The following is a 46,736-nucleotide window of genomic DNA, read 5'->3' as shown; positions in this document are numbered from 1 at the left end:
ATGATGGCCTCTCCAGAAAGGAAAACACCCTACAGCGTAACCCGCGTGTAGGGTGGGGGTGACCATCTCATTAGCCCACCGTCTTTCGACGGCGGGCTTCGATTTCCCGCTTTCTTTCGCCTTCGACCGCGTTTTACGCGTAGTCGTGCAACGCCGAGCGCATCTTCTTCATCGCGCTTGCTTCGATCTGGCGAATCCGCTCCGCCGAGACGCCGAACTCGTCGGCCAGTTCATGCAGCGTCTTGCCACCCGATCCGTCGTCCTGCACGTCGAGCCAGCGCGCCTTGATGATGCGGCGGCTGCGTTCGTCGAGCGATTCGAGCGCGTCGGACAAGCCGTCGCTTTGCAGCTTGTCGAACTGGCGTGCGGCGATCACATTGGTCGGCTCGTTGTTCGAGTCGGCGAGATACGCGATCGGCGCGAAGGCTTCTTCGCCATCCTCGACCTGGCCTTCGAGCGCAATGTCTCCGCCCGACAGACGCGTTTCCATCTCCGCGACTTCCTCGCGCTTCACGTTCAGCTCCTTCGCGAGGCCGTCGATCTCGTCCGGCGTGAAGGCGGCGAGGCCGGTCTTGTGACTGCGCAGGTTGAAGAACAGCTTGCGTTGCGCCTTGGTGGTCGCAACCTTCACCGTACGCCAGTTACGCAGGATGTATTCATGAATCTCGGCCTTGATCCAGTGCATCGCATACGACACGAGGCGCACGTTCTGCGCGGGGTCGAAGCGCTTCACTGCCTTCATTAGGCCGATGTTGCCTTCCTGGATCAGGTCTGCATGCGGCAGACCATAGCCGAGATAGTTGCGGGCGATCGACACGACGAGGCGCAGGTGCGACAGCACGAGCTGACGCGCCGCCTCAAGATTGCCGTTCTCGCGGAATTCGGTGGCGTACTGACGTTCTTCCGACGGCGACAGCATCGGAATCCGGTTCACAGCCGAAATATAGGCGTCGATGTTGCCGATCTGGCCGGTCAGCATCGACGACTGTGCGTACGTCAGCGCGCCTGCCGATGCGGCCTTGGCCGGCGCCGAGCTCACGACATTCGGAAGGGTCATCGCATTGGTCACGCTCATAAGCTCCTTATCAACAAAAAACCCGATGCGAAAATTCGCAGCGAGTCACCACGATATTAGCACTCCAGTTCAGTGAGTGCTAAGGATTAGAGCGCCGACTTATGTGGGAGTTCCCACAAAAGCTATCAAAAATCAAGCCCTGATAGGGCACATATTACAGTTAATTAAACAGTCATTTTTACCTTGAGACGCGTGAGCAGTTTCGCATCTTTCGCACGATTTACCTTGTTTCGGCCCGTGGACGAAACTTAATTCAGCCTTTCTGGCAAACGGAACACAATCCAAGCAAGGTTTCTCGACCATCTCTAAAATACCCCGGTGGCCGTCCGAGCGGTCGGTATTGAGAACCAGCGTCGGGGTGTTCATGCATAAGAAAAAATGCGCCTGGCTGAATCGTTTCCTGCAATGCGCCGCTTTCGCGGCATGTGCGTGCGCGTCGGCGGGCGCGAGCGCTGATCGGATCGGCGTGCAGATTGCAGGCGGCTATTCCGACCGGCAGATCTGGAAGGCCGATCTGGGTGTCGTCTGGGACCCGGAGTGGCAGTGGTGGGAGATCGGCGGCTACCACTTCACCCTGGTCGGCGAGGGCCATGTTTCGTACTGGCACCCGACGCTCGACCACACGGTCAATCCAGCCATCTGGGAAGTGGGTCTGACGCCCATGTTCCGCTTCGTGAAGAGCTCGGGCAACTTCCGGCCTTTCATCGAAGCGGGGATCGGCGTCAGGGTGCTGTCGCACACGCGCATCACGCCGTTCTTCGCCATGGGAACCGCGTTTGAATTCGCTGACGTGGTCGGCATCGGCGCGATTTTCGGCTCCCATCAGAACTATCAGGCGGGCTTTCGATTCCAGCACGTGTCGAACGCCGGTATCAAAGAGCCGAATCCTGGTATAAATTTCAGCCAGCTATATCTGCAGTACAACTTCTGACGGGGAACGCGCGAAAACGGTTCCTTGCCGCAAGGGGAATCGACAGATGCCGGCAAAAACTATCGAGGCGATCCGCGGTCTCGAACGCGACCGCTTCCGGGCGATGGTCGAAGGCGACGGCGAGGCGCTCGACGCGCTTCTCGCCGACAACGTCAGCTACGTGCACACGAACGGCAAGCGTGAGACGAAACGCCAGTTCATCGACGCGATCACGGCTGGCCGCCGTCGCTACCGGCAAATCGAAATCCAGTCGCAGGACGTGGTGCTGGCCGGGCGCGATACGTGTTTCGTGTCGGGGCGCGCGCTGATCGAGATGGAATCCAAGAACGGCGCACTGCTGTTTCCGATCGCCTACACCGCGGTCCACATTCAGACGTCCGGCCAGTGGCAATTGCTCGCGCTGCAGGCGACGCGGGTGGCGCTGGAATAGCGTGTCGCGTTGCCTGCTGCATGCCACATGCGTTACGCGGCCACCGCCTCGCTCTCGGCTTCCGGCACGCTCGTCCAGCGCGCGCGATTCACCGCGCTCACAATCGCGTCGACGACTGCCAGCGCCGCGTTTGCATTCACCGCGACGCCGAAGCGCATAGCCTCGTCTCCCACGCGGCATCCGACGAACACGGCCGTCTCGCCGCTCGCTGTGCTGGCCGTCTCGAACGACGATACCTGCGCCGCGACACCGAGCGCCTCTGCCAGCGCTTGCGCATAAGACTCGCCGGAAGCGGCACCCGAGGCAGACGGAATATTCACATCGCGTCCGCGAACCCGCAGCGTCGCCGCGCTGACGCGTGAGACGGGACCGGCGACGTCGAAATATTCGCGCCGGAACAGCGCACAGACCGCCTCACCCGAAACCTCTTCGCCCGACGCATCCGCGACCGCCTGCACGGCGTGGCTAAACTCGATCTGCACGCGGCGCGGCGGCGTGAAGCCCAAACCGCGCTCGAGCAGATACGTCGCGCCGCCCTTGCCCGACTGGCTGTTCACGCGGATCACGGCGTCGTAGCTGCGGCCGAGATCTGCGGGATCGATCGGCAAATAGGGCACTTCCCATACCGTGCCGGGCTCGCGCTGCGCGAAGCCTTTCCTGATCGCGTCCTGATGCGAACCCGAAAACGCGGTGAACACGAGATCGCCGGCATACGGATGGCGCGGATGCACCGGGATCTGGTTACAGCGCTCGACGACGCGCCGCACGCCGTCGATGTCCGAAAAGTCGAGGCCCGGATCGATGCCTTGCGTGTAGAGATTCATCGCGAGCGTGACGAGGTCGACATTGCCGGTGCGCTCGCCGTTGCCGAACAGGCAACCTTCGACGCGTTCCGCGCCCGCGAGCATCGCGAGTTCGGCGGCGGCGACGGCCGTGCCGCGGTCGTTGTGCGGATGCACCGAGAGCACGATGCTTTCGCGATAGCCGAGGTTCTTGTCCATCCACTCGACCTGGTCCGCGAACACGTTGGGCATCGCGGCTTCGACGGTGGCGGGCAGGTTCACGATCATCTTGTGATCGGGCGTCGGGCGCCACATTTGCGCGACGGCGTCGCAGACTTCGCGCGCGAACGAGAGCTCCGTCATGCTGAACGTCTCGGGCGAATACTGGTAGGTCCAGTGCGTGCCCGGACGCGCCGCGGCGCATTCCTTGATGATGCGCGTGCCCTCGACGGCGAGCGCCTTCACTTCTTCCTTCGACTGGTTGAACACGATGCGCCGGAACGACGGCGCGATCGCGTTGTACAGATGCACGATCACCTTCGACGCGCCCTCGACCGCCTCGAACGTGCGTTCGATCAACTCGCGGCGCGACTGCACGAGCACTTCGATGGTCACGTCCTCGGGAATGCGCTTTTCGTCGATCAGCTTGCGCACGAAATCGAAATCCGTCTGCGATGCCGACGGAAAGCCCACTTCAATCTCCTTGAAACCCGTCGCCACCAGCATCTCGAAGAATTCGAGCTTCGCCGCGATGCTCATCGGCTCGATCAACGCCTGGTTGCCGTCGCGCAGGTCGGTGCTCATCCAGACGGGCGCTTTTTCGATGGTGCGCGTGGGCCAGCGGCGGCCATTCAGGCGGACTTGCGGAAACGGACGGTATTTCTCGGAGGGGCTCTGCATCATGATCGTCGACCTCGTTTATCGTTGGTTGCGTAGCGCCTGCGAGAGAGGCCGAAGCCGGCGGCTGGCCGGCTCTTGCTCGATGCACGCCGAGATGCTTTTCCGCGCGCGCGGCCACGTTGCATCACGGCGATGGTGACGCCTGCGACCAACGTGAACGTGCGCGAAGCAGCGTGCATTTGACCCTCGCGTTTCCGTATCGCGGGATGCGCGAACGAAAAGCTGACGACTACAGGTGGTGAAAAGAAGGACTACGAGAACTGCTGGGAGGACCGCGCGAAGAACAGACGAACGCGCGGCGCTACGCCTGGCGACTTACGCTAGACGTAGCGATAGGGGCCGCGCTAGGCGGCCCGAAATAATTCGGAGGGAGGGGAATTGGGTGAAGCTCATGCGGCTACTTTAGCCAGCGGCGGTTGATGTGTCAACCAATCGCGCCAGCAACACAATCGGACGGATCCGATTCAGACCGGCCGGCGCACCACGTCGGAGATCAGTTCGACCTGCCGCGCGACGGCGGGCGGAATCGGCACTTCGCCGCGCAGCACGGTTTCGATCCAGCGCGCGGTAGTCGCCGCGTCGCGCGAATCGGGCAGCGCGGCGGCCGGCGCATCCGCCGACGAGCGTTCCGCCGACAGCAGCGTCTCTGAATGGCCGTCGTGGAACCAGTCGACCTGAACCTGCCGGCGCGTATCCGCGACCGCCTCGCCTTCCGTGCCGCGCGCAAGCAGCGCACCGCCGACGGCCGCGTCGGGATGATCGACGAAGAGGCTCGTCAGGCTGTCGCGATATTCCGGGTGCGTGTAGTTCACGAGCCGCAAGCCGGGTTGCGCAAAGGGCTGAAGAATCTTGACCAGCGTGTGGGTTGAATTGCGCACGCCCATGATCCGCCGCAGCAACAAGAGCCGCGCGAGCTTGGGCGCAAGCGAGGCAATCGGCGCGAACGCGAGCCGGCGCGACGCGAGGCTGTCTTCGATCTCATCGTGCGACGCCGCTTGCGGAATGCCCAGTTCCGTGAAGATTTCCGCACTCGTCACCCGGCCCGGATCGTCGACGACGCCGTGCACCAGCACCGGCACGCCCTCGCGCGCGAGCAGCATCGCGAGGAGCGGGGTCAGGTTCGGTTGCCTGCGTGCGCCGTTGTAGCTCGGGATCGAGACCGGCCGTGCGTGCTCGCGCCCATGCTGGATGTGCAGCAGCTCGAACGAGCGATGGGCGGCGGCGAGCATCGCGGCGAGTTCGGCGGCCGTTTCGCCCTTCACGCGATACGCGAGCAGCACCGCGCCAAGTTCGAGTTCGGAGACGCGGTTGTCGAGCATCGCCTCGTAGAGCGAGAACGTGTCGTCGCGGCTCAGCGCGCGGGCGCCGTTCGGGCCGCGTCCGATTTCCTTGATGAAGCGGGCGCAGGGGAAGGGCTGTAGGGCAGGATCGGTCATCGATTAGGGTGCGCGGGCGGCGTGCGTTCCGCAGTGGCGGTGTCCACGTTCGGTCCAGGCAAATTTGGGATGCGGGAATGGTATTGAGTACAGCATTTGTGCGGCGCGTGCAAGTCGCTTAAAAGGGGCGGCAGCCCGCGCGAAGCGCCGTTTTCGCCCGTGAGGCCGGCGCGCAGGCGCGTCGCGCGCACGTTAAACTCTTCGTCTTGCCGGCTTCGGGTCGGGCGCGAGCCGCACGACGGGCCGCACGATTCAGGCTGCGATTCAACCAGAACGAGGAGAGCGGGATGAGTTTTGTGTTCACTCCGGCGCCGGCGGTAGCCGTGCCCGTCGCAGGTTCCGACGATCAGTTTCCGGTGCGCCGCATTTATTGCGTTGGCCGCAACTACGAAGCGCACGCGCGCGAAATGGGTCACGATCCAGACCGCGAGCCGCCGTTTTTCTTCGGCAAGCCCGCCGATGCGGTGCTGTACGTGGCGCCAGGCGCGACTGGCGAATTCCCGTATCCGTCGCAATCGAAGAACGTGCATTTCGAGATGGAACTGGTCGCCGCGATCGGCAAGCAGGGCCGCGACATTCCCGCCGACAAGGCGCTCGACTACGTTTTCGGCTACGCGCTCGGCCTCGACATGACGCGCCGCGACCTGCAGGCCGAGGCGAAAAAACTCGGCCGTCCGTGGGACACGGCAAAGGGTTTCGACCGCTCGGCGCCGCTCGGGCCGATTCATCCGGCGTCGAAGGTCGGGCATCTGGAAAAGAGCGCGATCTGGCTGTCGGTCAACGGCGACGAAAAACAGCGCTCGGACATTTCGCAACTGATCTGGTCGGTCGGCGAGACCATTGCGTACCTCTCGACGCTCTTCGAACTCTTCCCCGGCGATCTCATCTTCACCGGCACGCCGGAAGGCGTCGGCGCGGTCGTGAAGGGCGACCTGATGAAGGGCGGCGTGGACGGCATCGGCGAGTTTTCGGTGCGAGTCGTGTAAACGTCGAAAAAGGGGAGACGACTTGAAGCTCTACAGCTATTTCCGCAGTTCGGCGGCGTACCGGGTCCGCATCGCGCTGAACCTCAAGGGGCTCGATTACGAGTACGCGCCGGTGCATCTGCTGCGCGACGGCGGGCAGCAACTGCAACCCGACTATCGCGCGCTGAACCCGGACGGCATCGTGCCGACGCTCATCGACGGCGACGACGTGCTCACGCAATCGCTCGCGATCATCGAATATCTGGACGAGACGCATCCCGAGCCGCCGCTCCTGCCGCGTTCGCCCGCGGACCGCGCGTTCGTCCGGTCGATCGCGCTCTCCGTCGCGTGCGAAATCCATCCGCTCGACAATCTGCGCGTGCTCAAGTACCTGAAGCACAAGGTGAAGGCGCCCGACGAGGTCAAGGACGCGTGGTATGCGCACTGGGTGGAATCGGGCTTCGAGGCGCTGGAAAAACGGCTGGCTGCCGACAAGCGCGTGGGCGCGCTCTGTTTCGGCGATACCCCGACCGTCGCCGACCTGTGTCTCGTACCGCAAGTGTTCAACGCGCGGCGCTTCAAGATCGACCTCGGCCGTTTTCCGACGATCGCGCGCATCGCCGATCACGCCGACACCATCGATGCCTTCCAACGCGCCGCGCCCGCGCAACAACCCGACGCTGAATGACGTTTCCCTATCTATCGAGCTATTTGTCGGGCGCCGGACTCGGCGCGAGTCTCATCATCGCGATCGGCGCGCAGAACGCGTATGTGTTGCGGCAGGGGTTGAAGCAGAGGCACGTCGGGCTGGTTGTCTCGATCTGCGCGGCGATCGACGTGCTGCTGATCGCGCTCGGCATCGGCGGGATGGGCGCGCTGATCGCCCGCGCGCCTTTCCTGCTCGACGTGATCCGCTGGGCCGGCGCGATCTTCGTGTTCCTGTACGGCGCGCGGGCGTTTCTCGCGGCGTGGCGCGGTCCGGGCCACCTCGACGCCGCCAGCAGTGAGACGCAGACTGCGCTCGGCGCGGCATCGACGGTACTCGCGCTTTCTCTGCTCAATCCGCACGTCTATCTCGATACCGTGGTGCTGCTCGGCGGCATCGGCGCGCGTTACGGCTGGCCGCGCAACGCGTGGTTCGCGGCGGGTGCGATGTGCGCGTCGATCGTTTGGTTCACGACGCTCGGCTACGGCGCGCGGCTCTTGCAGCCGTGGTTCGAAAAGGATGTCGCGTGGCGCGTGCTGGATGTGATCGTCGGCTGCGTGATGTGGTGGATCGCGGCGGCGCTCCTGTTGTCGCACTGAGCCCGCATTTTCAGCGCGGCGAAAAAAAGGCGTCCCTCGGGACGCCTTTTTTCCTTGCGATGCGACGAACGTTCAGCCGAGCAACGCGTCGGCGAATTCCTCGGCGCTGAACGGCTGCAAATCTTCCACCTTCTCGCCGACGCCGATGAAATACACCGGGATTGGCCGCTGCCGCGCGATCGCGGCGAGGATGCCGCCCTTCGCGGTGCCGTCGAGCTTGGTGACGATCAGGCCGGTCAAGCCGAGCGCGTCGTCGAACGCCTTCACCTGCGCGAGCGCGTTCTGGCCGGTGTTCGCGTCGATGACAAGCAGCACTTCGTGCGGCGCGTCCGGCATCGCCTTCGCGATCACGCGGCGCACCTTGCGCAATTCTTCCATCAGATGCAGCTGTGTCGGCAGGCGTCCGGCGGTATCGGCCATCATCACGTCGATCTTGCGCGCGCGTGCGGCGCCGACCGCGTCGAAGATTACCGCGGCGGCGTCGCCGCTTTCCTGCGACATCACCGTCACGTTGTTGCGTTCGCCCCAGACGGTGAGCTGCTCGCGCGCGGCGGCGCGGAAAGTGTCGCCGGCCGCGAGCAGCACCGACTGCTCGAAGCGCTGCAGATGCTTCGCCAGCTTGCCGATGCTCGTGGTCTTGCCCGCGCCGTTCACGCCCGTGATCATCATCACGAGCGGCTGCGCGCGGCCGAGCATCAGCGACTTTTCGAGCGGCGTCAGCAGATCGACCAGCAGCGAGCGCAGCGCGTTTTTCACCTGCATCGCATCGGTGAGACGCTCGGTGCGCACCTTTTCGCGCAGCGCTTCGAGCAGGAATTCGGTGGCGTCGACGCCCGCATCCGACACGATCAGCGCGGTTTCGAGCTCTTCGTACAGGTCTTCGTCGATTTTTGCGCCGACGAAAATGCCGGTCAGGCTCGAACTCGTCTTCGACAAGCCGTGCTTCAGGCGCGAGATCCACGATTTCTTCGCGGCGGCGTCGGGCGTGGGCGCCGGGATGACTTCGTCGAGTTCCTCGGCGAGCGGCTCGCGCTGCCACTGCGACGGCGTGCGGCCCTGCCAGTATGGCTTCGACTCGGCGGGTTGCGGCTCGGCGGGCTTCGACGCGGCCTGCGGCGGTTCTTCGACTGGCTGCGCGGGCGTCAGCGGCGTGGTCGCGTGCTTCAGCGGCCCGGGTGCCGGCGCGCGCTGCGAAGCCGGCTCGACGGGCTGCGCGGGCGTCACGGGAGTCGTCGCGTGACGCAACGGCTCGTCGAAAGCCTCGGGCGCTTCCTGCGCGTCGGCTTCGCCGGCGTCACTGTCGACCGGCGTTTCGCCCTCGGCCGGCTTCTTGAATCGTTTGAAAAAGCTGAACATGGTCTGCAAGGGTGGGTAGTGCGCGCGGTTTTCGAATGACGCCGGGGTTCTCGACATCGAGCCAACCAGAAGCGAGAAAGCGCGGAAGGCGCGTATTTTATCAGGCGACGCCTATGGCGGTCGCTCGCCTTTGGTGGCAAGGCGCACGGCTGTGGTAACGTTGGCTTTCATCTTTTCGCGTCGCGTTCGGTTTCGAAAGACGGCCGCGCTTTCCGGCGCCCGCATCTCAATTCATTTCGCCACCATGCCCCGTTCGTCCATCACCCGTTCGCCCGCTTCAGCCGCGCCGCGCCGCCCGCCTGCCAAGCCACGCGAGGCCACACCGTCGCGCGGCGGCAAGCCGCATTCGATCCGCATCATCGGCGGCGACTGGAAGCGCACGCCGCTGCCGGTGCTCGATCTCGACGGTCTGCGCCCGACGCCGGACCGCGTGCGCGAGACGCTGTTCAACTGGCTCGGCCAGCAACTCGACGGCCAGCGCTGCCTCGATCTCTTCGCCGGCAGCGGCGCGCTTGGCTTCGAAGCGGCGTCGCGCGGCGCGGCGCGGGTGCTGATGGTCGAAAGGAGCGGACGCGCGGTCGCCCAGTTGAAGGCGAACCAGGCGCGTCTCGCGGCGAACAACATCGAAATCGCGGAAGCCGACGCGCTCCGGCTCGCCGCGAGCCTGGCGCCGAATTCCTTCGACGTCGTGTTCCTCGACCCGCCATTCGGCGACAAGCCGATGCTCGATCGCGCGCTGGAACTCGCGGCGCCGCTCGTCGCTCCGGGCGGCGCGCTGTACGTCGAATCCGGCGAAACGCTCGACATCGCGGCGACGCCCGCGCTCGCCGGCTGGGCGATTGTCCGCGAAGGCAAGGCGGGCGCGGTCCGCTATCATTTGCTGCGGCGCGAAAATGAGGAATAATGCGCGTTCCAAAAATAACGTACCGGACGCAACGGCCGGGCGACCTCCGGTTGCACTTGCCCGAGCGGCCGAGCGGCCCAATGTCTAGATAAGAGGAGAAGGCCCATGGTAGTCGCCGTGTACCCGGGAACGTTCGACCCGCTGACGCGCGGACACGAAGACCTCGTGAGGCGCGCGTCGAGCATATTCGATACGCTCGTCGTCGGCGTTGCCGACAGCCGGGCGAAGAAGCCGTTCTTCGGCCTGCAGGAGCGCCTCGATATCGCGCACGACGTGCTCGGGCATTATCCGAACGTGCAGGTCATGAGTTTTACCGGGCTGCTCAAGGATTTCGTGCGCAAGAACAATGCGCGCGTGATCGTGCGCGGCCTGCGCGCCGTCTCCGATTTCGAGTACGAGTTTCAGATGGCGGGCATGAACCGCTATTTGCTGCCGGACGTGGAGACGATGTTCATGACGCCGTCGGACCAGTATCAGTTCATCTCGGGCACGATCGTGCGCGAGATCGCGCAACTGGGCGGCGACGTCAGCAAATTCGTGTTTCCATCCGTCGAGAAGCGCCTGATCGACAAGGTCGGCCTGCTGCCGGCGAACGGCGCGGCGCCCTGAGCATTCGACCGTCGTCGCGAACCCGGGCGGCGCGTTGCAGTTCCCGTCGCCGCGCGGGTTGGTGCCGGGTCAGACCGGCGAAAGAGAGTAGAGCATGTCCCTGATCATTACCGACGAGTGCATCAACTGCGACGTTTGCGAGCCCGAGTGCCCGAACGACGCCATTTCGATGGGCCCGGAGTTCTACGTCATCGACCCGACGAAGTGCACCGAATGCGTCGGCCATTTCGATGAGCCGCAATGTCAGCAGGTGTGTCCCGTCGAATGCATCCCGCGCGATCCGGCGCACGTCGAATCGCCGGACCAGTTGATGGCGAAGTATCACGCGCTGATGGCCGCCAAGGGCCAGTAAGCGCGTTTCAGGCGGCGATCAGCGGCTTCAGCGCGTCGACGAGCGCATCGCATTCGACATCGGTGCCGATGGAAATGCGCAGATGCTGGTCGATGCGCGGCAGCCGGAAATGCCGCACGAAAATCTCCTTCTCCCTGAGCGACGCGGCGAGCGTCGCGGCATCGTGCGCGGGATGGCGCGCGAAAACGAAATTTGCCGCCGACGGCACGACTTCGAAACCAAGCGCCTTTAGTTCGCCTGACAGCCGCTCGCGGCTCGCGATCACCTTCGCGCAGCTGTCCCGAAACCACGCATCGTCTTCGTAAGCCGCGGTCGCCGCGGCTTGTGCGAGGCGGTCGAGCGGGTAGGAGTTGAAGCTGTCCTTCACGCGCGTGAGCGCTTCGATCAGCGCTGCATCGCCGAACGCGAAACCTACGCGCATGCCCGCCAGCGAGCGCGCCTTCGACACCGTCTGCACGACGAGCAGGTTCGGATAGCGGTCGATCAGCTTTATGGCCGATTCCGCGCCGAAATCGACATAAGCCTCGTCGATCACGACAGGCGAGTCCGGATTCGCCTTCAGCAATGCCTCGATTTCAGCGAGCGTCAGCGCGCGGCCGGTCGGCGCGTTCGGGTTCGGGAGCAGCACGGGGCCGCCGGGCGCGCGGTAATCGTCGATGTCGATGCCGAATTCGTCGTCGAGCGCAATCGCGTCGAACGCGACGCCGTATAGCTGCGCGTAGACCGGATAGAAGCTGTACGTGATGTCGGGGAACCGGATTGGCCTGTCGTGCTTCAAGAGCGCCTGGAACACGTGCGCGAGCACTTCGTCCGAACCGTTGCCGGCGAACACCTGATCGATCCGCAAGCCGTGATGCGCGGCCACCGTCGCGCGCAGTGCATGCGCGGTGGGATCGGGATATTTGCGCAGCGTCTCGCCGGTCTCGCCCAGTTCACGCCGGATCGCCTCGACGACGCGCGGCGACGGCGGATACGGATTTTCGTTCGTGTTCAGCTTGACGGGATGCGCGAGCGCGGGCTGCTCGCCCGGGACATACGGCGTCAGTCGATGAACGATGTCGCTCCAGAAACGGCTCACGTGCGGCTCCAGGTTGTGGATGCTTAGGGATTGCGATGCAGGTTCATCATCGCGCGCTCGGTCTCGCCGGCGACCACGAACGGCATCACGGCGAGCGCGCGCTCGATCGACTGGTCGATCGGCTCCTGTTCTTCGCGGCGCGGCGGCTTGAGCACGAAATTCGCGACGTCGGGCTTTGCGCCCGCGCGCGCGCCTTCGGGAATCAGGTCGCGCGGATGCCCGATACCGATCCGCAACCGCCAGTATTGCTGCGATGACAGGTGCGCGGAGATGTCCTTCAGGCCGTTGTGACCGCCGCTGCCGCCACCGAGCTTCATCTTGACGGTGCCGGGCGACAGGTCGAGTTCGTCGTGCGCGACGAGAATCTCGTCCGGAAGAATCTTGAAGAACTGCGCCACCGCGACGACGGATTGTCCCGACCGGTTCATGAACGTCTGCGGCTCGAGCAGATGCACTTCGTGGCCGTTCAGACGGCCTTTGCCATAGTGACCATGGAAGCGGCGCTCGTCGCGCAGGTTCGCGCCGGCGTCGCGTGCGAACTGGTCGACGAACCAGAAGCCGGCGTTGTGTCGGGTCGCGGTGTACTCGGCGCCCGGATTGCCGAGGCCGACGATCAGCTTGATCATGTCGAGTCGTGACGGGCGAGGGTGCCCGCTTGGATTTGAGCGAAAAAAAACCCGCCGGAGCGCGAGCACCGGCGGGTCACGTCGACCGTTCTAGGAACGGTTCGAGAGGATAGACAGCTTCTTGGCGAAAACTTACGCTGCCGGCGTTTCGCCTTCTGCGGGGCCTTCAGCGGCCGTGTCCGACACTACTGCGGCCGGAACCGTCGCCGAAGCGATGACCGGGTTTTCCGTGTCGACGTGAGCGACGAGCGCCACGCCCTTCGGCAGCGCGATGTCCTTGGCGTGCATCGACTGGCCCGCTTCGATCTTCGCCAGATCGATTTCGAGGAATTCCGGCAGGTCGCCCGGCAGGCATTCCACTTCGAGTTCGTTGATCACGTGGGTGATCACGGCGCCGGCCAGCTTGACGGCCGGATTCGATTCCTGATTCATGAAGTGCAGCGGCACCTTGGTGTGCAGCTTCTTCTTCGAATCGACGCGCTGGAAGTCCACGTGCAGAACCATCTGCTTGAACGGGTGGTATTGCACGTCGCGCAGGAGAACCTGTTGCGAGTTGCCAGCCACTTCCATGTCGAGAATCGACGAATGGAACACTTCTTTCTTCAGCGCGTGCCAAAGGGCGTTGTGGTCGAGTTCGACCAGTTGCACTTCTTTGTCGGCGCCATACACGATGCCCGGGGTCTTGCCCGAGTTACGCAGGCGGCGGCTCGCACCCGTACCTTGCAGACTACGCTCGAAAGCGACTACTTTCATGATTCGACTCCATTTGCTGCCCGCGACCAGGCAGTGAGAACGGGGCTCTTTAGTCGAGCCCCAAAACAACGGCATGAACCTTCGTTCGTTCGTGCCGATTACGCAAAAACGCGAAGCTGGAGCTTCGCGTTTTGCCAATTCTTTTAACTTTCGGCGAAAAGCGACATCACCGAGTCGCCGCGCCGGATTCGCGAGAACGTCTCCGCGAGGAGACCCGAACTCGACAGCAGGCGAATCTTCTTGCATGCGAGCGATTCGGCGGAGAGCGGAATCGTGTCGGTGACGACGAGTTCGTCGAGTTCCGATGCCGCGATCCGCTCGCCTGCGCCACCCGACAGAACCGGGTGCGTGGCGTACGCAAACACTTGTTTTGCGCCGCGTTGCTTCAAAACCTGCGCTGCCTTGCAGAGCGTGCCGGCGGTGTCGACCATGTCGTCCATGATCACGCACGTGCGGCCTTCCACTTCACCGATGATGTTCATCACTTCAGCGACATTCGCCTTCGGACGGCGCTTGTCGATGATCGCGAGATCGGTGTTCAATTGCTTCGCCAAGGCACGGGCGCGAATCACGCCGCCCACATCCGGCGACACCACCAGCAGGTTCTCGTGATTCTGCTTGCGCAGATCGCCGAGCAGCACGGGCGTTGCATAGATGTTGTCGACGGGGATGTCGAAGAAGCCTTGAATCTGGTCGGCGTGGAGGTCCATCGTGATGACGCGATCGACGCCGGCGATTTCCAGCATGTTCGCCACGACCTTCGCCGAGATGGCGACCCGCGCCGAACGCGGACGGCGATCCTGACGCGCATAACCGAAATAGGGGATGGCTGCGGTGATCCGGCCAGCGGATGCGCGCTTGAGCGCATCGACCATGATCATCAGTTCCATCAGGTTATCGTTCGTCGGCGCGCACGTGGACTGCAGAACGAATACGTCCTTGCCACGAACGTTTTCCTGAATCTCAACCATGATTTCTCCGTCGGAGAAACGGCTGACCATCGCTTTGCCGAGGGGAATACCAAGGATCTTGACGACTTCCTGTGCAAGCGCGGGATTCGCGTTGCCAGTAAAAACCATCAGGCCGTCACTGCTCATCGTGCACCTGTTTCGGGCTGGGGGCGAGAGGAAAAGCGCGAGAAATTATGGCAGGGGAGGAAGGACTCGAACCCTCGCATGCCGGAATCAAAATCCGGTGCCTTGACCAACTTGGCGACTCCCCTACACTAACTTTGAGTCTTGCCGGAAGTGTAGGACATACCCGACAAAACAAAACCTTACGACGCGAAAGCAAAGAGAGGATGAGAATCCAGACTGCCTGTCACGACGCTCTTCGAGCTTGCCGGGATCTTGGCTTGCGCCAGTTCCGCTTCGGCTTTGCTACGAAAAGCAGCGAACACGCTTGCTCCAGATCCGGTCATTCGCGCCGGTGCAAGATCGGAAAACCACTCGAGCACCTTTGCAACTTCCGCGTACTTTTCAGCGACAACCGCCTGCATGTCATTTCGGCCGAAACTGTCTGGCCAATCTGCGTCAGAACTATGTTGTGCAAGAAAGTCCGTCATTGTGAGGACTTTCGAGTCCCTTGTCAACGCTTTCTCAGAAAAAATCTCGGCGGTTGGCACATGGACCGCAGGAGTCACCACGAGGAACCAGCGCTTCGGCAGGTCGACCGCTCGCAACGCTTCTCCGACTCCTTCCGCAAAGGCATTCTGCCCGAAAACAAAAAACGGCACGTCAGCGCCCAATTGCAGGGCGAGATTTTGCAGTGTCGCGCGCGGAAGGTCAACGCCCCAAAGACGATTCAACGCCAAAAGTGTCGTGGCGGCATCGGAACTTCCCCCGCCGAGGCCTGCGCCCATCGGAAGTCGCTTGTCGATTTCGATTTCGACACCGTATTTGCTTCCCGTGTGATCGCGCAACAGACGCGCCGCGTGCACGACGAGGTCGTCCGATTCCCGGACGCCCGGCACGTCGGTCTTGCGCGTGATCGCGCCGTCGTCGCGACGGGTGAAATGCAGCACGTCGCCCCAGTCGAGCAGCTGGAAAACCGTCTGGAGCGCGTGATAGCCGTCCGGACGCCGGCCGGTGATGTGCAGGAAGAGGTTGAGCTTCGCGGGCGCGAGGCAGTCGCGCAGCGACTCGTTCGATTGGGACATGCTTGAGCGGAAACGGGTTACTGGTCGATCACGAGCTTGATGTCGAGCGGCGGGTCTTCGCGCGTCAGGTCTACGCGCTTGACGCCTGTCGCGGGCGCATCAGCGTAGGCCAGATAGTCGATCGTCCAGCCGTCCTGCGTGATTTCCTTCAGGCGGCCGTTGCCCGACGAGGTATCCATCGTCGTCTTGGCGCGCGAGGTCGGTGCCGCCGACGGCTGCAGCCAGTAGCGCAATCCTTCGACCGGCAGCGCGAATCCGAGCGTGCTCTGCATCAGTTGCGAGACATTGTCGGCGTTCACCGGCTGCTTGTTCGGCAGTTCGAGCGTCGCCGAAGCCGGCGACGACGTCACTACCGCCAGCGTCTGCCCGAGCGGATTACGCAGTTGCAACGTAACGGTATCGCCGGTTTCCTGCCAGTCGAAATTGCCATAGGCGTTGCGCTGATGACCGTACTCGTCGTTGTACTGGACTGCGAACCGGCCGTGATACGCGCGGCTCGTCTGCGCGGTGATCGAGGTGGCCGCGTTCGACGTGCTCGGTACGTTGGGCTTGGTCGCGCAGCCGGCAAGGACGACGGCCGCCGCAGCAGCGAGCGCGAGCGCGCCACGTTTGAGCGGCGCGCGGGCGTTGGAGTGGAATGCCATTAAAGATCGTTCACCTGGAGTCGTTTGAGCGTTTTGACGAGCGTGTCGTTGTCCGGTTCAAGCTTTTGTGCCTGCCGCCACGTCGCGCGCGCCTGGTCCTGCTGGCCCGACTTCCACTGCACCTCGCCGAGATGGGCGCCGATTTCGGCATTCGGCTGCAGGTCGTACGCCTGTTTCAGGATCTTCGCGGCTTCCGCGGAATTGCCCTGGCGGAATTTGGCCCACCCGAGGCTGTCCATGATGAACGCGTCATTCGGCGCGAGCGAGACGGCCTTTTCGATCAGCTTCACGGCTTCGTCGATGCGCTGGTTGCGATCGACGAGCGAATAGCCGAGCGCGTTGTACGCCTGCGGATTGTCCGGCTGCGTGCGCATCAGCTTGCGCAACTGCGTTTCCATCACGTCGTAATGGCCGTTCTTTTCGGCGGCCATCGCGTAGTCGTAGGTGAGATCGGGGTCGTCGGGGAACGCGGCCACGGCCTTCGCCAGATTCGCCTCGGCCTCCGGATAGCGCTTCGCTTCGAACAGCAGCGCGGAATCGGTGCGGGCGAGCAGCGCGATGTCGTGCGGGTCCGAGCTCTGCAGATTCGCGAGCAACTGGCGCGCTTCGTCGAGCTTGCCCTGCTTCGCCAGCAGTTGCGCGCGCGTAATTTGCGCGGGCAGGTACTGCTGGCTCGTGCGCGGAATCTTGTCGAGCCACTGGCTCGCGGCGGCATCGTTCTTCTGTTCCAGAGACAACTGCGCGAGATAGATGTACGCCTGTCCCGGATCGGCGCCGGGCGTGCTTTCGGCGGCCTTCGCATACTGGTTCAGGTAATCCTGCGCCTTGTCGAACTGCTTTTTCTGGATGTTGATCAGCGCGAGCGCCATCAGCGGCGTCAGATCCTTCGGATCGTTCTTGCGCATGATCTCGAACTGCTTCTGCGCGTCATCCAGACGATCCGACGACAAATACAACTGCGCGAGCGCGAGCCGCGCATCGCGCGACTTCGGATTCTTCTCGACGTATTTCTCGAACGAAGCAATGCCTTCCTTGCGCTCTTCCGGCCCCATGCGGGCGAGCGTGAGCGCCGCCGGCAGATAGTCGGGCTTCAGCTGGAGCGCCTTTTCGAGCGATGCGCGCGCGCCGGGGGCATCGTCGGCGACGAGTTGCTGGCGGGCGATCGCGAGTTGCGTTTCCGGACGCTGCAGGTCGTTCGCCGTCAGGTCCTTGAGCACGTTCAGCCCGCCGATCCGGTTCGGCCCGCGCGACAGCAGCGATTGCAGCGACAGGATCGCGTCGCCGCGCTGCGCTTCGGGCACCTTCGCGAGTTCGCGCTGGAGCGTCGGCTTGGCATCGTCGGGCTTGCCGGCGACGATCAGCAGCGACGCACTCAATTGCGCCGCGCGATCCGAATTCGGCGCGAACTGCTGCCACAACTGGACGGCGGTTAGTGCGTCATTGGGGCTTTGCGCCGAAATCGCGATTTCCGTCGCGCGCTGGGCGAAACGCGGGTCGTGCGTGTCGCGGGCGAGCGCGAGATAGGTCTGGTACGCGGGCGCCGGCTGATTGCGCTGCAAGGCGACTTCCGCGGCCAGGACCTGGAACACGATCTGGCTCGACAGCGCGACCGACGGCAGATCCTGCGATTCCTTGGCCGTGGGCGGCGCGGTCAGCATGTCGGCGGCGCTGACCGGCTGATCGTCGGACGACGGAGCGGGGCTCTGGTCCGACGGCTGACCCTGCTTTTGAGCCTGAGTCTGCGAAGGGATTTGCGCACAGGCGGGTACGAATGCGAACACGGCCATCGCGAGAGCCATCGCGCCGGCGACGCGCGAAACCGACGACCCGCTTTCCTCAGCAAGCGCGCCCGTTCGCTTCGGAAACTGCTTAATGACGAACAAGTTCATGGATATCCGATGGATGTTTCGGTCGATTGTAACGCGGTCGCTACAATACGGGCACAAAGCGGGACCATTGTCCAAGCAAGCTGCAGACCATCCGAATATGCCAGAATTGCCGGAAGTAGAAGTCACACGCCGCGGAATCGAACCCTATGTGGCGGGAAGGCGGATCGAACACGTCGAGGTACGCACGAACGCGCTGCGCTGGCCGGTTCCGGCGCATCTCGCGAAGACGCTCGGGCAGCTCAGAATCGACAAGGTGGAGCGGCGCGGGAAGTATCTGCTGTTCGAAACCGTTGAAGGCTGGCTGATCGTCCATCTCGGCATGACAGGGACGCTGCGCGTGCTGCGCAACGTGCCGCGCCCGCCGGACGCCGCCAGGCACGATCACATCGATCTCATTTTCGACGACTTCATCCTGCGCTTTCGCGATCCGCGCCGATTCGGCGCCGTGCTCTGGCATCCGCGCGATGAAGGCGACGTGCTCGCTCACCCGCTGCTCGCGAGCCTCGGCGTCGAGCCGTTCACGCCCGAATTCTCGGGCGCGCTGCTGTTTCGCAGGACGCGCGGGCGCAAGGTTTCCGTGAAGCAGGCGCTGCTCGCGGGGGACATCGTCGTCGGCGTGGGGAATATCTATGCGTCGGAGAGTCTCTTTCGCGCGGGCATCCGGCCGACGACCGCCGCCGGACGCATCTCGCTCGTGCGCTACGATCTTCTCGCCGACGCCGTGCGCGTGACCCTCGCCGCCGCGATCGAGAAGGGCGGCAGCACGTTGCGCGATTTCGTCGGCAGCGACGGCGAGTCGGGTTACTTCCAGCTCGATTATTTCGTCTATGATCGCGCGGGCCTGCCGTGTCACGTATGCGGCACGCCGATCAGACACATCGTCCAGGGACAGCGCTCGACGTATTTCTGTCCGCGCTGCCAACGCTAAAATTCTCCGATGCTCGCACTCGCCGACTTCTCCACGCGCCTGATCGCGTGGCAACGCGTTCATGGCCGCCACGACCTGCCATGGCAAAACACGCGCGATCCGTACTGGATCTGGCTGTCGGAAATCATGCTGCAGCAGACGCAGGTATCGACGGTGATTCCGTACTACGCGCGTTTCCTTGCGCGCTTTCCCGATGTGAACGCGCTCGCCGCCGCGCCGCTCGACGACGTGATGGCGCTCTGGGCCGGCCTCGGCTACTACTCGCGCGCGCGCAATCTGCATCGGTGCGCGCAGGTGGTGTCGGAGCAGTTTGGCGGCGCTTTTCCGCAAAGCGTCGACGAACTCGCGGAACTGCCGGGCATTGGCCGCTCGACGGCGGCGGCGATCGCGTCGTTCGCGTTCGGCGCGCGGGCGACGATCCTCGACGGTAACGTGAAGCGCGTGCTCGCACGCGTGTTCGGCATCGACGGCTTTCCGGGCGAAAAACGCGTGGAGAACGCGATGTGGACGCTCGCCGAATCGCTCCTCCCGGACGCCGCGCACCCCGACGACGTGACCGCGTACACGCAAGGACTGATGGATCTCGGCGCGACGCTTTGCGTGCGCGGCAAGCCGGATTGCGTGCGCTGTCCGTTCGCGGCGGATTGCGTGGCGAACGTGACCGGGCGGCAGCGCGAATTGCCGGCCGCGCGGCCGAAAAAGACGGTGCCGACGCGTAAAACCTGGATGCTGGTGCTGAAGGACGGCGATTCCGTGCTGCTGGAAAAACGTCCGCCGACGGGCATCTGGGGCGGTTTATGGAGCCTGCCCGAAGCCGCCGACGAAGACGCACTCGCGGCCGTCGCGCATGGCTTTGGCGGCACGGAAGAACTGCATCGGCTTGCGCCGCTCACGCACACGTTCACGCACTTCAAGCTGGATATCGAGCCGCGTCTCGCGCAAGCGCGCGGCGCGTGCGTTCAGGCGGCGGACGGCGAAACCGTCTGGGCGCCGCTTTCCGAGATCGACTCGTTCGGCTTGCCCGCGCCGGTAAGGAAGCTCCTCGACGCGCTGCAGGGTTCGCTGATCTGAGTGAACGCCCGGTCAGAGCAACTGGTGATGCTGCATGTAGTGATGCACGACGTCGATGCGCGCCGCCGCGTCGTCCAGTTCCATCAGTTTCTGCCGCGCGCGCATCGGAATCGGCAGGATTTCGGAGAGACGATTCGAGACCCACGTCGGATCGTCGAAGAGGAAGGGTTCGGCGAAAGGAAGATTCTGCGGATCGCGTTCCTTGATCGTCTCAATGATGCGTTCCAGCACTTCCGCGCATGCGCCGAACTTCGCGAGTGCCTCGACGCCCTGAAGCGGCGCATCGTCGCCGATCAGTTCCGCCATTCCCACGACCAGATTGCTCGGCTCGACGCGATGCGAAAGCAGCCGGAACCGCTGCGTTCCGCGGGCCTGTACGAGGAGCAGGCCGAAAGTGTCGACATCGCATTCGTTGATTTCGGCCAGGCAGCCGACGCTTTCCGGCACTGATGGATCGCCCGGCGACGCGATCTCATTGCCGCTTTTCAAGAGACACACGCCGAACGGCGTTTTCTCGCGCAGGCATTCGCGCGCCATATCGAGATAACGCGCTTCGAAGATCTTGAGCGGCAGGAGGCCGCCGGGAAATAGAACGGTGTGAAGCGGGAACAGCGGCAAGTCGGCGAGAACGGGATTGGAAGACATCGCGCGCCTCCAGGTTTGATCGCCCCGACGGCGATCAGGTTGGCGTGTGCGCCGCGCTGCCATCGACCGCGATGGGCGCGTCGCGATGCCGCACGATCACATTCGCCTTGTCGCCGAAGCGCGCGGCGAGCGCCTGGGCGATGAACACCGAGCGATGCTGGCCGCCCGTGCAGCCGATCGCGACGGTGAGATAGCTGCGGTTGTCGTCGCGAAACTGCGGCAGCCATTTCGCAATGAACGTGCCGATGTCGTCGATCATCTGATGCACCATCGGCTGCGCCGACAGATATTCGATGACCGGCTGGTCGAGGCCCGTGAGCGGCCGCAACTCGCGGTCGTAGTACGGGTTCGGCAGCGTGCGGACGTCGAACACGAAATCGGCGTCGAGCGGCACGCCGCGCTTGAATCCGAACGACTCGAACATCAGCGTGAGGCCCGCCGATTCCTGCTCGATGAAGCTCTTCACCCACGCGCGCAGCACGTTCGCGCGCAGGTTGCTCGTGTCGATCTGATGGCCGAACTCCGCGAGACCCGCGACGAGTTCGCGCTCGCGCTCGATGGCTTCGGCAAGCGATTTCAACAGGCCGACGTCGGCGTCGTGCACGGGCGAGCCCGAAAGCGGGTGACGGCGGCGGGTTTCAGAAAAACGCTGGATCAGCGACTGCGTGCTTGCGTTCAGGAACAGCACGCGCAGATCGTAGGCGGCGGAAAGATCGTGGATGATCGCGGGGACTTCGTCGAGCGAGACGCTCGAGCGCGCGTCGATGGCGACGGCGAGATGCGTCTGCCCTTCGCCGGCGAGATACCGGGCGAGCTCGGGCAGAAAGCGCGGCGGCAGGTTGTCGACGCAATAGTAGCCGCCGTCTTCCAGAGCGTTCAGCGCCACGGACTTGCCGGAGCCGGAAATGCCGGTGATCAGAATGATACGCATGGAGTTCGACTCGTTCGCTTTATCTTAGCACCTGCCATGGTGCGCGGATTTGTCGCAGGAACCGCCCGCGGCGTGCTTTCGCCGGGCCGTCGCGCGGTCAGATCAGTTTGCCCGGAAACTGGCTATCGGGGTCCTGCATCGCAAGCCGCTGACGGTCCATGAAGTCGCGTAGCGTGTCGATGCCGCGCAGTTGCAGGATCGTGTTGCGCACCGCCGCTTCGACCAGCACCGCGAGATTTCGGCCGGCCGCGACCTGAATCGTGACCTTGCTGATCGGCAGGCCGAGCACGTCGACGGTCTGGCTTTCCAGCGGCAGCCGCTGGAATTCGCCGTCCGGCCGGCGCACGAGCTGCACGATCAGCTTCAGCTTCATTTTTCGCCGCACGGCGGTTTCACCGAAGATTGTCTTGATGTCGAGGAGGCCGAGGCCGCGCACTTCGAGCAGATTCTGCAATAGCGGCGGGCAGCGCCCTTCGACGAAATCCGGGCCGAGGCGCACGAAATCGACGGCGTCGTCCGCCACCAGACCGTGGCCGCGGCTGATCAGCTCCAGACCGAGTTCGCTCTTGCCGAGACCGGAGTCGCCCGTCAGCAGCACGCCCATCCCGAGGATGTCGAGGAACACGCCGTGCAGCGTCGCGCGCGGCGCGAGAATGCGCGACATATAGAGCCGGAGGCTGTCGATGACCGCGGCCGCCGACATGCGCGTGGTGAAGAGCGGCGTCGACGAGCGGGTGCAGCGCAAAACCAGTTCCGGTGGCGCGCCGACTTCGCCTGCCACGACGAGAAACGGCGGTTCGAGCGCGATCAGCTCGGCCATGTTGCGCGAGCGGTCTTCGTCGGATTGGCGCTGGTAGTAGTTGATCTCGGCGTCGCCGAGTACCTGGATACGGTTTGGGTGAATCAGGTTCAAGTGGCCGACGAGATCGGCACTCGATGTGGCGTTCGCGACAGTCTCGCTCGAAAAGCCGCGTTCCCAGCCTTCGTGACCCGTGAGCCAGCTGAGTTTCAGCGCGGCCGCGTTGTCGTCGAAAATGCTCTGGGCGTTGATGCTGGACGTATCCATGAGTCCGGAACTCCGTTGGAAGCCGGGAGCGGCCCTCTGTTCCGGGGCTCGGCGGCCGAGCCCATCGCAGTCCGCTCCATTGAACCGATTGTGCCCCAGAAGCCTGACCCGTGCGAGCCGGCCGGTGGCCGCCCGGTCAAGCCATACGTGCTGCTGAAGCTGGATTTACGGCTGCCACTGCGTGAGCACCTGATACAGCGCTTCACGATTCTCTTCCTTGTTGAGGCGCTCGCGCGCTTGCGTGTCGGAGAGCAGTTGCGCGATCTCCGACAGGATTTCAAGGTGCTGCTGCGTGGCCTGCTCGGGAACGAGCAGGAAGATCAGTAGCGAAACGGGCTGGCCGTCCGGCGATTCGAACGCGATCGGCTCGGCCAGGCGCACGAACGCGGCGATCGGCTGCTTCAGACCCTTGATGCGCCCGTGCGGAATCGCGACGCCTTCGCCGAGACCGGTCGAACCGAGGCGCTCGCGTGCGAAAAGATTGTCGGTGACAGTACTGCGGGCGATGCCGTTCTGGTTCTCGAAGATCAGGCCCGCTTGCTCGAATACGCGTTTCTTGCTGGTGACGGTCAGTCCGAGGACGACGTTTTCGAGTGGAAGAAATTTGGCTAAACGATTCATGTTGGCAGGCTGATGCGTGGCCTGAATTCTCCTCATCGTGGCGACTGATCGAAAAGCGCTCACGGCGATGTTTGGGAGGAACAGCGCTCGCTGGCGCGGTCCGGTTGTGGAATTCGATAATAACCGGTTCATTATATGACAGCGCAACCGGTGATGGTGCAGCGCGCCATCGACTTCCGGCACCTTTTCGCACCGGTCAAATCGCCCGGAAATCAACGACTTGAAACCGGCATCCAACAAAAAAGCCGCCTGGGTTCAGGCGGCTCGTGCCAGGGTTGCACCCTTCCGTTGCCGTGTCACGAAATTCGAATAATCCCTCGAATTATTGCGCGACGCATCCGGCCCTTCGATCGGCCGGCAAGATCACGGCGACGGGGCTTCGAGTTCCTGCGGCTCCGCACGATACTTCGCGGCCTCGTGCGCGTGGCCCTGAATCTTGTCCTTGTGCTTGATGACCTGCCGATCGAGCTTGTCGACCATCAGGTCGATCGCTGCGTACATATCAGCGTCACAACTCTCGATGAAAATGTCCTTGCCCTTCAGGTGCAGGTTGATTTCCACCTTTTGCCGCTTGTCCTTTTCCCTATGATTGTCGACCGAGAGGACCACATTGCCGTCGATCACTTGATCGAAATGACGGAGCACCCTGTCGAGTTTGGTGATCACGTACTCGCGCAACGCAGGCGTCAATTCGAGGTGGTGTCCACTGATCTTCAGATTCATAGTTGCTCTCCAAGCTAGTGGCCGTGGATCGCGGCAGCGCGGCTGATACCGGTCGGCCCTGCTGCCCGTTTGCTACGCCGTCCGGGCGCGCGTGAAAAACGGGTCGCATCGGCCGGCTCGTTCGCGCTTACCGCGATGCGGCCGGTAAAGGCCCGCTGCGAAATGCAGCGGGCTACAGAGACTTGCGCAGATTCACCGCGGGGATTTTCAGAGCTTCGCGATACTTCGCGACAGTGCGCCGCGCGACCACGAATCCCTGTTCCGCCAGCAGTTCGGCGATGCGGCTGTCTGAAAGAGGAGATTTGGGGTCTTCCGCTCCTATCAGTTGCTTGATGAGGGCCCGGATCGCCGTTGACGATGCCGCGCCTCCAGTGTCGGTCGAAACGTGCGATCCAAAGAAGTACTTAAATTCAAGCGTCCCGAATGGGGTGAGCATGTACTTTCCGGTCGTCACACGTGAAACCGTCGACTCGTGTAAACCCAGCGTATCAGCAATTTCCCTCAAAACCAAGGGCCGCATGGCAATTTCGCCATGTGCAAAAAAGTTCTTTTGGCGCTCCACAATTGCCTGCGCGACACGCAGAATCGTCTCAAACCTCTGCTGAATATTCTTGATGAGCCAGCGCGCTTCCTGAAGCTGCTGGCGCAATGATCCGCTGCCCGGATCGCCGCGGTTATTGCGCAGAATGTTCGCGTACAGATGGTTGATTCGCAGGCGCGGAACGATTTCCGGATTCAGTTCGGCCGTCCAGCCGCCCGTGGTCTTGCGCACCAGAATGTCCGGCACGACGTAATCCGCCTCGCTCTTGCCATACGCCGCGCCAGGAAACGGTTCGAGCGACCTGATGAGCGCATGCGCGTCGCGCAGGGCGTCGTCGCTGGCCTTCAGTTGCTTGCGCAGGCGAGTGAAGTCGCGCGCCGCGAGCAGTTCGAGATGATGTGTGACGATTTCCAGCGCGAGCGTTCGGGTAGGCGACGGATCGAGCCGAAGCAATTGCAGCTTCAGGCATTCCGACGCCGACCGCCCGCCGACGCCCGGCGGATCGAAGCTCTGCAGGAGCGCGAGCGCGGCGCTGAGTTCGTCGACATCGACTTCGAGTTCTTCAGGCAAATCTGCCTGCACTTCCTCCAGCGACGAGGTCAGATAACCGTCCTCGTCGAGCGATTCGATCAGGAACGTGATCAGCGCGCGGTCGCGCTGGTTCGCCTGCGTCATGCGCAATTGCGCGGTCAGGTGATCGCGCAGCGTGGTGGTGGATTCGTGGATTTGCAGCGGCGGCAGGTCGTCGTCGTCCGAGCCGGTGTTCGAGCGGCCGTAGTCTTCCAGATTCCACGAATTGGAATCCGCGCCGCCGTCCGCGCCGATGCCGTTGTATTCGTCGACGCCCTGCGGCTCGCCGCTTTCCGATCGTTCGGACGTTGACGTGCTGCTCGTCGAGCCGTTGTTCATCAGCGGCTCGGGCGGCGCGCTCGACGTGTTCGCCGAGGTGATGAGCGACCCATCAGCGGCGACGCGCAGCGGACTGGCGATCCAGTCGTCCTCGTTTTCGAGGAGCGGATTCTGCGCGACCGCCATCGCGACCTCTTGTTGCAGTTCGAGCGTCGACAACTGCAGCAGCCGGATGGACTGCTGCAGTTGCGGGGTCAACGCAAGATGCTGCGATAGGCGGAGTTGGAGGCTGGCTTTCATGGCAAAGTTTTAATCATTGTAGAGAGTTTGCCACGCGCGCGAAACCTCGCGGGGTTTCACAAAAACAGCCGTGCCGCCTCGCGGGCGGCACGTAAGATTTGCAACGTCGCGATGCCGCAGTGCAGTATATCCGCGGCAGCACACCGATCACATGCGGAAGTGCTCGCCGAGATACACGCGGCGCACGCTTTCGTTCTCGATGATCTCGCTCGGCGCGCCCGCAGCAAGCACGCTGCCGTCGCTGATGATGTACGCGTGGTCGCAGATGCCGAGCGTTTCACGCACGTTGTGGTCCGTGATGAGCACGCCGATGTTGCGCTGCTTCAGGAACTTGACGATCTTCTGGATTTCCAGCACGGCGATCGGATCGACGCCCGCGAACGGTTCGTCGAGCAGGATGAAGGCTGGGTTGGTCGCGAGCGCGCGCGCAATTTCGACGCGCCGCCGCTCGCCGCCCGAGAGCGAGAGCGCCGGATTGTCACGCAGATGCGCGATCTGGAGTTCGTCGAGAAGCGCTTCGGCGCGCTGGGTGATGGCGTCCTTCGTGAGCCGCTTGCCGGACTCGCTGGTTTGCAGTTCGAGCACGGCGCGAATGTTCTGCTCGACGGTAAGCTTGCGGAAAACCGAGGCTTCCTGCGGCAGGTAGGACAGCCCGAGCTTCGCGCGCTGGTGAATCGGCAGGAGGCTGATCGAGGTGCCGTCGAGCGCGATTTCGCCCTCGTCGAGCGGCACCAGACCGACGATCATGTAGAACGACGTCGTCTTGCCCGCGCCGTTCGGGCCGAGCAGCCCGACGACTTCGCCGCTCTTCACGTCGAGCGACACGTCCTTCACGACCGTGCGCGAACCGTAGCGCTTTTTCAGATTGCGGACGGCGAGCGAACTCGATTCACCGGCCGGCTTGCGGTGGGGCATGGCGGGTGCGTTCACTGCTGCGGCGTTCCCTGAATGGTGGTGGAAGGAGCGAGCGTGGCCGGGCCGCCAGTGAGCGGCGCGGCGCTGCCATTGCGCGGCGACAGCATCGCGCGCACGCGGCCGGTCGGGTTGCCCGGGCCGGCGACGTCGGAGCCCGCCTTCGCGGTGTAGAAGTCCTTCTGGCCGTCGTAGGTGATCACGCTGCCGTGGACTTCGTCCTGGATCTTCGTCAGGCCGACCAGCCGGCGTACGACCGCTCGGGTCGTGAGCGTGGTCAGGTCCTGCTTGCCGTCGTAGTCGATACGCACGGCATTGCCTTCGATGTATTCGTCGACGCCGTCGCGCTTCTGGCGGAAGTACGACAGGTTGTTGCCGGTCGAGGTGCCGGTCGCGTACTGGTAGCCCTGCGGATCTTGCGTCACTTCGACACGATCGGCCTTGATCACGATCGTGCCCTTGGTCGCGACGACGTGCCCGATGAAGATGTTCTTCTGCTTCAGGTCGTCGTAGGACATGTTGTCCGCTTCGATGTTGAGCGGCTTGTCGCGGTCGGCGCGTTCCGCGTGGGCTGCCGGGGCGAAGCCCGTGAGCGGCAGCGCGACGAGTGCGGCCGCGAGCCCGAGCTGCGCGGCGCGTCGCGCGCGGCGCGCAAGCGCCTGGCGCGGACAGCCGGAATCGGGACGAGGGAACGTTTCGTTCATGCAGTCACACTTGGGATGGGATTGCCGGGATTACTTGGAAGAGCCGCCGTTGATATCGGACGAGGCGATCGCGCCGCGCACGTTACCAAAGAGCTTCATTTCCCGGGTCACGTTGTTGTAGTTCATGCCGTTGGCGGTCATCACGGACGGACCGCGCTGAAGTTTAACCGGCTTTTCCGTTTCGATGACATCGTCATTGACGAAGATACGGAAATGCTCGGAATCGGCCTGCATCTGCGGATCGCCGTAGCCGGCGACGCGCAGAATCCGCGCGTTGTCGTAAAGATCGACGATCGAGACGTCGCCATTCACGGTGCCGCGCTCGGATGTCGCGGTCACTTGCGGCTTCTGCGGCTGGAACATGCGCATCGCGGGCAGCGTGAGGTCGCTGTTCTCGTCGTCCTCGTAATGGACCATCGACTTCGCGGTCAGGCGGTATTGCGTCGTGCCGGTCGAGTCGAGTTCGGAGACGGAGAAGTTGTCGGCGAAATAGTCCGCCGTGTGGCGCTTCGGCTGCTCGGGCGCCGGAGCTGACTGCGGCAGCGTCGCCTGCAAGAGCCAGTACGTGATGCCCGCGAGCGCGGCCACCGCGACGAGCGGCAGGAGCGAAGTGAGCCGGGTGGGGCGCTGCATCGCGTCAGGCTCCCATCGCGGCGGCGAGCAGTTCGTCGTAGCGATGCTGCGCGCGCACGATCGCGTCGCACACTTCGCGCACCGCGCCGTGGCCGCCGCGCGCTTCGGCGACCCAGTGCACGCGCCGGATCACTTCCGGATGCGCGTTGGCCGGAGCGGCAGCGAAGCCGGCGAGGCGCATGACGGCGAGATCGGGCCAGTCGTCGCCCATGTAGCCGCATTCGGAAGCGGCGATGCCGGTCTTTAGCAGCAGTTCGGCGAGCGCGACGGTCTTGTCTTCGACGCCCTGATAGAGATGCGTGATCGAGAGTTCGCGCGCACGTGCCGCGACGATGCCCGACTGGCGCCCGGTGATGATGGCCGTCTGCACGCCGATTTTTTCCAGCAGCTTCACGCCATAGCCGTCGAGCGAATTGAACGACTTCATCGCGTCGCCGTCGGCGGTGAAGAAGAGGCTGCCGTCGGTGAAAACGCCGTCGACGTCGAAAATCATCAGCTTGATGCGGCTCGCGCGCTCGGCGGCCGTGCCCGTGGCGGGCGGCGCTGCGCTTGCGGCGGAAGGCTTCTGCGCCATCAAATCACCTTCTTGGAGAAGAGGTCGTGCATGTTCAGGGCGCCGATCAGCGTCGCGTTTTCGTCGACGACCAGCATCTGATTGATGCGGTGGCGCTCCATCAGTTCCACGGCCTCGACCGCGAGGTGGTCCGGAGCGATCGTGCGCGGACTGCGCGTCATGACGTCGACGAGCGGCAGCGCGCGGAAATCGCCATCGCGTTGCAGCACGCGGCGCAGGTCGCCATCGGTGAAAATGCCTTCGACGTGGCCGTTCGCGCTCACGACGGCCGTCATGCCCATGCGCTTGTCGGTAATCTGGAAGAGCGCGTCGGCGACAGTCGCATCGAGCGGCACTTGCGGCACTTCGTCGCCCACGCGCATCACATCGCGCACGTAGGTGAGCAGGCGCCGGCCGAGCGCACCGCCCGGATGCGAGCGCGCGAAGTCGTCAGGGCCGAAGCCGCGCGCGTCGAGCACCGCGACCGCGAGTGCGTCGCCGAGCGCGAGCGCCGCGGTCGTGCTTGCAGTGGGCGCGAGATTCAGCGGGCAGGCTTCCTTTTCGACGCGCGCGTTCAGATGCACGTCCGCGAGTTGCGCGAGGCTCGATTCGGGACGGCCCGTGATCGCGATCAGCTTGGCGCCGAGGCGCTTGATGAGCGGCAGGATCGCGACGAGTTCTTCGGTCTCGCCCGAGTTCGACATCGCGATGAAGATGTCGTCGGAGGTGACCATGCCGAGGTCGCCGTGGCTGGCTTCGGCGGGATGCACGAAGAACGCGGGCGTGCCGGTGCTCGCGAGCGTCGCGGCGAACTTGCGCGCGACATGGCCCGACTTGCCGATGCCCGATACCACGACGCGGCCGCGGCAGCCGAGCAGCAGTTCGACGGCGCCGGTGAAGTTGTGGTCGAGAAGATCTGCAAGCCCGCGGACGGCGTCGGCTTCGATGTCGAGTACGTTGCGAGCCAGCGCGAGTGCCCGGTCGCCATTGATTTTCGCTATCATGCGCGGAGTATAGCAAAGGCGTTTCTTCGCCGCGCCGGACTACCGGCGGCTTCTCCGCCGCTCATCCGCCCCCCGAAAGGCCTGCCGCCAAAGGCCATCCCCGAGAACTGCGCGCGTGCCCCGCGAGCGGTTCCGCCGACAAACGAGGACGCTAGACGGATGACATCGCCGCTCGAAATGACTCTGTTGCTGCTGCTGTGCTCGGTGGCGGGAGTCGTCGTGTTCCGGTTTCTGAACCTGCCGCCGATGCTCGGCTATCTGGCGGTCGGCATCGTCGTCGGGCCGAATGCGCTGCGCATCGTGCCGGACAGCGAAGGGGCGCAGCATCTCGCCGAATTCGGCGTCGTGTTCCTGATGTTTTCCATCGGGCTGGAATTCTCGCTATCGAAATTGCGCGCGATGCGCCGCATTGTGTTCGGACTCGGCGCGTGCCAGGTCGCGGGGACGATCGCGCTCGCGCTTCTCTTCGGGTGGATCGCGAGCTTCTGGATGCACATGTCATGGCAGGCGAGTTTCGCGCTCGGCGGCGCACTCTCGATGTCGTCGACGGCGATCGTCAGCAAGCTGCTCGCCGAGCGGCTCGAACTCGAAGCGGAGCATGGCCGCAACATCTTCGGCGTGCTGCTGTTCCAGGATCTGGTCGTCGTGCCGCTGCTCATCATCATCGCGGCGTTCGGCAACGGCCAGTCGTCGCAGCTTGCGATGTGGCTCGGCATCGCGGCCGTCAAGATCGTCGTCGCGCTGACGGTGCTGCTCTTCATCGGCCAGAAGTTCATGACGCGCTGGTTCGATCTGGTCGCGCGGCGTCGCTCGCAAGAACTCTTCATGCTGAACCTGTTGCTGGTTACGCTCGGCGCGGCGTTCATCACCGACAAGTTCGGGCTGTCGCTCGCGCTCGGTGCGTTCATCGCGGGCATGCTGATCGCCGAGACGCCTTACCGGCATCAGGTGGAAGAGGACATCAAGCCGTTTCGCGACGTGCTGCTCGGCCTCTTCTTCGTGACGACAGGCATGCTGCTCAATCCGCGCGTGATCTGGGAACATCCGCTCCTCGTGCTCGCGTTCCTGATCGTGCCGATCCTGCTGAAGGCCGTGATGATCACGGGGCTCGCGCGGCTCTTCGGCGCGCGGCCGGGTGTCGCGATGCGCACGGGCCTCTATCTCGCGCAGGCGGGCGAATTCGGCTTCGTGCTGCTGAACCTGATCCTGGATGCGCATCTCGTCGAGCCGGTGCTGCTCCAGGCGATCCTCTCGGCGATGCTGCTCTCCATGCTCGCCGCGCCGTTCATCATCCAGAACGCGGACCGCATCGTGCTTCGGCTGTCGTCGACGGAATGGATGCTGCAGTCGCTGCAGATGACCAAGATCGCGACGCAGAGCCTCAAGCAAAGCGGCCACGTGATCATCTGCGGCTACGGCCGCGCCGGGCAGAACCTCGCGCGGATGCTGGAGCACGAAGGCTTGTCGTACGTGGCGCTCGACCTCGACCCGGATCGCGTCGCGGCGGCCGCGGCGGCGGGCGAAACGGTCGTGTTCGGCGATGCCGGGCGGCGTGAGTCGCTGCTCGCCGCGGGCCTGCACCGCGCGGCGACGGTCGCGATCACTTACGCGAACACGCCTTCCGCGATGCGCGTGCTGCACAACATCCACGAGCTTCAGCCGACGCTGCCCGTGATCGTGCGCACCGTCGACGACGCCGATCTCGAAAAGCTGATTGCGGCGGGCGCGACGGAAGTGATTCCGGAGATCGTCGAGGGCAGCCTGATGCTGGCGTCGCATACGCTCGTGCTGATGGGTGTGCCGATGCGGCGCGTCGTGAGGCGCGTCGAAGAAATGCGCGACGAGCGCTACAGCCTCCTGCGCGGCTATTTCCGCGGCGCCGACGACCTCGACGACGACGATGGCCACGAGCAGGTGCGGCTACAATCGGTGCCGATCGACGAGAACTCGGATGCGGTCGGCCAGACGCTCGAAACCCTCGGGCTCGTCGGCGACGGAATCGAAGTGACCGCGATCCGGCGTCACGGCATCCGGGGCGTCGAGCCGGACCCCGAAACCAAGCTGCGCGCGAAGGACATCGTCGTGTTGCGCGGCCTGCCCGAAGTCCTCGCGCAGGCCGAGGAGCGGCTGTCGCGCCATCGCCGCGCCGCCTGAACTTTCACGTTTTATTGCGAACGCGCGCATCCAGAGCGCCGTTTTGCCCGGAGACACCATGTCGAGCATTCCATCGACCGCCACGCGCGAGGCCGCGCAATTCATCAAGGACCGCGTGCGCACGATCGACGACTGGCCGCAGCCGGGCGTGCAGTTCCGCGACATCACGCCGGTGCTGCAGGACCGGCGCGCGCTGCGCACGCTGATCGACCTGTTCGTGCAGCGCTATATCGATGCGAAGCTCGACACCATCGCCGGACTCGACGCGCGCGGCTTCATCATCGGGCCGATTCTCGCGTATGAGTTGAGCCTCGGCTTCGTTCCGATCAGGAAGAAAGGCAAGCTGCCGTACAAGACGCTGGCGGAGTCGTACGAACTGGAATACGCGAGCGCGACGGTCGAAATCCACGAGGACGCGGTGAAGCCGGGCGATCGCGTGGTGCTCGTCGACGATCTCGTCGCGACCGGCGGCACGATGATGGCGGGCACGCGCCTGCTCAAACGCCTGGGCGCGACAGTGGTGGAAGCCGCGGCGATCATCGATTTGCCGGATCTCGGCGGCTCGGCGCTGCTGCGCGAGGGCGGCGTGCCGCTCTATACCGTCTGCGAGTTTGCGGGGCAATGAAGCGATGCCGAATTTCCTGCTCTTTCTCGCCGCGTCGGTCGCGATAACCGTCGCGCCCGGTCCCGACAATCTCCAGGTGCTCGCGCGCGGCATTTCTCAAGGGCGCGCGGCCGGGCTCGTCGCGGCGCTCGGATTTGCCGCCGGCATCAGTTTCCACACGACGCTCGCCGCGCTCGGTGTCGCCGCGCTGCTGCGCTCGTCGCCGGTCGCGTTCGAAGTGGTAAAGCTCGCGGGCGCCGCCTATCTCGTGTGGATCGGGTTCAAGGCGCTGTCGAGCCGGGGGCTCGCCACTGCGCACGAACGTCCCGCGCAGGCACTATCGACCGTGTTCCGGCAAAGCGTGATCGGCAACATGCTGAATCCGAAGGTGACGCTCTTTTTCATCGTCTTCCTGCCGCAGTTCGTCATTCCGCGTGGCGGGCAGAGCGTGATGCTCCAGATGTTCGAACTCGGCGCGTTGTTCATGTTGCAGACGGTCGTCGTGTTTTCGGTGTTCGGCATCTGCGCCGGGATGATCGGCGCGTGGCTCAAGCGCCGGCCGCGCGTGGGCGTGTGGCTCGACCGGCTCGCGGGGGCTACTTTCATTGCACTCGGGATTCGCGTCGCGCTGAAGGACTGAGCGGCGGCGCATCGCCGTGAGCCGCCCGGCCGCGCACGCTACAATTGCCGGCTTTGCCCTGTCGCCATTCGCTGCCTGGCGCCGCCGGAGTTTCCATGTCCCTGCCTTCGATTGCCGCCGCCCGCCGCTTCGATCCCGCCGCCCATCAGCCGTTTTTTATCGGCGAGGAGCGCGTCGGCTGGATCCGTCGCGGGGATGTCGCGCTGCTCGCGCGCTGGCCGGACGTCTTCGATATCGACGTTTCCTCGGTCCGGCTGTCGCGCGCCTTCGACACCGTCCACGCCCGCAGCGCTGCGCTCGGCGCGGTGATCGGCATGCTTGCCGCGGAAGGCCGCATCCCGGGCTGGCGCGACGAGACCTACGCGATCCGCAACGACTTCGACGCCGCGCCGCTCGCGTTCATCGAGCGCGCCGCATCGCGCTTCTTTGGGACGATGACCTACGCGGTGCATCTGAACGGCATCGTAGAATATGACGATAGCGCGCCGCAGTTGTGGATCGCACGCCGCAGCGAGACCAAGGCGACCGACCCCGGCATGCTCGACAACGTCGTCGCGGGCGGTATCGGCTGGGGGATGGGAATCGAGGCGACGCTCGCGAAGGAATGCTGGGAAGAAGCAGGCATGACGCCCGAGCTGGCGGCGCGAGCGACCCGCGGCGGCACGTTCCAAGTGCGGCAGACGCTGCCCGAAGGCACGCAGGCGGAACAGATCTTTGTCTTCGACGTCACGCTGCCCGCCGATTTCGCGCCGCGCAACCAGGACGGCGAAGTCGGCGAACACCGGCTTTCGCGCATCGACGAAGTGGCACGGTGGATCGAAGAGGGCGCGCTCACCGTCGACGCAAGTCTCGCGACGCTCGATTGCCTGCTGCGGCGCCGCTGGATCGACGAGGAAGCCTGCGAAGGCATCGCGGCGATCTACGCTTCGCCCGAGTTTTAAATATCACGCCAGGAGTTACCGGTTCATGTCGACCGAACATAGTTTCATTCTGAAGTTGTCCTGCCCGGACCGGCCCGGCATCGTGCATGCGGTGTCCGGGTTCTTGTTCAACCTCGGCGGCAATATCCTCGATTCGGCCCAGTTCGGCGACAGCCACACCGGCGAATTTTTCATGCGCGTGCATTTCCAGCAGGTCGGCGGCGATCCTGGGCTGGAGGCGTTGCGCAAGTCATTCACCGAACTCGCCGATGAGTTCGGCATGCGCTGGGAATTGCACGACGCGTCGGTGAAGCCGCGTGTGGTGATCATGGTGTCGAAGATCGGGCATTGCCTGAACGACCTGCTGTTTCGTTATCGCACCGGCCAGTTGCAGATCGAGATTCCGGCGATCGTCTCGAATCACAAGGATTTTTATCAGCTCGCCGCGAGCTACGACATTCCGTTCCATCATCTGCCGCTGACGTCGTCCACGCCGCAGGCGAAGGCCGCGCAGGAAGCGCGCGTGATGGAAATCGTCGAGCAGCATGACACCGATCTCGTCGTGCTCGCGCGCTACATGCAGATTCTGTCGCCGCAGATGTGCGAGAAGCTCGCGGGCCACGCGATCAACATTCACCACTCGTTCCTGCCGAGCTTCAAGGGCGCGAAGCCGTATTACCAGGCATTCGACCGCGGCGTGAAGCTGATCGGTGCGACCGCGCACTATGTGACGACGGACCTCGACGAAGGCCCGATCATCGAGCAGGAAGTGGAGCGCGTCGATCACAGCATGGCGCCGGATCAACTGACGGCGATCGGTCGCGACGTCGAATGCGTGACGCTCGCGCGTGCGGTGAAATGGCATGTCGAGCATCGCATCGTGCTGAACGGCAGCAAGACGGTGGTGTTCCGCTGAGTCTTGCCGTTGCAATGAAAATGGCCGCCTTTTCAGGCGGCCATTTTTTTCGCGCAGCGCTTATCGGACCTCAAACCAGCCGCAGATAAATCAGTTCGCGCTTGATGTACGCGTAGAAGATCGGCGCGGCGATCACGCCCGGCAAGCCGAACGCCGCTTCCATCGCGAGCATCGCAAGCAGCAGTTCCCACGCGCGCGCCTCGATCTGTCCGCCGATGATCCGCGCGTTCAGGAAGTATTCGAGCTTGTGAATCAGGATCAGGAACGCGAGCGACGCGACCGCCGTCCCGAACGACACGGACAGCGAAATCGCGACGATGATCGTGTTCGAAATCAGATTGCCGATCACCGGCAGGAGGCCGACGATGAACGTAACCAGGACAAGCGTCTTCGAGAGCGGCAGGCGCTCGTGAAAGATCGGCAGCGCGATCAGCAGGTACATCGCGGTGAACACGGCGTTGATCGCCGAAATCTTGATCTGCGCGAAGACAATGCGGCGGAAGGCGTCGGAAAAGCGCGTGACGCGGGTGACGAGCGCGGTGGAAAGCGGCAGCCGGTGCGTGGACTTCGGCGCGCCCACCGCGATGATCGCGCCAATGATCATGCCGATCAGGATATGCCCGAAGCCGCGCGCCATTTCCTTGCCGCCCTGCTGCAATTGCTCGGCGTGCTGGTGCATCAGCTGAGTGGCTTTGTCCTTCATCTGCTCGGAATCGACGGGAAGATAGTTGCCGACCCACTCCGGCACGCGAAGACGGGCATGCGACGTGATCGTCAGCAACTGGTCGAGCAGCTTTTGCAGGCTCGGGACGTCGTGCTCGAAATGCTCGATGGTGGCGATCGTCGCGCCCGTCAGCGCGCCGATGATCACGGCGGAGAGCAACACTACCGCGACGAGCCGCGCGCGGCCGCTCGTCATCCGCTTCTCGATGAACGGCGCGATCATGTGCACGAGTTGATAGACGAGCATCCCCGCGAGCAGGCCGCCGAGCAGCTTCAGTTGCAGCACGAGATACATGGCAAGAAACGCCACGAGATAGCTGCCGATTTCCACCGCCGACAGCTTCGGCAAGCTCATGTCGCTCGTCAGTCTGACCGGCCGGGCGGGCAGGTCCCGGACCCGCCGCTCGTCGGGCGCTTCGTTGCGCTTTGCCATGACCGCTTCCCATCTCCTGACGCCAACAGCGTTTATCACCGCCACAACCCGGAGGATGCGGCTCATTTTCGTCGCTCGCTCGTGTAGCCGGGCTCAAGTCGCCCCGCGCCGCCGTGCATGACGCTCAGGCTACACACGAGGCTGCAAATCAGGCCGCCGATTTCGCCCGTCGCAATAGCGGTGCCAGATATCGGCCGGTAAAACTGGCCTTCGACTTCGCGACCAGCTCCGGCGTCCCCTGGGCGATGATCTGCCCGCCGCCGGCTCCGCCTTCCGGACCGAGGTCGATGACCCAGTCGGCGGTTTTGATCACGTCGAGATTATGCTCGATGATGACGACAGTATTGCCTTGATCGCGCAGCCGGTGAATCACTTCGAGCAACAGCGCGATATCGTGGAAGTGCAGGCCGGTGGTCGGTTCGTCGAGGATATATAGCGTCCGACCGGTGTCGCGCTTGCTCAGTTCCAGCGAGAGCTTGACGCGCTGCGCTTCGCCGCCCGACAGCGTGGTCGCCGACTGGCCAAGGCGAATATAGCCGAGCCCGACGTCGAGCAGCGTCTTCAGCTTGCGCGCGACGACCGGCACCGGCCTGAAGAACTCGTGCGCCGACTCGACGGTCATGTCGAGCACTTCGCTGATGTTCCTGCCCTTGTACTGGATGTCGAGCGTCTCGCGGTTGTAGCGCTTGCCGTGGCAGACGTCGCAGGGCACGTAGACGTCGGGCAGGAAGTGCATTTCCACCTTCAGCACGCCGTCGCCCTGGCACGCCTCGCAGCGCCCGCCCTTGACGTTGAACGAGAAGCGGCCGGGATCGTAGCCGCGCTCCTTCGCCGCCGGCACGCCCGCGAAGAGTTCGCGGATCGGCGTGAACAGGCCCGTGTACGTGGCCGGATTCGAGCGCGGCGTGCGGCCGATCGGCGATTGATCGACGGCGATCACCTTGTCGAAATGCTCCAGCCCTTCGATCGATTCGTAGGGTGCGGGCTCCGTCGCGGAGCCGTACAGGTGCTGCGCGACCGCGTGGTAGAGCGTGTCGTTGATGAGCGTCGACTTGCCCGAGCCGGACACGCCGGTCACGCACGTCAACAGGCCGACCGGCAGATCGAGCGAGACGTTCTTGAGATTGTTTCCATATGCCTCGATGATGCGCAGTCGCCGCTCGTCGGGCGCGGCGCGCTCCGCGGGATAGCCGATGGTGCGCTTGCCGGACAGATACTGGCCGGTGACCGAGTTCGGATCGTTCTGGACCTGCACCGGGGTGCCCTGCGCGACGATCACGCCGCCATGCTCGCCCGCGCCCGGCCCCATGTCGACGACGTAATCGGCCATGCGGATCATGTCCTCGTCGTGCTCGACGACGATCACCGAATTGCCGATGTCGCGCAGATGCTTGAGCGTGCCGATCAGCCGGTCGTTGTCGCGCTGGTGCAGGCCGATCGACGGCTCGTCGAGCACGTACATGACGCCGGTGAGCCCCGAGCCGATCTGCGACGCGAGCCGGATGCGCTGCGCTTCGCCGCCGGAAAGCGTTTCCGCGCTGCGTTCGAGCGACAGATAATCCAGCCCGACGTTATTCAGGAACGACAGCCGCGCGACGATTTCCTTCACGACCTTGTCGGCGATCTCGCGCTTCGCGCCTTCGAGGCGCAGCGTCTGGAAATAGCCGAGCGTGTCGCGCAAGGGCCAGCCGCTCACTTCGAAGATGCCGCGAGCGTCGTCGCCGGCGCCGACCTTCACGTGGCGCGCTTCCCGGCGCAGCCGCGTGCCTTCGCACGCCGGGCACGGCTGGTTGTTCTGGTACTTGGCCAATTCCTCGCGCACCGCGGTCGAATCGGTTTCGCGATAGCGGCGCTCCAGATTCGGGATGATCCCTTCGAACGCGTGCTCGCGTACCGAGGTCCGGCCGCGCTCGTTGATATACGAGAACGGGATCAGCGTCTTGCCCGAGCCGAACAGGAGGATTTTGCGAACTTTCTCGGGCAGATCCTCGAAAGCCTGCTCGATGTCGAATTCATAGAACGCCGCGAGACTCTGCAGCATCTGGAAATAGAACTGGTTGCGCCGGTCCCAGCCCTTTACGGCGCCCGCCGCCAGTGACAGCGACGGATGCGCGACGACCCGCTTCGGGTCGAAGAAGGTGATCTGGCCGAGTCCGTCGCATTCCGGGCACGCGCCCATCGGATTGTTGAACGAGAAGAGGCGCGGCTCCAGTTCCTGCAGCGAGTACGAGCAAATGGGGCAGGCGAACTTCGAACTGAAAAGCTTCTCGCGGTCGGTGTCCATTTCGAGCGCGATCGCGCGGCCGTCAGCGAGACGCAGCGCCGTTTCGAACGATTCCGCGAGCCGCTGCTTCATGTCGGGGCGCACTTTCAGCCGGTCGATGACGACGTCGATCGTGTGCTTGTCGTTCTTCTTCAGCTTCGGCAGCGAGTCGACTTCATAGATCTTCGCGACGCCCTCGTTCGCCGTGCCGCCGCCCGAGCGGATCCGGAAGCGGATGAAACCCTGCGCCTGCATCTCCTCGAAGAGCTCGACGTGCTCGCCCTTGCGGTCCGCGACCACGGGCGCCAGGATCATCAGCTTGGTTTCCTCGGGGAGCGCGAGCGCGGCGTCGACCATTTGCGAGACGCTTTGCGCTTCGAGCGGAATGTGGTGATCCGGGCAATACGGCGTGCCGACGCGCGCGTACAAGAGGCGCAGATAGTCGTGAATTTCCGTGACGGTGCCGACCGTCGAGCGCGGATTGTGGGACGTGGCCTTCTGCTCGATCGAAATGGCGGGCGAGAGGCCCTCGATCAGATCGACGTCGGGCTTTTCCATCAATTGCAGGAATTGCCGGGCGTAAGCCGACAGACTTTCGACATATCGGCGCTGGCCCTCGGCGTACAGCGTGTCGAACGCGAGCGACGACTTGCCCGACCCGGACAGGCCCGTAATCACGATCAGCTTGTGACGCGGCAGGTCGAGACTGACGTTCTTGAGGTTGTGGGTGCGAGCCCCACGAATACGGATTTCTTCCATGAACCGGGCGGAAAGTGAGGGGGCTAAACCTGCTACTATAACGACTTTTGTGCGACACGCACCGTTCGCTCACGACACGAGCATCGACGATCCACACCCCTCTAACTGGGGGTTTGGGGGCGTATTCCCCAAACATTGTGAATGCATCTGTCAGGACCTCCTGACAATGCCATGTACTGAGTTGGTCACCGCCATCTCCCGCCTCTGTCAGCGGCTTCATTTACCGCTGACAAAGCGGAATGTCGTTTACTACTCCCGTCCACTTCCGTGCGACTGGGATTCACATTGATGCGAGCGAAAGCTCGACCTGCCATTGTTCCACGCTTCTGCCGGACTCCCTTCACCTGGGAATGTGGTGCGAAGTATAAGGAACCCGCTATACGACTAGCGGTAGCCTAGGAAGACATGCGTCACTGGCAACGGTGAGGTGTGAAGCTTTTCCGACAATGTAGCCCCCGGTAGTTCGGGCAGACTCAAGCCGTGAGGCGTGCGTCTGGATACTCTTAGCAGCAATGGGGTTGAGGAGCTAGGCTGACTGATACGGTTAACACACGTGAACTGCTGATAAACCTCGTGATTATAAAAATGCCTAAGCTGCTGCTGGCATTGACCAAACGGTACGCGGTCGGATATCTCGCTAGAAGTTCGGGATACGTCGTCAATAGACCGCCGGGGGAGAGGCAGAACCTAACTCAGTCTTGTGGCAGGTCGGGAACGTGGTAAGCCCGTACTTTCGCCGGGCAGCTTGCTGGCAGGCGGACCGCAAGGGACGCTGTTGATTGTGCGGGTATGGGAGGACGGAAAAAGCGAATGTCGGGTTGTAATGATCCGAATAGGAGTTGTGACATTACTCCACGCGAAAGCGGGCAGACTTCCGTCTGGTCTACCGTCGCAAGATGGCTGACTGACCCTTAGTACCTTGGATAGGTGTGGATGCATGCGTCCATACTGAGTATCAATGTTTGTCCCCAGCGGGGTGTGTCTCCCCCACTGGGGGAGACGCGCCTTCTGCTTGAGGACTTTTCCGAGCAGGAGAGCAGCATGAAAGTATCCGGTCGAAAGACTGGATCTGCGCTTTCCCACGCGCCGGGAGACTGGTACGCCGTAGATTGGCGTCGGGTCGAACGGAACGTGAGGGGAATGCAGATTCGAATTGCGAAGGCGACGCGGGAAGGCAAATGGCGCAAGGTGAAAGCCTTGCAACGGATGCTGACCCGCACGTTGTCCGCGAAGCTTTATGCGGTACGACGTGTTACGCAGAACCAGGGTGCGCGAACGGCGGGAGTCGATCGCGAGCTATGGGATACGCCTGAAAATCGACGGCTTGCCGTCGATCGGTTGAAGCGGCGCGGATACCGGCCTTTGCCTTTACGGAGGGTCTTTATCCCCAAGGCCAATGGGAAGGAACGCCCTCTGGGCATTCCGACCATGCATGACAGGGCGATGCAAGCTCTGTACTTGCTGGCTTTGGAGCCAGTAGCGGAGTCAACGAGCGATCCGAACTCTTACGGGTTCAGACAAAATCGCTCTACGGCCGATGCTATGGGTCAGCTACGCGTTTGCTTGTCCCGGAAGGATTCGTCCCAATGGGTCTTGGAAGCGGATATCAAAGGCTGCTTTGACTACATCAATCACGATTGGCTGGAGCGCAATGTCCCAATGGACACGGCGATTCTCCGGAAGTGGTTGAAGGCTGGCTTGATCTACAAGGGTCAGCTACAGGCGACCGAGGCCGGTACGCCACAGGGAGGCATCATCTCCCCGACGTTAGCCAATGTGACACTGAACGGGCTGGAACGAGAACTGGACGCGCACCTCCGTGCGCAGTTTGGGGTCGCCAAAGCCAAGAAACTGAAGATCAATTTGGTGCGCTATGCGGACGACTTTGTCATCACCGGGGTCTCGAAAGAGATCCTGGCGACCGAAGTCCGACCTTGGATTGAAGCTTTCCTCGCAGCTCGGGGATTGCAGCTTTCGGAAGAGAAAACGCGGATCACCCACATTGACGACGGTTTCGATTTCCTTGGCTGGAACTTCCGGAAGTACGCGGGTAAGTTCCTGATCAAGCCGAGCAAGAAAAACGCGCAAGCGTTCTATCGCAAGGTTTCGGAAACGATCAGTGGCAACAAAACGGTGAAGCAAGAGAATTTGATTCGCTTGCTCAACCCGATGTTGCGCGGATGGGCGCAGTATCACCACTCGGTCTCAGCGAAGCGGGCGTACAGCCGCATGGAGCATTTGGTCTTCCAGAGGCTCTGGCGGTGGTCCAGGCGGCGACACCCCCAAAAGAATTCCGGCTGGGTGCGAAAGAAGTACTTCCACTCGGTAGGGGAGCGACAATGGGTTTTCGCCGTTCCATTGGTGCGCGCCGATGGTAGTAAAGGACTGCTTGACCTGTACCAGATCAGCGGTATGGCCATCAAGTGGCACACAAAGATCAAAGGGGAATTCGATCCGTTTGATCCTACGTGGGAGCAGTACGGCGAGAAGCTGCGGCAGGGTCGCATGTGGGAGTCAATGCGATACCGAAAGCAGTGGGCGGGGTTGTATATGTCACAGGGCGGCCATTGTGCGCACTGTGGTACAGCTCTGACCGAGGAGACGGGCTGGCACGACCACCATCTGGAGTATCGGATGCATGGCGGTACGGACGCCCTTGCAAATCGCGTATTGCTCCACCCGCACTGCCACCAGCAAGTGCACGCTGGTAGAATAGCTGTAACTAAACCGGTCCTGCCGTAGGCAGGGCTTTGCAGTAGGCTTGAGCTGTATGCGGGGAAACTCGCACGTACAGTTCTTAGGGGGCCCCTCTTTCCGCAAGGAAGAGGGGCCCCCTACCCAAGGGCGCCGTACCCGCGCCCGAGAGCGCCAGGCAAGCGCCGGAAGGGCTGCTCGAAGGAGATCCGGCGGGCTTTCCGCGAAGATCCCGCCGGCCGCCCGGTGCGCCAGTGCAGTGCGTCCCATATTGCCGTTTCGACCGGGAACAAGGCGGCCGCGCCCGGGTTTCATCGAGCTTCTGCGCTTCGGGCCAACGCGTTTCCCTTACATTTCCCGCTTCTGATGTCCAATCCGTCTGCCACGTCTTCACGTCTGAGCGCACCCGAATTGCGCGCGACCGTGTCGCTCGCCGCGATCTTCGCGCTGCGGATGCTCGGCCTCTTCATGATCATGCCGGTGTTTTCGATCTACGCGAAAACGATCCCCGGCGGCGACAACGTGTTTCTCGTCGGTCTCGCGCTCGGCGCGTACGGCGTCACGCAGTCGATGCTCTATATCTTCTACGGCTGGGTCTCGGACAAGTTCGGCCGCAAGCCGGTCATCGCGTTCGGCCTGATCGTGTTCGCGATCGGCAGTTTCGTCGCGGCCGTCGGCCATTCGATGACGTGGATCATCGCCGGACGCGTTATCCAGGGCATGGGCGCGGTGTCGTCGGCGGTGATCGCCTTCATCGCCGACCTCACGTCGGAGGAAAACCGCACCAAGGCAATGGCGATGGTCGGCGCGAGCATCGGCGTGTCGTTCGCGGTGGCGATCGTGGGCGCGCCGATCGTGTTCCACTGGGTCGGCATGAGCGGGCTTTTCACGGTGATCGGCGTGCTGTCGATTCTCGCGGTGGGAGTCGTGCTGTGGATCGTGCCCGATCCGCCTACGCATCCCGTCCACGTGAAGGCGCCGTTCGCTGAGGTGCTGCACAACGTCGAACTCCTGCGACTGAACTTTGGCGTGCTCGTGCTGCACGCCACGCAGACGGCGCTTTTTCTCGTCGTGCCGCGCATTCTCGAAGCGGGCGGCCTGCCGGTCGCGTCGCACTGGAAGATTTACCTGCCCGTGATGGGGCTCGCATTCGTGCTGATGGTGCCCGCGATCATCGCCGCCGAGAAACGTGGAAAAATGAAGAGCGTCATGCTGAGCGCGATCACGCTTATCCTGATCGGCCAGTTGTTATTGGGCGCCGCTCCCCATACGCTATCGTCGGTGGCCGCGATTCTGTTCGTCTACTTTCTTGGCTTCAACGTGCTGGAGGCTTCGCAGCCGTCGCTCGTGTCGAAGCTGGCGCCCGGCACGCGCAAGGGTGCGGCGGCCGGCGTCTACAACACGACCCAGTCGATCGGGCTCGCGCTCGGCGGCGTGATCGGCGGCTGGCTGCTGAAGGTGGACGGGCAAAGCTCGGTGTTCTTCGCGTGTTCGGCGCTGGTGCTCGTGTGGCTCGTGGTGGCGGCGAACATGAAGGCGCCGCCGCGCAAGGTCCAGCGCACGGTTTAATCGCAGTCAAAGTCAATCAGATTCAAGCCGGTGCGGCGACGACAAGCGAAACTTCAGAGCAGCGAAGTCATTCGCGCATCGCGCGGCGCGGCCGGCGGCAAAGTATCGTATCAACAGGAGAAATCATGGCATCCGTCAACAAGGTCATTCTCGTCGGCAATCTGGGCGCCGACCCGGAAACCCGCTACCTGCCAAGCGGCGACGCCGTGGCCAACATTCGTCTCGCGACGACAGACCGCTATAAGGACAAGTCGTCCGGCGAAATGAAGGAACTCACGGAGTGGCATCGCGTGTCGTTCTTCGGGCGGCTCGCGGAAATCGTGAACGAGTATCTGAAGAAGGGTTCGTCGGTGTATATCGAGGGCCGCATCCGCACGCGCAAGTGGACGGATCAGGCCGGGCAGGAACGCTATTCGACTGAAATCGTCGCTGATCAGATGCAGATGCTCGGCGGCCGTGGCGGCGCGGGCGGCGGAGACGACAGCGGATACAGCCGCAGCGCGCCTGCGGAACGCAGCGGTGGTGGTGGTGGTGGTGGTGGCGGCGGTGGCGGTCGCGCGCCGGCGGGCGGCCGTCCGACAGGTGGCAGCGGCGGCGGATCAAGCCGCCCGAGCGCGCCGGCTGGCGGCGGCTTCGACGAGATGGACGACGACATTCCGTTCTGACCTGTAGTAGTAAAAAACGGTCAATATCAACCCCGCCTTTGCGCGGGGTTTTTATTTATCTATCTGGAATTGCGGGCGCTTCCCGACCCGCAACAAATGCGGTGCAGCTTCTCGCTGTCGGAAATGTCGACGTGCGTGGCGGCCGGATTGGGCAGATTCGAATGCAAACGAGACTGACGAGCGTGGCTCGTCGATCACTGAGATCGTCACAAACGTTGCTGAATGGATGGGCCAGCGGCCTCATACCAGCGTTGCGAGCGATTGACGACACCCACTACCAGCAGCATGACCGGCACTTCGATAAGCACCCCAACGACCGTCGCGAGTGCCGCGCCCGAGTGAAAGCCAAACAGGCTGATGGCGGTGGCGACCGCAAGCTCGAAGAAATTGCTCGCTCCGATCAGGCTCGACGGGCCGGCGACGCAGTGTGCGACACCCAGGCGGCGATTGAGCAAATAGGCGAGCCCGGAATTGAAGAACACCTGAATCAGGATCGGCACCGCGAGCATCGCGATGACAAGGGGTTCTCTGACGATCGCTTCCCCCTGAAAGCCGAACAGGAGCACGAGCGTCGCGAGCAGCGCGCAAATCGACCACGGTCCAAGGCGTACCACTGTGCGCTTGAAAAAGGCTTCGCCCCGGGCGAGCAGACGCTTGCGCAGCCATTGGGCGGCCATCACCGGAATGATGATGTACAGGCCGACCGAGACGATCAGCGTGCCCCACGGCACCGTGATCGAGGAAAGCCCGAGCAGCAGCGCAACAAGCGGGGCGAACGCGACGACCATGATCGCGTCGTTCAGCGCGACCTGCGAGAGCGTGAAATACGGATCGCCCTTGCACAGTTGCGACCACACGAAGACCATTGCTGTACAGGGCGCAGCCGCAAGCAGAATGAGACCCGCGATGTAGCTGTCGAGCTGATCCGCAGGCAGGCAGGCGGCGAACACATGGCGCACGAAGATCCAGCCTAGCAAGGCCATCGAGAAGGGCTTGACGAGCCAGTTCACCAGCAAGGTCACACCGATGCCGCGCCAATGACTACCGACTTGGGCGAGCGCGGAGAAGTCGATCTTGACCAGCATCGGAATGATCATCACCCAGATCAGGACGCCCACGGGGAGGTTGACCTGCGAAATCTCCATTCGGCCGATCGCATGAAAGAGTCGCGGAAAAATCTGTCCCAGCCCAATGCCGGCCACGATGCATAACGCCACCCAGACCGTCAGGTAACGCTCGAAGACGCCGATTGCCGGCGCGGCCTTGTTGTGCGTGGTGTCCGTCGTGCTCATGTGCGTCCTGGACAGGTCAGTCGACGATTGCGCGCATCCCGGTCTGAATTGCCTTGCGATCCGGCATACGGAGTGGCAGGTTCGACAACCGGGGCACACGCGTCATGATCTGCCGGCAGACCTTGTTGAATACTGGGTGATGAGGGTTTCGGCAGGGAACAGCACGCAGCAGCTTCGGCCGATCGGTTGCGAGACTGGCCGTAGACGGGCGCCGCTTCGAGCGTATGGAACGTCTCCCACGCCACGCCTTGCGGATCCAACGTCCATGCCTTCTCCGACCGTGCGTAGCAGCATGTCGTGTCCTCCTGGATCTGAACAGGCAGGCGAGCCGACGCGAAGCGCGCGTTCATCTCAGCCAGTTCCTCCGCGTTCTCGACCTGGATGCCGACGTGATCGACGCCAAACGGCGCACCGCGCTGCGAAATTGCAAAGTTGACGGCTGGATCCGACAGTTCCCATTTGCAGTAGTCGGGCTTGCGCGTTGTCGGCGCTACATTGCCGAACAAGGCGCTATAGAAGCGCACGCTCTCATTGAGATCCTGAACCGACACGTGAATGTGGATGCGCTTCATGCTGAATCTCCGCAGCAGTTTGACGGGTCGCTTGCCGCGCAAGGAGCGCCTGCGCAGCAGTTCTCCGTCAGGAAGCCAATCAAGCTGTTCATGGCATCGAAGTTGGCTGAATAGAAGACGAAGCGGCCCCCTTGCCGCGCGCTGACGAGCCCGGCATGTGCGAGGTCCTTGAGATGAAATGACAGGCTCGAAGGCGCGAGTCCAACTTGCTGCGCAATCTCGCCTGCGGCCATGCCGTTGGGTCCAGCGACCACCAGAGTTCGGAAGATCGTGAGGCGCGCTTCATGAGCGAGCGCGCCGAGCGCGCGTACGACGAGGTTTGAGTCCATGCCTGCAACGATAGCTCATTAATTTCGACATTTCAATAAATATAGAAATGACGTTTGGGCGCACGAGAGACGGGCGGAATCATGGGACGCGGATTGTGGGGCGACCAGACTGAGCCTCAAAGCCGTGCTATGTGCATCGACGACGGAGAGGCCTGCGCCTGACCCATTCGACGATTCGCAATGCCCAAACGGTTCATCATCCGCGGCGTCGAATTCTGCTGGAATATTACGAAAAAACTAAACAGAACCCGTCTACGTCGCTATACATTCTTGAGAATCCTGTGACGCAATCGCCTAGTGATTTTTTAGACTTCGACTCGACAAATTTTTACGCACTCTTAACTGCCTGCTTCGAACTATAAAAACATTCTGAGTTGTCTTAAAACGAAGTGTTCGCTCGGATTTCCTAATAAAATTTTCAGCGTGCGACAGTTACTAAGTCGAAAAAAAGTAGCCGGACATGGTTCATGCTGCGTAACGGACTGACGGATGTTGAAACATCGATCGGATCAAAGCCGGGATTTTCTGC

Annotated in this window: 44 protein-coding genes, 1 tRNA gene and 1 pseudogene; 18 read left to right on the top strand and 28 right to left on the bottom strand. The window is 63.1% G+C overall.

Features of this window, described 5'->3' with window-relative positions; genetic code table 11:
- Positions 1-133: 133 nt before the first annotated feature.
- A complete protein-coding gene (gene rpoH, locus AWB81_RS24930; RefSeq protein ID WP_062639223.1) occupies positions 134-1,069 on the bottom strand; it encodes an RNA polymerase sigma factor RpoH in 936 nt (311 codons plus the stop codon).
- 370 nt (positions 1,070-1,439) lie between these two features.
- Here rpoH and AWB81_RS24925 point away from each other — a divergent pair, with 370 nt between their 5' ends.
- A complete protein-coding gene (locus tag AWB81_RS24925) occupies positions 1,440-2,006 on the top strand; it encodes an acyloxyacyl hydrolase (RefSeq protein WP_062639219.1) in 567 nt (188 codons plus the stop codon).
- Positions 2,007-2,052: 46 nt separating this feature from the next.
- Positions 2,053-2,436: a nuclear transport factor 2 family protein gene (locus AWB81_RS24920; RefSeq protein WP_062639218.1), complete on the top strand. Its 384-nt coding sequence runs from the start codon at positions 2,053-2,055 to the stop codon at positions 2,434-2,436.
- Positions 2,437-2,468: 32 nt separating this feature from the next.
- Here AWB81_RS24920 and leuA read toward each other — a convergent pair whose 3' ends face one another.
- Together leuA and ybiB are read right to left on the bottom strand one after the other, a co-directional pair.
- A complete protein-coding gene (gene leuA / locus AWB81_RS24915) occupies positions 2,469-4,121 on the bottom strand; it encodes a 2-isopropylmalate synthase (RefSeq protein ID WP_062639217.1) in 1,653 nt (550 codons plus the stop codon).
- Positions 4,122-4,582: 461 nt separating this feature from the next.
- The gene (gene ybiB / locus AWB81_RS24910) at positions 4,583-5,554 is read right to left on the bottom strand and encodes a DNA-binding protein YbiB (RefSeq protein WP_062639216.1); all 972 of its coding nucleotides are present in this window, start codon (positions 5,552-5,554) and stop codon (positions 4,583-4,585) included.
- Positions 5,555-5,841: 287 nt separating this feature from the next.
- On the opposite strand from ybiB, the gene AWB81_RS24905 reads away from it, so the two are divergent.
- Genes AWB81_RS24905 through AWB81_RS24895 form a run of 3 tightly spaced genes read left to right on the top strand, consistent with a single transcriptional unit; the run spans position 5,842 to position 7,824 of the window.
- Positions 5,842-6,540 (top strand): fumarylacetoacetate hydrolase family protein, encoded by a 699-nt coding sequence (locus AWB81_RS24905; RefSeq protein WP_062639215.1) that lies wholly within the window; start codon positions 5,842-5,844, stop codon positions 6,538-6,540.
- A gap of 22 nt (positions 6,541-6,562) precedes the next feature.
- Positions 6,563-7,207, top strand: coding sequence for a maleylacetoacetate isomerase (gene maiA / locus AWB81_RS24900; protein ID WP_062639214.1), 645 nt, complete (start codon positions 6,563-6,565; stop codon positions 7,205-7,207).
- On the top strand, positions 7,204-7,824 hold the full coding sequence (locus AWB81_RS24895) for a LysE/ArgO family amino acid transporter (protein WP_062639213.1): 621 nt from the start codon (positions 7,204-7,206) through the stop codon (positions 7,822-7,824). The genes maiA and AWB81_RS24895 overlap by 4 nt, the downstream gene beginning before the upstream one ends.
- 72 nt (positions 7,825-7,896) lie before the next feature.
- On the opposite strand, the gene ftsY is transcribed toward AWB81_RS24895, so the two are convergent.
- Complete coding sequence (gene ftsY / locus AWB81_RS24890) at positions 7,897-9,180, bottom strand: signal recognition particle-docking protein FtsY (protein WP_062639212.1); 1,284 nt, start codon at positions 9,178-9,180, stop codon at positions 7,897-7,899.
- Positions 9,181-9,424: 244 nt separating this feature from the next.
- On the opposite strand from ftsY, the gene rsmD reads away from it, so the two are divergent.
- From rsmD to AWB81_RS24875, 3 genes are all read left to right on the top strand, one after another.
- Positions 9,425-10,084 carry a 16S rRNA (guanine(966)-N(2))-methyltransferase RsmD gene (rsmD, locus tag AWB81_RS24885; RefSeq protein WP_062639222.1) on the top strand — a complete coding sequence of 220 codons (660 nt, stop codon included), beginning with the start codon at positions 9,425-9,427 and terminating at the stop codon, positions 10,082-10,084.
- A gap of 105 nt (positions 10,085-10,189) precedes the next feature.
- A complete protein-coding gene (coaD, locus tag AWB81_RS24880) occupies positions 10,190-10,693 on the top strand; it encodes a pantetheine-phosphate adenylyltransferase (protein WP_062639211.1) in 504 nt (167 codons plus the stop codon).
- A 94-nt stretch (positions 10,694-10,787) separates the two neighbouring features.
- Entirely contained in the window at positions 10,788-11,045 is a 258-nt protein-coding gene (locus tag AWB81_RS24875; RefSeq protein ID WP_062639210.1) for a YfhL family 4Fe-4S dicluster ferredoxin, read from the top strand.
- A gap of 7 nt (positions 11,046-11,052) precedes the next feature.
- On the opposite strand, the gene hisC is transcribed toward AWB81_RS24875, so the two are convergent.
- From hisC to AWB81_RS24835, 8 genes are all read right to left on the bottom strand, one after another.
- Positions 11,053-12,123, bottom strand: a complete 1,071-nt coding sequence (gene hisC / locus AWB81_RS24870) for a histidinol-phosphate transaminase (protein ID WP_062639209.1) — start codon at positions 12,121-12,123, stop codon at positions 11,053-11,055.
- A gap of 23 nt (positions 12,124-12,146) precedes the next feature.
- The gene (gene pth, locus AWB81_RS24865) at positions 12,147-12,749 is read right to left on the bottom strand and encodes an aminoacyl-tRNA hydrolase (protein ID WP_062639208.1); all 603 of its coding nucleotides are present in this window, start codon (positions 12,747-12,749) and stop codon (positions 12,147-12,149) included.
- 132 nt (positions 12,750-12,881) lie between these two features.
- Positions 12,882-13,502 carry a 50S ribosomal protein L25/general stress protein Ctc gene (locus AWB81_RS24860; protein ID WP_062639207.1) on the bottom strand — a complete coding sequence of 207 codons (621 nt, stop codon included), beginning with the start codon at positions 13,500-13,502 and terminating at the stop codon, positions 12,882-12,884.
- Positions 13,503-13,645: 143 nt separating this feature from the next.
- On the bottom strand, positions 13,646-14,599 hold the full coding sequence (locus AWB81_RS24855; RefSeq protein WP_062639206.1) for a ribose-phosphate pyrophosphokinase: 954 nt from the start codon (positions 14,597-14,599) through the stop codon (positions 13,646-13,648).
- Positions 14,600-14,647: 48 nt separating this feature from the next.
- Positions 14,648-14,724 (bottom strand) — tRNA-Gln (locus AWB81_RS24850).
- 54 nt (positions 14,725-14,778) lie between these two features.
- Entirely contained in the window at positions 14,779-15,660 is an 882-nt protein-coding gene (gene ispE, locus AWB81_RS24845; RefSeq protein WP_062639205.1) for a 4-(cytidine 5'-diphospho)-2-C-methyl-D-erythritol kinase, read from the bottom strand.
- Positions 15,661-15,677: 17 nt separating this feature from the next.
- Positions 15,678-16,304, bottom strand: a complete 627-nt coding sequence (gene lolB, locus AWB81_RS24840) for a lipoprotein insertase outer membrane protein LolB (protein ID WP_062639204.1) — start codon at positions 16,302-16,304, stop codon at positions 15,678-15,680.
- Positions 16,304-18,193, bottom strand: coding sequence for a tetratricopeptide repeat protein (locus AWB81_RS24835; protein WP_062639203.1), 1,890 nt, complete (start codon positions 18,191-18,193; stop codon positions 16,304-16,306). Before AWB81_RS24835 ends, lolB begins: the two co-directional genes overlap by 1 nt.
- 97 nt (positions 18,194-18,290) lie before the next feature.
- Between AWB81_RS24835 and mutM the strand changes: the two genes are divergently transcribed.
- Complete coding sequence (gene mutM / locus AWB81_RS24830; RefSeq protein WP_062639202.1) at positions 18,291-19,121, top strand: bifunctional DNA-formamidopyrimidine glycosylase/DNA-(apurinic or apyrimidinic site) lyase; 831 nt, start codon at positions 18,291-18,293, stop codon at positions 19,119-19,121.
- Between the two features lie 9 nt (positions 19,122-19,130).
- A complete protein-coding gene (gene mutY / locus AWB81_RS24825) occupies positions 19,131-20,192 on the top strand; it encodes an A/G-specific adenine glycosylase (protein ID WP_062639201.1) in 1,062 nt (353 codons plus the stop codon).
- Between the two features lie 12 nt (positions 20,193-20,204).
- Here mutY and AWB81_RS24820 read toward each other — a convergent pair whose 3' ends face one another.
- From AWB81_RS24820 to kdsD, 11 genes are all read right to left on the bottom strand, one after another.
- Positions 20,205-20,837 carry an LON peptidase substrate-binding domain-containing protein gene (locus AWB81_RS24820; RefSeq protein ID WP_062639200.1) on the bottom strand — a complete coding sequence of 211 codons (633 nt, stop codon included), beginning with the start codon at positions 20,835-20,837 and terminating at the stop codon, positions 20,205-20,207.
- 34 nt (positions 20,838-20,871) lie between these two features.
- Positions 20,872-21,768 (bottom strand): RNase adapter RapZ, encoded by an 897-nt coding sequence (gene rapZ, locus AWB81_RS24815; protein WP_062639199.1) that lies wholly within the window; start codon positions 21,766-21,768, stop codon positions 20,872-20,874.
- A 97-nt stretch (positions 21,769-21,865) separates the two neighbouring features.
- Positions 21,866-22,834, bottom strand: coding sequence for an HPr(Ser) kinase/phosphatase (hprK, locus tag AWB81_RS24810; protein WP_062639198.1), 969 nt, complete (start codon positions 22,832-22,834; stop codon positions 21,866-21,868).
- 165 nt (positions 22,835-22,999) lie between these two features.
- A complete protein-coding gene (ptsN, locus tag AWB81_RS24805) occupies positions 23,000-23,491 on the bottom strand; it encodes a PTS IIA-like nitrogen regulatory protein PtsN (protein ID WP_327372399.1) in 492 nt (163 codons plus the stop codon).
- Positions 23,492-23,818: 327 nt separating this feature from the next.
- Positions 23,819-24,178: a ribosome hibernation-promoting factor, HPF/YfiA family gene (hpf, locus tag AWB81_RS24800; protein ID WP_062639196.1), complete on the bottom strand. Its 360-nt coding sequence runs from the start codon at positions 24,176-24,178 to the stop codon at positions 23,819-23,821.
- A gap of 172 nt (positions 24,179-24,350) precedes the next feature.
- Positions 24,351-25,868, bottom strand: a complete 1,518-nt coding sequence (locus AWB81_RS24795) for an RNA polymerase factor sigma-54 (RefSeq protein WP_062639195.1) — start codon at positions 25,866-25,868, stop codon at positions 24,351-24,353.
- A gap of 147 nt (positions 25,869-26,015) precedes the next feature.
- Entirely contained in the window at positions 26,016-26,783 is a 768-nt protein-coding gene (lptB, locus tag AWB81_RS24790) for an LPS export ABC transporter ATP-binding protein (RefSeq protein WP_062639194.1), read from the bottom strand.
- Between the two features lie 11 nt (positions 26,784-26,794).
- Positions 26,795-27,484: a lipopolysaccharide transport periplasmic protein LptA gene (gene lptA, locus AWB81_RS24785; protein ID WP_062639193.1), complete on the bottom strand. Its 690-nt coding sequence runs from the start codon at positions 27,482-27,484 to the stop codon at positions 26,795-26,797.
- 30 nt (positions 27,485-27,514) lie between these two features.
- Positions 27,515-28,117 carry an LPS export ABC transporter periplasmic protein LptC gene (gene lptC, locus AWB81_RS24780; RefSeq protein ID WP_062639192.1) on the bottom strand — a complete coding sequence of 201 codons (603 nt, stop codon included), beginning with the start codon at positions 28,115-28,117 and terminating at the stop codon, positions 27,515-27,517.
- Between the two features lie 4 nt (positions 28,118-28,121).
- A complete protein-coding gene (locus AWB81_RS24775) occupies positions 28,122-28,691 on the bottom strand; it encodes a KdsC family phosphatase (RefSeq protein WP_062639191.1) in 570 nt (189 codons plus the stop codon).
- Complete coding sequence (gene kdsD / locus AWB81_RS24770) at positions 28,691-29,674, bottom strand: arabinose 5-phosphate isomerase KdsD (RefSeq protein WP_062639190.1); 984 nt, start codon at positions 29,672-29,674, stop codon at positions 28,691-28,693. Before kdsD ends, AWB81_RS24775 begins: the two co-directional genes overlap by 1 nt.
- Positions 29,675-29,833: 159 nt before the next feature.
- Here kdsD and AWB81_RS24765 point away from each other — a divergent pair, with 159 nt between their 5' ends.
- The 5 genes from AWB81_RS24765 to purU all read left to right on the top strand — a co-directional run bounded on the left by AWB81_RS24765 (position 29,834) and on the right by purU (position 34,908).
- Entirely contained in the window at positions 29,834-31,828 is a 1,995-nt protein-coding gene (locus AWB81_RS24765) for a monovalent cation:proton antiporter family protein (protein ID WP_062639189.1), read from the top strand.
- A gap of 58 nt (positions 31,829-31,886) precedes the next feature.
- Positions 31,887-32,453, top strand: coding sequence for an adenine phosphoribosyltransferase (locus AWB81_RS24760; protein WP_062639188.1), 567 nt, complete (start codon positions 31,887-31,889; stop codon positions 32,451-32,453).
- 4 nt (positions 32,454-32,457) lie between these two features.
- Positions 32,458-33,072 carry a LysE family translocator gene (locus AWB81_RS24755; protein ID WP_062639187.1) on the top strand — a complete coding sequence of 205 codons (615 nt, stop codon included), beginning with the start codon at positions 32,458-32,460 and terminating at the stop codon, positions 33,070-33,072.
- Between the two features lie 95 nt (positions 33,073-33,167).
- Entirely contained in the window at positions 33,168-34,013 is an 846-nt protein-coding gene (locus AWB81_RS24750; RefSeq protein WP_062639186.1) for an NUDIX hydrolase, read from the top strand.
- A 25-nt stretch (positions 34,014-34,038) separates the two neighbouring features.
- Positions 34,039-34,908: a formyltetrahydrofolate deformylase gene (purU, locus tag AWB81_RS24745; RefSeq protein WP_062639185.1), complete on the top strand. Its 870-nt coding sequence runs from the start codon at positions 34,039-34,041 to the stop codon at positions 34,906-34,908.
- Between the two features lie 70 nt (positions 34,909-34,978).
- Here the strand turns inward: purU and AWB81_RS24740 are convergent, their stop codons facing one another.
- Together AWB81_RS24740 and uvrA are read right to left on the bottom strand one after the other, a co-directional pair.
- Positions 34,979-36,064 carry an AI-2E family transporter gene (locus tag AWB81_RS24740; protein WP_062639184.1) on the bottom strand — a complete coding sequence of 362 codons (1,086 nt, stop codon included), beginning with the start codon at positions 36,062-36,064 and terminating at the stop codon, positions 34,979-34,981.
- 148 nt (positions 36,065-36,212) lie between these two features.
- On the bottom strand, positions 36,213-39,086 hold the full coding sequence (gene uvrA / locus AWB81_RS24735) for an excinuclease ABC subunit UvrA (RefSeq protein ID WP_062639183.1): 2,874 nt from the start codon (positions 39,084-39,086) through the stop codon (positions 36,213-36,215).
- 1,041 nt (positions 39,087-40,127) lie between these two features.
- Between uvrA and ltrA the strand changes: the two genes are divergently transcribed.
- The 3 genes from ltrA (at position 40,128) to AWB81_RS24715 (ending at position 44,014) form a co-directional block, all read left to right on the top strand.
- On the top strand, positions 40,128-41,828 hold the full coding sequence (gene ltrA, locus AWB81_RS24725) for a group II intron reverse transcriptase/maturase (protein WP_062639221.1): 1,701 nt from the start codon (positions 40,128-40,130) through the stop codon (positions 41,826-41,828).
- A gap of 318 nt (positions 41,829-42,146) precedes the next feature.
- Entirely contained in the window at positions 42,147-43,349 is a 1,203-nt protein-coding gene (locus AWB81_RS24720; RefSeq protein WP_087135173.1) for an MFS transporter, read from the top strand.
- A 125-nt stretch (positions 43,350-43,474) separates the two neighbouring features.
- On the top strand, positions 43,475-44,014 hold the full coding sequence (locus AWB81_RS24715; protein ID WP_062639182.1) for a single-stranded DNA-binding protein: 540 nt from the start codon (positions 43,475-43,477) through the stop codon (positions 44,012-44,014).
- A gap of 206 nt (positions 44,015-44,220) precedes the next feature.
- On the opposite strand, the gene arsB is transcribed toward AWB81_RS24715, so the two are convergent.
- The 3 genes and pseudogenes from arsB to AWB81_RS24700 all read right to left on the bottom strand — a co-directional run bounded on the left by arsB (position 44,221) and on the right by AWB81_RS24700 (position 46,207).
- Positions 44,221-45,306 (bottom strand): ACR3 family arsenite efflux transporter, encoded by a 1,086-nt coding sequence (gene arsB / locus AWB81_RS24710; RefSeq protein WP_062639181.1) that lies wholly within the window; start codon positions 45,304-45,306, stop codon positions 44,221-44,223.
- A gap of 95 nt (positions 45,307-45,401) precedes the next feature.
- Positions 45,402-45,878 (bottom strand): annotated as a pseudogene (locus AWB81_RS24705) (ArsI/CadI family heavy metal resistance metalloenzyme); the annotation flags it as partial.
- Complete coding sequence (locus AWB81_RS24700; RefSeq protein WP_062639180.1) at positions 45,875-46,207, bottom strand: ArsR/SmtB family transcription factor; 333 nt, start codon at positions 46,205-46,207, stop codon at positions 45,875-45,877. The pseudogene AWB81_RS24705 and the gene AWB81_RS24700, both read right to left, overlap by 4 nt.
- Between the last annotated feature and the right edge of the window lie 529 nt (positions 46,208-46,736).

Source organism: Caballeronia arationis (assembly GCF_001544975.2).
Classification (GTDB): Bacteria; Pseudomonadota; Gammaproteobacteria; order Burkholderiales; family Burkholderiaceae; genus Caballeronia; species Caballeronia arationis.
The sequence above is the reverse complement of the archived record's forward strand: the minus strand, read 5'-3'. Positions and strand labels throughout refer to the sequence as shown.

Coding starts and splice junctions, on each gene's coding strand:
- rapZ (WP_062639199.1), bottom strand. CDS start 21,768: ATGCGTATCATTCTGATCACCGGCATTTCCGGCTCCGGCAAGTCCGTG.
- AWB81_RS24750 (WP_062639186.1), top strand. CDS start 33,168: ATGTCCCTGCCTTCGATTGCCGCCGCCCGCCGCTTCGATCCCGCCGCC.
- AWB81_RS24895 (WP_062639213.1), top strand. CDS start 7,204: ATGACGTTTCCCTATCTATCGAGCTATTTGTCGGGCGCCGGACTCGGC.
- lptC (WP_062639192.1), bottom strand. CDS start 28,117: ATGCAGCGCCCCACCCGGCTCACTTCGCTCCTGCCGCTCGTCGCGGTG.
- mutY (WP_062639201.1), top strand. CDS start 19,131: ATGCTCGCACTCGCCGACTTCTCCACGCGCCTGATCGCGTGGCAACGC.
- AWB81_RS24920 (WP_062639218.1), top strand. CDS start 2,053: ATGCCGGCAAAAACTATCGAGGCGATCCGCGGTCTCGAACGCGACCGC.
- AWB81_RS24835 (WP_062639203.1), bottom strand. CDS start 18,193: ATGAACTTGTTCGTCATTAAGCAGTTTCCGAAGCGAACGGGCGCGCTT.
- AWB81_RS24755 (WP_062639187.1), top strand. CDS start 32,458: ATGCCGAATTTCCTGCTCTTTCTCGCCGCGTCGGTCGCGATAACCGTC.
- uvrA (WP_062639183.1), bottom strand. CDS start 39,086: ATGGAAGAAATCCGTATTCGTGGGGCTCGCACCCACAACCTCAAGAAC.
- AWB81_RS24775 (WP_062639191.1), bottom strand. CDS start 28,691: ATGGCGCAGAAGCCTTCCGCCGCAAGCGCAGCGCCGCCCGCCACGGGC.
- kdsD (WP_062639190.1), bottom strand. CDS start 29,674: ATGATAGCGAAAATCAATGGCGACCGGGCACTCGCGCTGGCTCGCAAC.
- rsmD (WP_062639222.1), top strand. CDS start 9,425: ATGCCCCGTTCGTCCATCACCCGTTCGCCCGCTTCAGCCGCGCCGCGC.
- ispE (WP_062639205.1), bottom strand. CDS start 15,660: ATGTCCCAATCGAACGAGTCGCTGCGCGACTGCCTCGCGCCCGCGAAG.
- ltrA (WP_062639221.1), top strand. CDS start 40,128: ATGAAAGTATCCGGTCGAAAGACTGGATCTGCGCTTTCCCACGCGCCG.
- AWB81_RS24925 (WP_062639219.1), top strand. CDS start 1,440: ATGCATAAGAAAAAATGCGCCTGGCTGAATCGTTTCCTGCAATGCGCC.
- ybiB (WP_062639216.1), bottom strand. CDS start 5,554: ATGACCGATCCTGCCCTACAGCCCTTCCCCTGCGCCCGCTTCATCAAG.
- leuA (WP_062639217.1), bottom strand. CDS start 4,121: ATGATGCAGAGCCCCTCCGAGAAATACCGTCCGTTTCCGCAAGTCCGC.
- AWB81_RS24700 (WP_062639180.1), bottom strand. CDS start 46,207: ATGGACTCAAACCTCGTCGTACGCGCGCTCGGCGCGCTCGCTCATGAA.
- AWB81_RS24740 (WP_062639184.1), bottom strand. CDS start 36,064: ATGGCAAAGCGCAACGAAGCGCCCGACGAGCGGCGGGTCCGGGACCTG.
- AWB81_RS24875 (WP_062639210.1), top strand. CDS start 10,788: ATGTCCCTGATCATTACCGACGAGTGCATCAACTGCGACGTTTGCGAG.
- hpf (WP_062639196.1), bottom strand. CDS start 24,178: ATGAATCTGAAGATCAGTGGACACCACCTCGAATTGACGCCTGCGTTG.
- AWB81_RS24715 (WP_062639182.1), top strand. CDS start 43,475: ATGGCATCCGTCAACAAGGTCATTCTCGTCGGCAATCTGGGCGCCGAC.
- lptA (WP_062639193.1), bottom strand. CDS start 27,484: ATGAACGAAACGTTCCCTCGTCCCGATTCCGGCTGTCCGCGCCAGGCG.
- coaD (WP_062639211.1), top strand. CDS start 10,190: ATGGTAGTCGCCGTGTACCCGGGAACGTTCGACCCGCTGACGCGCGGA.
- AWB81_RS24795 (WP_062639195.1), bottom strand. CDS start 25,868: ATGAAAGCCAGCCTCCAACTCCGCCTATCGCAGCATCTTGCGTTGACC.
- AWB81_RS24765 (WP_062639189.1), top strand. CDS start 29,834: ATGACATCGCCGCTCGAAATGACTCTGTTGCTGCTGCTGTGCTCGGTG.
- lptB (WP_062639194.1), bottom strand. CDS start 26,783: ATGCCCCACCGCAAGCCGGCCGGTGAATCGAGTTCGCTCGCCGTCCGC.
- lolB (WP_062639204.1), bottom strand. CDS start 16,304: ATGGCATTCCACTCCAACGCCCGCGCGCCGCTCAAACGTGGCGCGCTC.
- mutM (WP_062639202.1), top strand. CDS start 18,291: ATGCCAGAATTGCCGGAAGTAGAAGTCACACGCCGCGGAATCGAACCC.
- hprK (WP_062639198.1), bottom strand. CDS start 22,834: ATGGATACGTCCAGCATCAACGCCCAGAGCATTTTCGACGACAACGCG.
- ftsY (WP_062639212.1), bottom strand. CDS start 9,180: ATGTTCAGCTTTTTCAAACGATTCAAGAAGCCGGCCGAGGGCGAAACG.
- purU (WP_062639185.1), top strand. CDS start 34,039: ATGTCGACCGAACATAGTTTCATTCTGAAGTTGTCCTGCCCGGACCGG.
- ptsN (WP_327372399.1), bottom strand. CDS start 23,491: ATGAGGAGAATTCAGGCCACGCATCAGCCTGCCAACATGAATCGTTTA.
- AWB81_RS24820 (WP_062639200.1), bottom strand. CDS start 20,837: ATGTCTTCCAATCCCGTTCTCGCCGACTTGCCGCTGTTCCCGCTTCAC.
- AWB81_RS24855 (WP_062639206.1), bottom strand. CDS start 14,599: ATGAGCAGTGACGGCCTGATGGTTTTTACTGGCAACGCGAATCCCGCG.
- AWB81_RS24720 (WP_087135173.1), top strand. CDS start 42,147: ATGTCCAATCCGTCTGCCACGTCTTCACGTCTGAGCGCACCCGAATTG.
- AWB81_RS24760 (WP_062639188.1), top strand. CDS start 31,887: ATGTCGAGCATTCCATCGACCGCCACGCGCGAGGCCGCGCAATTCATC.
- arsB (WP_062639181.1), bottom strand. CDS start 45,306: ATGAGCACGACGGACACCACGCACAACAAGGCCGCGCCGGCAATCGGC.
- AWB81_RS24860 (WP_062639207.1), bottom strand. CDS start 13,502: ATGAAAGTAGTCGCTTTCGAGCGTAGTCTGCAAGGTACGGGTGCGAGC.
- AWB81_RS24905 (WP_062639215.1), top strand. CDS start 5,842: ATGAGTTTTGTGTTCACTCCGGCGCCGGCGGTAGCCGTGCCCGTCGCA.
- pth (WP_062639208.1), bottom strand. CDS start 12,749: ATGATCAAGCTGATCGTCGGCCTCGGCAATCCGGGCGCCGAGTACACC.